The sequence below is a fragment of the Rhizobium sp. K33 genome (assembly GCF_056501445.1).
Genome location: NZ_CP096478.1, coordinates 2,823,727 through 2,879,869 on the forward strand (window position 1 = coordinate 2,823,727; position 56,143 = coordinate 2,879,869).

General features: G+C 62.3%; 54 protein-coding genes (2 of these 54 running past the window's edge). 29 read left to right on the forward strand and 25 right to left on the reverse strand.

The window, feature by feature from the left end:
• The 5 genes from M1E12_RS13810 to M1E12_RS13830 all read left to right on the forward strand — a co-directional run.
• Positions 1 to 579, forward strand: partial view of an ABC transporter ATP-binding protein gene (locus M1E12_RS13810; protein ID WP_479562183.1) — the 3' portion only. 411 nt of this gene lie to the left of the window's left edge; the window shows 579 of its 990 coding nt (coding positions 412–990); its start codon lies beyond the left edge, outside the window; the stop codon is at positions 577 to 579.
• Positions 576 to 1,526, forward strand: a complete 951-nt coding sequence (locus M1E12_RS13815) for an ABC transporter permease (RefSeq protein WP_479562184.1) — start codon at positions 576 to 578, stop codon at positions 1,524 to 1,526. Before M1E12_RS13810 ends, M1E12_RS13815 begins: the two co-directional genes overlap by 4 nt.
• Positions 1,516 to 2,331 (forward strand): ABC transporter permease, encoded by an 816-nt coding sequence (locus tag M1E12_RS13820; RefSeq protein ID WP_479562185.1) that lies wholly within the window; start codon positions 1,516 to 1,518, stop codon positions 2,329 to 2,331. The genes M1E12_RS13815 and M1E12_RS13820 overlap by 11 nt, the downstream gene beginning before the upstream one ends.
• A gap of 69 nt (positions 2,332 to 2,400) precedes the next feature.
• Entirely contained in the window at positions 2,401 to 3,825 is a 1,425-nt protein-coding gene (locus tag M1E12_RS13825; protein WP_479562186.1) for a gamma-aminobutyraldehyde dehydrogenase, read from the forward strand.
• 141 nt (positions 3,826 to 3,966) lie between these two features.
• Positions 3,967 to 4,437 carry an SH3 domain-containing protein gene (locus M1E12_RS13830; RefSeq protein ID WP_479562187.1) on the forward strand — a complete coding sequence of 157 codons (471 nt, stop codon included), beginning with the start codon at positions 3,967 to 3,969 and terminating at the stop codon, positions 4,435 to 4,437.
• A gap of 24 nt (positions 4,438 to 4,461) precedes the next feature.
• Here the strand turns inward: M1E12_RS13830 and M1E12_RS13835 are convergent, their stop codons facing one another.
• The 3 genes from M1E12_RS13835 to tal form a co-directional block, all read right to left on the reverse strand.
• On the reverse strand, positions 4,462 to 8,124 hold the full coding sequence (locus tag M1E12_RS13835) for a beta strand repeat-containing protein (RefSeq protein WP_479562188.1): 3,663 nt from the start codon (positions 8,122 to 8,124) through the stop codon (positions 4,462 to 4,464).
• Between the two features lie 420 nt (positions 8,125 to 8,544).
• The gene (locus M1E12_RS13840; protein ID WP_479562189.1) at positions 8,545 to 8,937 is read right to left on the reverse strand and encodes a GFA family protein; all 393 of its coding nucleotides are present in this window, start codon (positions 8,935 to 8,937) and stop codon (positions 8,545 to 8,547) included.
• Positions 8,938 to 9,042: 105 nt separating this feature from the next.
• A complete protein-coding gene (gene tal, locus M1E12_RS13845; RefSeq protein ID WP_479562190.1) occupies positions 9,043 to 9,999 on the reverse strand; it encodes a transaldolase in 957 nt (318 codons plus the stop codon).
• 176 nt (positions 10,000 to 10,175) lie between these two features.
• On the opposite strand from tal, the gene M1E12_RS13850 reads away from it, so the two are divergent.
• On the forward strand, positions 10,176 to 11,153 hold the full coding sequence (locus M1E12_RS13850; protein ID WP_479562191.1) for a sugar-binding transcriptional regulator: 978 nt from the start codon (positions 10,176 to 10,178) through the stop codon (positions 11,151 to 11,153).
• A gap of 316 nt (positions 11,154 to 11,469) precedes the next feature.
• A complete protein-coding gene (locus tag M1E12_RS13855) occupies positions 11,470 to 12,174 on the forward strand; it encodes a class I SAM-dependent methyltransferase (RefSeq protein ID WP_479562192.1) in 705 nt (234 codons plus the stop codon).
• Between the two features lie 22 nt (positions 12,175 to 12,196).
• On the opposite strand, the gene M1E12_RS13860 is transcribed toward M1E12_RS13855, so the two are convergent.
• Together M1E12_RS13860 and M1E12_RS13865 are read right to left on the reverse strand one after the other, a co-directional pair.
• Positions 12,197 to 13,081, reverse strand: coding sequence for a methylated-DNA--[protein]-cysteine S-methyltransferase (locus M1E12_RS13860; protein WP_479562193.1), 885 nt, complete (start codon positions 13,079 to 13,081; stop codon positions 12,197 to 12,199).
• Between the two features lie 79 nt (positions 13,082 to 13,160).
• Complete coding sequence (locus tag M1E12_RS13865) at positions 13,161 to 13,655, reverse strand: DUF2244 domain-containing protein (RefSeq protein ID WP_479562194.1); 495 nt, start codon at positions 13,653 to 13,655, stop codon at positions 13,161 to 13,163.
• 25 nt (positions 13,656 to 13,680) lie between these two features.
• On the opposite strand from M1E12_RS13865, the gene nth reads away from it, so the two are divergent.
• The gene (gene nth, locus M1E12_RS13870) at positions 13,681 to 14,463 is read left to right on the forward strand and encodes an endonuclease III (RefSeq protein WP_479562195.1); all 783 of its coding nucleotides are present in this window, start codon (positions 13,681 to 13,683) and stop codon (positions 14,461 to 14,463) included.
• A gap of 9 nt (positions 14,464 to 14,472) precedes the next feature.
• Here the strand turns inward: nth and M1E12_RS13875 are convergent, their stop codons facing one another.
• Both M1E12_RS13875 and M1E12_RS13880 read right to left on the reverse strand, forming a co-directional pair.
• Complete coding sequence (locus M1E12_RS13875; protein WP_479562196.1) at positions 14,473 to 15,192, reverse strand: sulfate transporter family protein; 720 nt, start codon at positions 15,190 to 15,192, stop codon at positions 14,473 to 14,475.
• A 63-nt stretch (positions 15,193 to 15,255) separates the two neighbouring features.
• Entirely contained in the window at positions 15,256 to 16,044 is a 789-nt protein-coding gene (locus M1E12_RS13880) for a carbon-nitrogen hydrolase family protein (RefSeq protein WP_479562197.1), read from the reverse strand.
• 159 nt (positions 16,045 to 16,203) lie between these two features.
• Here M1E12_RS13880 and M1E12_RS13885 point away from each other — a divergent pair, with 159 nt between their 5' ends.
• Positions 16,204 to 16,692 carry a hypothetical protein gene (locus M1E12_RS13885; RefSeq protein ID WP_479562198.1) on the forward strand — a complete coding sequence of 163 codons (489 nt, stop codon included), beginning with the start codon at positions 16,204 to 16,206 and terminating at the stop codon, positions 16,690 to 16,692.
• 39 nt (positions 16,693 to 16,731) lie between these two features.
• On the opposite strand, the gene M1E12_RS13890 is transcribed toward M1E12_RS13885, so the two are convergent.
• Together M1E12_RS13890 and M1E12_RS13895 are read right to left on the reverse strand one after the other, a co-directional pair.
• A complete protein-coding gene (locus M1E12_RS13890) occupies positions 16,732 to 18,567 on the reverse strand; it encodes an ABC transporter ATP-binding protein (RefSeq protein WP_479562199.1) in 1,836 nt (611 codons plus the stop codon).
• A gap of 44 nt (positions 18,568 to 18,611) precedes the next feature.
• The gene (locus M1E12_RS13895) at positions 18,612 to 19,775 is read right to left on the reverse strand and encodes a M20 aminoacylase family protein (RefSeq protein ID WP_479562200.1); all 1,164 of its coding nucleotides are present in this window, start codon (positions 19,773 to 19,775) and stop codon (positions 18,612 to 18,614) included.
• A gap of 322 nt (positions 19,776 to 20,097) precedes the next feature.
• Here M1E12_RS13895 and M1E12_RS13900 point away from each other — a divergent pair, with 322 nt between their 5' ends.
• The 3 genes from M1E12_RS13900 to M1E12_RS13910 all read left to right on the forward strand — a co-directional run bounded on the left by M1E12_RS13900 (position 20,098) and on the right by M1E12_RS13910 (position 23,808).
• Positions 20,098 to 21,804: a peptide ABC transporter substrate-binding protein gene (locus M1E12_RS13900; RefSeq protein ID WP_113461114.1), complete on the forward strand. Its 1,707-nt coding sequence runs from the start codon at positions 20,098 to 20,100 to the stop codon at positions 21,802 to 21,804.
• A gap of 74 nt (positions 21,805 to 21,878) precedes the next feature.
• Positions 21,879 to 22,889: an ABC transporter permease gene (locus M1E12_RS13905; RefSeq protein ID WP_479562201.1), complete on the forward strand. Its 1,011-nt coding sequence runs from the start codon at positions 21,879 to 21,881 to the stop codon at positions 22,887 to 22,889.
• Positions 22,882 to 23,808: an ABC transporter permease gene (locus M1E12_RS13910; RefSeq protein WP_113461116.1), complete on the forward strand. Its 927-nt coding sequence runs from the start codon at positions 22,882 to 22,884 to the stop codon at positions 23,806 to 23,808. The genes M1E12_RS13905 and M1E12_RS13910 overlap by 8 nt, the downstream gene beginning before the upstream one ends.
• 18 nt (positions 23,809 to 23,826) lie before the next feature.
• Here M1E12_RS13910 and M1E12_RS13915 read toward each other — a convergent pair whose 3' ends face one another.
• Complete coding sequence (locus tag M1E12_RS13915) at positions 23,827 to 24,528, reverse strand: phosphatase PAP2 family protein (protein WP_136538032.1); 702 nt, start codon at positions 24,526 to 24,528, stop codon at positions 23,827 to 23,829.
• Between the two features lie 220 nt (positions 24,529 to 24,748).
• Between M1E12_RS13915 and M1E12_RS13920 the strand changes: the two genes are divergently transcribed.
• From M1E12_RS13920 to M1E12_RS13935, 4 genes are all read left to right on the forward strand, one after another.
• Positions 24,749 to 25,747, forward strand: a complete 999-nt coding sequence (locus M1E12_RS13920; RefSeq protein WP_479562202.1) for a P1 family peptidase — start codon at positions 24,749 to 24,751, stop codon at positions 25,745 to 25,747.
• 368 nt (positions 25,748 to 26,115) lie between these two features.
• Complete coding sequence (locus M1E12_RS13925) at positions 26,116 to 27,480, forward strand: bifunctional enoyl-CoA hydratase/phosphate acetyltransferase (RefSeq protein ID WP_479562204.1); 1,365 nt, start codon at positions 26,116 to 26,118, stop codon at positions 27,478 to 27,480.
• The gene (locus tag M1E12_RS13930) at positions 27,477 to 28,652 is read left to right on the forward strand and encodes an acetate/propionate family kinase (RefSeq protein ID WP_479562205.1); all 1,176 of its coding nucleotides are present in this window, start codon (positions 27,477 to 27,479) and stop codon (positions 28,650 to 28,652) included. The genes M1E12_RS13925 and M1E12_RS13930 overlap by 4 nt, the downstream gene beginning before the upstream one ends.
• A gap of 82 nt (positions 28,653 to 28,734) precedes the next feature.
• Positions 28,735 to 29,928 (forward strand): alpha-D-ribose 1-methylphosphonate 5-triphosphate diphosphatase, encoded by a 1,194-nt coding sequence (locus M1E12_RS13935; RefSeq protein ID WP_479562206.1) that lies wholly within the window; start codon positions 28,735 to 28,737, stop codon positions 29,926 to 29,928.
• Positions 29,929 to 29,944: 16 nt separating this feature from the next.
• Here M1E12_RS13935 and M1E12_RS13940 read toward each other — a convergent pair whose 3' ends face one another.
• On the reverse strand, positions 29,945 to 30,997 hold the full coding sequence (locus tag M1E12_RS13940; protein ID WP_479562207.1) for a dipeptidase: 1,053 nt from the start codon (positions 30,995 to 30,997) through the stop codon (positions 29,945 to 29,947).
• A 119-nt stretch (positions 30,998 to 31,116) separates the two neighbouring features.
• Positions 31,117 to 32,556, reverse strand: coding sequence for an amidase (locus M1E12_RS13945; protein WP_479562208.1), 1,440 nt, complete (start codon positions 32,554 to 32,556; stop codon positions 31,117 to 31,119).
• Positions 32,557 to 32,988: 432 nt separating this feature from the next.
• Here M1E12_RS13945 and M1E12_RS13950 point away from each other — a divergent pair, with 432 nt between their 5' ends.
• The 8 genes from M1E12_RS13950 to M1E12_RS13985 all read left to right on the forward strand — a co-directional run bounded on the left by M1E12_RS13950 (position 32,989) and on the right by M1E12_RS13985 (position 42,193).
• Positions 32,989 to 34,089 (forward strand): ABC transporter ATP-binding protein, encoded by a 1,101-nt coding sequence (locus tag M1E12_RS13950; RefSeq protein WP_479562209.1) that lies wholly within the window; start codon positions 32,989 to 32,991, stop codon positions 34,087 to 34,089.
• A gap of 2 nt (positions 34,090 to 34,091) precedes the next feature.
• Positions 34,092 to 35,015 (forward strand): ABC transporter permease, encoded by a 924-nt coding sequence (locus M1E12_RS13955; RefSeq protein ID WP_479562210.1) that lies wholly within the window; start codon positions 34,092 to 34,094, stop codon positions 35,013 to 35,015.
• Positions 35,008 to 35,817 (forward strand): ABC transporter permease, encoded by an 810-nt coding sequence (locus tag M1E12_RS13960; RefSeq protein WP_136538023.1) that lies wholly within the window; start codon positions 35,008 to 35,010, stop codon positions 35,815 to 35,817. The genes M1E12_RS13955 and M1E12_RS13960 overlap by 8 nt, the downstream gene beginning before the upstream one ends.
• Positions 35,818 to 35,848: 31 nt before the next feature.
• Positions 35,849 to 36,883, forward strand: a complete 1,035-nt coding sequence (locus M1E12_RS13965; protein WP_479564888.1) for an ABC transporter substrate-binding protein — start codon at positions 35,849 to 35,851, stop codon at positions 36,881 to 36,883.
• Between the two features lie 71 nt (positions 36,884 to 36,954).
• Positions 36,955 to 38,136 (forward strand): serine hydrolase domain-containing protein, encoded by a 1,182-nt coding sequence (locus M1E12_RS13970; protein WP_479562211.1) that lies wholly within the window; start codon positions 36,955 to 36,957, stop codon positions 38,134 to 38,136.
• A gap of 17 nt (positions 38,137 to 38,153) precedes the next feature.
• On the forward strand, positions 38,154 to 39,824 hold the full coding sequence (locus M1E12_RS13975; protein ID WP_479562212.1) for an amidohydrolase: 1,671 nt from the start codon (positions 38,154 to 38,156) through the stop codon (positions 39,822 to 39,824).
• A 15-nt stretch (positions 39,825 to 39,839) separates the two neighbouring features.
• Positions 39,840 to 41,516, forward strand: a complete 1,677-nt coding sequence (locus M1E12_RS13980; RefSeq protein WP_479562213.1) for an amidohydrolase — start codon at positions 39,840 to 39,842, stop codon at positions 41,514 to 41,516.
• Complete coding sequence (locus M1E12_RS13985; protein ID WP_479562214.1) at positions 41,513 to 42,193, forward strand: TetR/AcrR family transcriptional regulator; 681 nt, start codon at positions 41,513 to 41,515, stop codon at positions 42,191 to 42,193. Before M1E12_RS13980 ends, M1E12_RS13985 begins: the two co-directional genes overlap by 4 nt.
• Here the strand turns inward: M1E12_RS13985 and M1E12_RS13990 are convergent.
• Positions 42,190 to 43,029: an amidohydrolase family protein gene (locus tag M1E12_RS13990; RefSeq protein WP_479562215.1), complete on the reverse strand. Its 840-nt coding sequence runs from the start codon at positions 43,027 to 43,029 to the stop codon at positions 42,190 to 42,192. The genes M1E12_RS13985 and M1E12_RS13990 overlap by 4 nt on opposite strands.
• A 24-nt stretch (positions 43,030 to 43,053) precedes the next feature.
• Positions 43,054 to 43,860, reverse strand: a complete 807-nt coding sequence (locus tag M1E12_RS13995) for an IclR family transcriptional regulator (RefSeq protein WP_479562216.1) — start codon at positions 43,858 to 43,860, stop codon at positions 43,054 to 43,056.
• A 135-nt stretch (positions 43,861 to 43,995) separates the two neighbouring features.
• Between M1E12_RS13995 and M1E12_RS14000 the strand changes: the two genes are divergently transcribed.
• Positions 43,996 to 44,730, forward strand: coding sequence for an SDR family oxidoreductase (locus M1E12_RS14000; RefSeq protein ID WP_479562217.1), 735 nt, complete (start codon positions 43,996 to 43,998; stop codon positions 44,728 to 44,730).
• Positions 44,731 to 44,829: 99 nt separating this feature from the next.
• Positions 44,830 to 45,672, forward strand: a complete 843-nt coding sequence (locus M1E12_RS14005; RefSeq protein WP_479562218.1) for a fumarylacetoacetate hydrolase family protein — start codon at positions 44,830 to 44,832, stop codon at positions 45,670 to 45,672.
• Positions 45,673 to 45,735: 63 nt separating this feature from the next.
• Here the strand turns inward: M1E12_RS14005 and M1E12_RS14010 are convergent, their stop codons facing one another.
• The 3 genes from M1E12_RS14010 to M1E12_RS14020 all read right to left on the reverse strand — a co-directional run bounded on the left by M1E12_RS14010 (position 45,736) and on the right by M1E12_RS14020 (position 49,672).
• Positions 45,736 to 46,446 (reverse strand): outer membrane protein, encoded by a 711-nt coding sequence (locus tag M1E12_RS14010; protein ID WP_479562219.1) that lies wholly within the window; start codon positions 46,444 to 46,446, stop codon positions 45,736 to 45,738.
• A 132-nt stretch (positions 46,447 to 46,578) separates the two neighbouring features.
• Positions 46,579 to 48,081 carry an NAD(P)(+) transhydrogenase (Re/Si-specific) subunit beta gene (locus M1E12_RS14015; protein ID WP_479562220.1) on the reverse strand — a complete coding sequence of 501 codons (1,503 nt, stop codon included), beginning with the start codon at positions 48,079 to 48,081 and terminating at the stop codon, positions 46,579 to 46,581.
• A gap of 19 nt (positions 48,082 to 48,100) precedes the next feature.
• Complete coding sequence (locus tag M1E12_RS14020) at positions 48,101 to 49,672, reverse strand: Re/Si-specific NAD(P)(+) transhydrogenase subunit alpha (RefSeq protein ID WP_310242411.1); 1,572 nt, start codon at positions 49,670 to 49,672, stop codon at positions 48,101 to 48,103.
• 260 nt (positions 49,673 to 49,932) lie between these two features.
• Here M1E12_RS14020 and M1E12_RS14025 point away from each other — a divergent pair, with 260 nt between their 5' ends.
• Complete coding sequence (locus M1E12_RS14025) at positions 49,933 to 50,097, forward strand: DUF1328 domain-containing protein (protein ID WP_113461137.1); 165 nt, start codon at positions 49,933 to 49,935, stop codon at positions 50,095 to 50,097.
• Positions 50,098 to 50,163: 66 nt separating this feature from the next.
• Here M1E12_RS14025 and M1E12_RS14030 read toward each other — a convergent pair whose 3' ends face one another.
• Positions 50,164 to 50,919 carry a Crp/Fnr family transcriptional regulator gene (locus M1E12_RS14030; protein WP_479562221.1) on the reverse strand — a complete coding sequence of 252 codons (756 nt, stop codon included), beginning with the start codon at positions 50,917 to 50,919 and terminating at the stop codon, positions 50,164 to 50,166.
• A gap of 122 nt (positions 50,920 to 51,041) precedes the next feature.
• Here M1E12_RS14030 and M1E12_RS14035 point away from each other — a divergent pair, with 122 nt between their 5' ends.
• A complete protein-coding gene (locus tag M1E12_RS14035; protein WP_136538011.1) occupies positions 51,042 to 51,437 on the forward strand; it encodes an ANTAR domain-containing protein in 396 nt (131 codons plus the stop codon).
• Here M1E12_RS14035 and M1E12_RS14040 read toward each other — a convergent pair.
• Both M1E12_RS14040 and M1E12_RS14045 read right to left on the reverse strand, forming a co-directional pair.
• Positions 51,405 to 51,971, reverse strand: a complete 567-nt coding sequence (locus tag M1E12_RS14040) for an RNA polymerase sigma factor (protein ID WP_113461140.1) — start codon at positions 51,969 to 51,971, stop codon at positions 51,405 to 51,407. The two genes, M1E12_RS14035 and M1E12_RS14040, sit on opposite strands and share 33 nt — an antisense overlap.
• Complete coding sequence (locus M1E12_RS14045) at positions 51,968 to 52,177, reverse strand: NepR family anti-sigma factor (protein WP_162760022.1); 210 nt, start codon at positions 52,175 to 52,177, stop codon at positions 51,968 to 51,970. Before M1E12_RS14045 ends, M1E12_RS14040 begins: the two co-directional genes overlap by 4 nt.
• A gap of 182 nt (positions 52,178 to 52,359) precedes the next feature.
• On the opposite strand from M1E12_RS14045, the gene M1E12_RS14050 reads away from it, so the two are divergent.
• Positions 52,360 to 52,524 (forward strand): DUF1328 domain-containing protein, encoded by a 165-nt coding sequence (locus M1E12_RS14050; protein ID WP_069043330.1) that lies wholly within the window; start codon positions 52,360 to 52,362, stop codon positions 52,522 to 52,524.
• 72 nt (positions 52,525 to 52,596) lie between these two features.
• Here the strand turns inward: M1E12_RS14050 and M1E12_RS14055 are convergent, their stop codons facing one another.
• From M1E12_RS14055 to M1E12_RS14075, 5 genes are all read right to left on the reverse strand, one after another.
• The gene (locus tag M1E12_RS14055) at positions 52,597 to 52,797 is read right to left on the reverse strand and encodes a hypothetical protein (RefSeq protein ID WP_479562222.1); all 201 of its coding nucleotides are present in this window, start codon (positions 52,795 to 52,797) and stop codon (positions 52,597 to 52,599) included.
• Positions 52,794 to 53,129, reverse strand: coding sequence for a hypothetical protein (locus M1E12_RS14060; RefSeq protein ID WP_479562223.1), 336 nt, complete (start codon positions 53,127 to 53,129; stop codon positions 52,794 to 52,796). Before M1E12_RS14060 ends, M1E12_RS14055 begins: the two co-directional genes overlap by 4 nt.
• A gap of 86 nt (positions 53,130 to 53,215) precedes the next feature.
• Complete coding sequence (locus M1E12_RS14065) at positions 53,216 to 54,277, reverse strand: zinc-binding metallopeptidase family protein (RefSeq protein WP_479562224.1); 1,062 nt, start codon at positions 54,275 to 54,277, stop codon at positions 53,216 to 53,218.
• A 51-nt stretch (positions 54,278 to 54,328) separates the two neighbouring features.
• Positions 54,329 to 55,306, reverse strand: a complete 978-nt coding sequence (locus M1E12_RS14070) for a sensor histidine kinase (RefSeq protein WP_479562225.1) — start codon at positions 55,304 to 55,306, stop codon at positions 54,329 to 54,331.
• A 98-nt stretch (positions 55,307 to 55,404) separates the two neighbouring features.
• Positions 55,405 to 56,143: the 3' portion of a response regulator gene (locus M1E12_RS14075; protein WP_136538007.1), read on the reverse strand. The gene runs 56 nt beyond the window's last position; 739 of the gene's 795 nt are visible here — the last part of the coding sequence; its start codon lies off the right edge, out of view; the stop codon is at positions 55,405 to 55,407.

Below are 56,143 nucleotides of genomic sequence, written 5' to 3' on the forward strand. Positions count from 1 at the left end.
GGCCAGCGGCAGCGCGTGGCGCTGGCTCGTGCGCTAGTCAACAAGCCCAAGGTGCTGCTGCTGGACGAGCCGCTCGGCGCACTGGACTTGAAGCTGCGTGAACAGATGCAGGAGGAGTTGAAGAGCCTGCAGCGCTCGCTCGGCATCACCTTCGTCTTCGTCACCCACGACCAGGGCGAGGCTCTCTCCATGGCCGACCGTGTCGCCGTCTTCAACGACGGCAAGATTGTCCAGGCCGGAACACCGCACGAAATCTACAACCGCCCCCGCACCCGCTTCGTCGCCGATTTCGTCGGCTCCTCGAATGTGATTGCACCCGAAGCGATGAAGGCGCTCGGCGGTGAGGCCCGCTGGACGAGCCTGCGTCCCGAAGCCATCCGCATGGTATCGGAAGGCGGTGTCGAGGCGACGGTTCGCTCGACCAGCTTCCTCGGCGCTTCGACCAAGCTCTTCGTCGAGACGGCAGTGACCGCTCTCACGCTCTCGCTCCCCGCAGGCCAGGCTGCGCCTCAAGCCGGCGAAAGCATCCGCATCGCCTGGTCGGCCTCCGACCTGCACTATATGGAGGAGGCCGCATGACGGCGATCTCCGCACCCGCGATTACCCCTGGCCGTCAGGGCCTGATGGGGCGGCTCTCGGATCTGTTCTGGCGGCGGCCCAACCTGCTGCTGGTCCTGATGCTGGTGCCGCCCCTGCTCTGGCTTGGGATCATCTATGTCGGCTCTCTGGTGGCGCTGCTCCTGCAGAGCTTCTTCTCGATCGACGAATTCTCCGGCCTGATCAATTACGAATTCACGCTCGCGACCTATGGCGAACTGCTGCGCCCGGCCAATTTCGACATCATCCTGCGCACGCTGCTGATGTCGGCTGCCGTCACACTGGCCTCCGCCGTCATCGCGTTCCCGATCGCCTACTACGCCGCACGTTATGCCAAGGGCCGCTGGAAGGCCGTCTTCTATCTCGGCATCATGCTTCCGCTCTGGTCGAGCTATCTAGTGAAGGTCTATGCCTGGAAGCTGATCCTCGCCAAGGAAGGCATCCTGACCTGGATCTTCGAGAAGCTGCATCTGACCTGGCTGCTCGATGGGATCCTTGCGATCCCAGTGATCGGTGGCAATTCCCTGTCGATCAGCTATCTCGGTACCTTCATCGTCTTCGTCTATGTCTGGCTGCCCTTCATGATCCTGCCGATCCAGGCAGCCCTGGAACGCGTGCCCGGCAACCTGATCGAAGCCTCGGGCGATCTCGGCGCCGACAGCCGCCAGACATTCCGGCATGTGCTCTTTCCGCTGGCGCTGCCCGGCATCGTCGCGGGCTCGATCTTCACCTTCTCGCTGACCATGGGCGATTACATCATCCCGCAGATCGTCGGCACCTCGCGCCTGTTCATCGGCCAGGCCGTCTATGCCCAACAAGGCACCGCCGGCAACATCCCGCTTGCCGCTGCCTTCTCGGTGGTGCCGATCGTCATCATGGGCATTTATCTGACCATCGCCAAACGCATGGGGGCCTTCGATGCGCTCTGACCGCTCCCAATCCGCAGGCCTTTCGCTCAAGATCGCCGCCGGCGCCGGCCTCGCCTTCCTGCATCTGCCGATCCTCTTGATCTTCGTCTATGCCTTCACGACGGAGGAAAAGAGCTTCCAGTGGCCACCGCCGGGCTTCACCACGAAATGGTTTGCCGTCGCCTGGAACCGTCCTGATATCTGGGAGGCGCTGACGCTGTCGGTCAAGGTTGCGAGCATCGCCACCGTGATTGCGCTGGTGCTCGGCACGCTTGCCGCCGCAGCCGTTGCCCGCACCAAGTTCTTCGGCCGCGAAGTCATTTCGCTGCTCGTGATCCTGCCGATCGCGCTTCCCGGCATCATCACCGGTATCGCCTTGCGCTCGGCCTTTTCGCTGGCGGATATCCCCTTCTCCTTCTGGACGATCATCCTCGGCCACGCCACCTTCTGCGTCGTCGTTGTCTACAACAACGCCGTCGCCCGCTTCCGTCGCACCTCCGGCTCGCTGATCGAGGCCTCGATGGACCTCGGTGCAGACGGCTTCCAGACCTTCCGCCATGTGATCCTGCCGAACATCGCGACAGCGCTTCTCGCCGGCGGCATGCTCGCCTTTGCGCTGTCCTTCGACGAGGTCATCGTCACCACGTTTACCGCCGGCCAGCAATCGACACTGCCGATCTGGATGCTCGAAGAACTGATCCGCCCACGCCAGCGCCCGGTCACCAACGTGGTCGCGATGGTTGTCGTGATCGTCACGTTCCTGCCGATCCTGGCAGCCTACTATCTGACCCGCGATACCGACCAGATCGCAGGCAGCGGCAAATGATGAACCACCGAATCCGTGCGGCCGCGGCCGCCGGTCTCGCAATTGAAGTCTGATAAAAGGGAGAACGACATGGACACCCAGATGCTGATCGGCGCCAAGTTCGAAGCCGGCACAGAGACGGACGAAAAGATCCTGAACCCCAAAACCGGCGAACTCATCGTCGATCTCCCGGAAGCCTCGCTCGCCCAGGTCGAAGCGGCCGTCGACGCTGCCGAAGGCGCCTTCGTCTCCTGGTCGCAGACCACGCCCGGCCAGCGCGCCGGCTATCTGCTGGCGATCGCCGACGCGATCGAAAAGGATGCCACCGCTTTCGCAGCCCTTGAAAGCCTCAACTGCGGCAAGCCGATCAACGCCGTCTTGAACGATGAAATCCCGGCGATCGTCGACTGCTACCGCTTCTTCGCCGGCGCGATCCGCACGCTGCAGGCCCCGGTCTCAGGCGAATATCTGCCCGGCTTCACCTCGATGATCCGCCGCGATGCTGTTGGCGTCATCGGCTCGATCGCCCCCTGGAACTATCCGCTGATGATGATGGCCTGGAAGCTCGCACCGGCGCTCGCCGGCGGCAACACCGTCGTCTTCAAGCCGTCCGAGCAGACGCCACTGACGGCACTCAAGCTCGCCAAGGTCATGGCCGACATCCTGCCGGAGGGCGTCGTCAATGTCGTGCTCGGCCGCGGCGAAAGCGTCGGAAATGCGCTGATCAACCACCCGAAAATCGCGATGGTCTCGATTACAGGCGATATCGCAACCGGCAAAAAGGTGCTGACCGCAGCGGCCAAAACCGTGAAGCGCACGCATCTCGAACTCGGCGGCAAGGCCCCGGTCATCGTGCATGACGATGCCGATATCGACGCTGTTGTCTCGGCGATCCGCACCTTCGGCTATTACAATGCCGGCCAGGACTGCACCGCCGCCTGCCGCATCTACGCAAGCGACAAGATCTACGACCGCTTCGTCGCCGATCTCGCAAGCGCCGTGTCGACCATCAAGTTCAACCAGGCCGACGACGCCGAAAACGAGATCGGCCCGCTGATCTCCAAGCGCCAGCGCGACCGCGTCGAAAGCTTCGTGACGCGCGCTGCCGAACACAAGCACATGGAAGTCGTGACCGGCGGCAAGCTCGGCTCCGACAAGGGCTTCTTCTACACGCCGACCGTCATTGCCGGCGCAACGCAGGACGACGAGATCGTCCGCCGCGAAGTCTTCGGTCCGGTCGTTTCCGTCACCCGCTTCACGGAAGCCGAACAGGCCGTCGCCTGGGCCAATGACAGCGACTACGGCCTTGCCTCCTCCGTCTGGACCAAGGACATCTCCCGCGCCATGCAGACCGCCGCCAAGCTGCGTTACGGCTGCACCTGGATCAACACGCATTTCATGCTCTGCAACGAGATGCCCCATGGCGGCATGAAGCAGTCCGGCTATGGCAAAGACATGTCGCTCTACGCGCTGGAAGACTACACCGCCGTCCGCCACGTGATGATCGCGCACTGACTTCGCGGGGCCTGCGGGGCGCGAAGGGTGGGATATCCGATAAGGAATCCTGCCCTTCGACGGCGCGTTTACCCTGACCGACCAAACCGGTGGCACCGCGGCGCTCTCCTCCGTATCATCGGGCGGAATCAGGAGAGCGACATGCGCGGCGAGCTGAACGAGACCGGATACAGGCACCAGAAGACCGTCACGGCGATGGCGGTCGTTCTGTTCGCGGCCACGCTTCTTGCCACCTCATCGATGGCACAAGAGCCTCAGGTGATCCCTGCCCCGGACATCGACGGCGGCGGCTTGATGCTGGACAGCTATCTCTGGCACGTCCGCGGCCTGCCCCCGGGCCAACGCCTCCCGGTCTATTCCGGCGCCGGGCCGACTTTCCGCATCATTCATGCGCTCGAAGAGGGAACGCCGATCGAGCGGCTCTCCTGCAAGGACAGCCGGGGCGGCTACTGGTGCCGCGTCGCGACCGTTGATCTCCCCCGCATCTCAGGCTGGGTGGATGGCCGCTTCCTGCTCGAAGAACCCGGCTTTGCCCCACCCGATGACATCCGCAATCCGAGATACGAGCCGGAGATCCTGATCGACCCCTTCGCCCGACCAAGACGCCCCTGAGGCGCAGCCTGGCAACCCCGGGGATCAGATCTCCTGGTAGGCCGCGAGCACAGCCGCGAGCTGGTGGTCGTTCATGGCCTGGACCTGCGGCGTCGTCAGGGCGAGAAGCTGGGAGGTGCTGAGATCACCGATGTCATCCGTCGACAGTCCGGCAATTGCCCCGGTACCGATGGCCGCGATGTCAGCAGTGGAGAAGAGCTGCAGATCCGCACTCTCCAGGGCGCGGATCGCAGCCGAGCCGAGGGCGGCAACCTGTGCTGGGGTCAGGGCCTCGATCTGTGCCGTGGTCATGGCGACAAGCTGCTCGGTCGAGAGCGCACCGATGACCCGCGAGTTGAGCGCTGCGACCTGATCCGTGTTCAAGGCGACGATGCTGTCGGTGGATAGGGTGCGAATCTGTGTCGAGGACAGAGCGGCAAACTGACCACTGGAGAGGCCTGCGACCTGGCTGGATGTCAGCGCCCGCACCTGTGCCGTTGTCAGAGCGCTCACCTGCGCCGAGGTCATGGCGGCGAGCTGGGCGCTGTCGAGAGCGGCAATGTTTGCCGTCGACAATCCGGCGATCGCGCGCGCATTGATGGCAGCGATGTCGCTCGGGTCGAGAACATCGATATCTTCGGTCGTCAGTCCGGCCACGGCCGCACTGGACAGCAGCGCCAGCAAGGCTGTCGTCAGAGACCCGATCTGCTCGGAAGACAGGGCCTGGATCTGAGTGGAGCTGAGGCCTGCGAAGGCACGGCTGTTGATCGCCGCCACCTGGCTGGTGGAGAGAGAGGCGAATGTATCCGTCGAAAGCGCCCGCAGTTGAGTACTGCTGAAGGCACCGATGGCGGCCGTCGTCAGACCGTCGAATTGTTCGCTGCTCAGGCCGCCGATCTGTGCCGTTGTCAGCGCGGCCGCCTGGGCGGAGGTGAGACCGGCGAGTTGGGCCGTGTCGAGGGTCGCGAAGGAGGACGGGGCGATGGAGGCGATGGTGCGCGTGCTCAACACGCCGAGTTCCGACGAGGAAAGCGTATCGAGCTGGGCGCTAGCCAAAGGCGCGCTGCCCAGCGCCGAAAGCTGCGCGGTGGAAAGAGCCGCAAATTCGGCGCTGCCGATGGCGGACCACAGGGTACTGCCAAGGTCTCCAATGGCGCGCGTGCTCAGCGATTGCATCTGCGCTGTGGACAGAGAGCCGAATTGCTCCGACGTCAGCGACCGAAGCTGGGTGCTGGTGAGCCCGGCAACGGCGGCCGTCGAGAGGAAATCGATCTGCGCGCTGGTGAGACTGTCGATTTGTGCCGTCGTCAGCGCCGCGGCCTGAGTGCCCGTAAGGCTCGAGATCTGCTCGGAAGTGAAGGACGCGATGCTACTGGTGGAGAGCGCTGCAATCACGCGAGAGGGCAGAGCGGCAATCTCGGACGAGGTCAATGTGCTGATGGCGCCGGTCGTCAGGGCGCGGATCGCCGACGAACTCAGGGCGCTGAGCTGCTCGGTCGTCAAGGCATCGAAGGTCGCCGTGTTCAAGGCGGAAACCTGCTGGGATGTCAGCGCGCCAATAGACCTTGTGCTGATGGCCCCGATCTGCGCGCTATCGAGCAGAGCGAGTGCCGCAGTCGAAAGTGCAGCCACCTGACTCGACGAGAGCGTGGCAATTTGGCCCGTCGTCAAGGCACTCAGCTGGGTGCTGTTCAGAGTGCCGATGATGGCGGTTGAAAGTGCGACTATCTGGGCCGAGCTGAGCGCAACCAGCTGACCTGAGGTCAGGCTGGCGAAGGCGCTGGTGGAGAGACCGGCGAGAGACCGGGCATTCAGCGCGGCTATATCGGCGGAATCGAAGGTCGAGAGATCATCCGAGCCGAGTGCGGCGACCGAGGTCGAGGAAAGCGCCGCAATCTGTGCGCTCGACAGCGCCGCGATCTGCGCCGACGTCATGGCCCCCACCTGCGCGGAATTCAGCGCGGCCACGGCGCGGGTGCTCATCGCCCCGATCAGCGCAGTCGACAGGTTGCCGATGACAGCCGATGAAATCCCGGGCACGGCGGCAGGGCTGATGGCCGCGAACTCGGATGTGGAGAAGGTGGAGAGGTCGCCCGAGGAGAGTGCTGCAAGGTCACTGGAGGAGAGTGCCGCAATCTGTGTCGATGTCAGCGCCTCGATCTGATCGCTGGACATTGCATCGAGCTGGGCGCTGGTGAGAGCACCGACAGTCCGGCTGCTCAAGGCCGCGATCTGTGGGGTGGACAGCGTTGTGATGTTGACGCTGCCCAGGGCGACGATCTGAGCCGACGTGAGTGCTGCCACCTGGGCCGTGGTGAGGCCGTCAATCTGGGCGCTGGTAAGCGCTGCGATCTGCGCCGTCGTCAGGCCGGCCACCTGGCCGGAAGAGAGAGCCGCCAGCTGCGTGGAAAGCAGGGTCGCGATCTGCGCGGTCGACAGCGCCTGAAGGGCGCGCGTGTTCAGGGCCGCGAATTCGGTCGAGGAGAAATTTGCCAGATCGTCCGTCCCGAGCCCGGCCACGCCCGTCGAAGACAAGGCGGCAATCTGCAAGGTCGAGAGCGCCGCGACCTGCGCACTGTCGAGCGCCGCGATGGTGGCTGAGCCGAGCGTGGCGATCACGCGGGTCGAAAGACCGCTGATCTGCTCGGTGCTGAGCGACAGCAAGGTGCCAGAGCTCAGGGCGTTCACCTGAGCGCCAGACAGACCTGCAAGTTGAGCAGAGGTAAAGCCGTCGACCTGCTCGGAGGTCAAAGAAGCGATCTGCGCCGTGGTGAGCGCAGCGAGCTTGCCGGAACTGAGCGCGGTGAGCTGGGCGGATGTCAGCGAGCCGAAGACATCAAGCGAAAGCCCAGTCAGCGCCCGTGTCGCGATGGCAGCAACATCATCGGCCGAGAGCACGTCGATATCTTCAGTACCGAGCCCCTTGATCGCGGTGGACGTCAACGCTGCCAGCTGGACACTCGTCAGAGCGTCCACTTGCCCCGTCGACAGGGCGGCAACCTGCGTGGAAGAGAGAGCAGCAACGGCACCGCTCCTCAGTCCAGTGATCTGATCGGTTCCCAGGGATGCAAGTTTGTCGGCGGCAAGCACGGAGATCTGTCGCGACGTCAGGCCCGAGAGTTGCAGCGCGGAGAGGCCGTCGATCTGGCTGGTGCTGAGATTGGCGATGACAGCGGTGGAGAGAGAGGCGATCTGCGCCAAAGTCAGGCCGGAGAGCTGGCTGCTGGTGAAGGCTGCAAAGTTGGCGGAGGAGAGGCCTGCCAGCGCACGGGTGGACAGCGCTGCCAGCTCGGCGGAGGTGAGCGTCGCGATATCGTCCGTTCCAAGGCCGGCGAGCGCCAGGCTTGTCAGGGCGCTCAATTGCGATGTTGACAGGGCATCGAACTGGTCTGCGGAAAGCGCTGCGATCTGAAGAGAGGACAGCGCACCAAGCTGACGGCTATCCAGCCCGATCATCTTGGCACTGTCGATGACGGCAAGCTGATCGATGGTGAGGCCACGCACCGCTGCGGCCGAGACGGCCCGCAGCTGGCTGGATGAAAAGCCATCGAAATCATCGGTCTGAAAGGCGGAAATCTGCTTCGATGACAGGGCGGCGATCTGAGCCGAGCTCAGCGCACCCACATCTTCGCTGGTGAACGACGCAATCGTCGACGTTGCCAGCGTCCTGATCTGATTGATGCTCATCGAAGGAATGATCGTAGCCATCAACGCCTGCCCTAAAAACCAATGGATCGAAAAAGCATTGCGACCAGCGACAGGCTCGCATCTCCTTTCGAATCACGCGAAACCTTCAAGACGCCTGCCGGGCACGCGCAGAAGAGCGAGCGACAACAGACAATTGCGGACGCAATTTCAGTGAAACATGGCTGGATTAGAGCCTGAAAGCGGAGAGCGCTTCATGCAGCAGGTTCGAGCCCTGCCTCCCCACCATGACAATGACCCTGGTCGGCTGACCCGAACCTTACGCTGCGAACCAAGAGCAGATTCGCATACGCGTCATGGCTGCGATATGAATCAGAAATTAACCTTTCGTCAATGCTTAAGGCAGCGCTTTTACAGCCTATGGTCGATTATTCAGCCAACACAAGCAATTGATCGGACGCAGTGCATTGGCAGAGACCAGCTTTATGCCTCCTCTCGCCCCTCTCCCGGCCGATCCCGCTCGTACCGTTCCTCAACCGGAAATGCGGGAAGCCAGCTCTCCCGCCGAATGGTCCAGAGTTCGTATGTCGGTTGTAACACGTTGATGTCGTCTAGGGCGCCGAGATGAAGCTCGAGTTCGGCCCCGCTGCGGTTGAAGACGCGCGAGCCGCATGTAGAACAGAAACAGCGGCCGTCATACATCTGAGGCTCACCGGAAACCCGGACCTGCGCTGCCGGATAGATCGCCGCGGCGAAGAACAGCGCGCCGTGATACTTGCGGCAGTCGAGGCAATGGCAGATGCCGACGCGGTCGGGCTGTCCTTCCGCCTCGAACCGCACCTTGCCGCAAGCGCAGCCACCCGCAATGATCGCCATATCCGATCTCCCTTCCGGTCCTGATCCATCGATCGACAATAAGAAATGGCCGCAGCTTGCGCCACGGCCATCTCCGAACTCGGATCTGACGGATCGGTTGCCTGATCAGGCAGCAAGCGCCTTGGCGATCTGGCCGCGCAGGGTGTCCATATCCTTGGCGAATCCGCGAATGCCCTCAGCGAGCTTTTCGGTCGCCATGGCGTCCTGGTTCATCGCCCAGCGGAAGGCCTTCTCGTCGAGCGAGACATGCGGCTCAGCCTTCACAGTGTCGGGCGAAAGCGCGCGGGCAAGCGTGCCTTGATCTGCATTCAACTCGTCGAGCAGCTGCGGGCTGATCGTCAGTCGGTCGCAACCGGCCAGCGCTTCGATTTCACCGGCATTGCGGAAGGAGGCACCCATGACGATCGTGCCGATGCCGTTCGCCTTGTAGTAATTGTAGATCGAGCGGACCGAGACCACGCCCGGATCGGTCTCGGCGGTATAGTCCTGGCCGGTGGACTTCTTGTACCAGTCGAGGATGCGGCCGACGAACGGCGAGATGAGGAAGACTTTGGCCTCGGCGCAAGCGATTGCCTGGGCCTTGGAAAAGAGCAGCGTCAGATTGCAGTCGATGCCTTCCTTCTGCAGGATTTCGGCGGCGCGAATGCCTTCCCAGGTCGAGGCGAGCTTGATCAGGATGCGATCCTTCTCGATGCCGCGCTCCTTGTAGCCGGCGATGATCTGGTGCGCCTTCTCGACCGATGCCTTGGTGTCGAAGGAGAGATCGGCATCGACTTCGGTCGATACACGGCCGGGGACGAGCTCGGCAAGCGCGGCACCGACGGAAATCGCCATGCGGTCGGCGATCGCACCGATCACGGCATCGTCCTGACCGCCCTTGGCCTTGCCCCAGCTGATCGCCTCCTGGAAGGCTTCCTGGAAAGCATCGGTGCCGAGCGCCTTCAGAACGATCGACGGATTGGTGGTGCAATCGACCGGCTTCAGGCGGCGGACGGCATCGATGTCGCCGGTGTCGGCGACCACGGTCGTCATGGAACGAAGCTGTTCGAGTTTCGAGGTCATCAGGTCATCCTTCGGCTGCGCGAAAAGGGGTTGCGACCGCTGGCGGACCACCGGCCTTGTAGCCCGGACTATCACCGTCTGATCATGGCGAAGTCAAGACATTTGTCCTTTGAAATTGACATAAGTACCAACCAAACCGATAGTGCTGGATGGAAGTTCCGAAATTGAGAAGAAACTTGGCAAAGCTCCGACGCGACACCCATTCAAGCCATTCGGACGCTGGCGCGCTCCGCATCCGCGCCGCCTGGCTCTATTACAACGAGGGCCTGACGCAGAAGGATGTGGCGGACAGGCTCGGCATCAGCCGGTCGACCGTAATCCGCATGCTGGAAGAAGCGCGCAAGCGCGCCGAGGTGCAGATCTGGATCAGCGACGGCGTTGCCGATTGCGTCGATCTCGCGCTGCGCCTGGAAAAAGCCTATGGCCTGGACGAAGCCGTGGTTGTGCCCTCACCGGATACCCGGGATGCTGCCGCAATTGCCAAGGCGGTGGGGCTGGCGCTCGGCCAATTTCTGACCGAAGTTATCACCAATGACATGACGATCGGCGTCGGCTGGGGCCGCACCATGACGGCCTCGCTCGCCGGTTTCCGGCCGCCGAACCGCGAAAACTGCAAGGTCGTCTCCCTGCTCGGCGGCATCGTCGAGGTCCGCCAGACCAATCCGATCGACTATACCTGGCGGCTGGCAAGCCAGCTCGGCGCCGAATGCTACATGTTCTTGGCCCCGCTTCTCGTTGACAGTGTCGCGACAAAACGCGCGCTGATCGAAGACTGCGGCCTCAAGGCGATCTACGACCTTGCCGAAAACCTCGATCTCGCCATCGTCTCCTGCGGCGATATTGGCCCGCATTCCACCTCGCTCTCGGAAGGCTTCATCAGCCACCAGACGCTGACTGAACTGGTCGACGCAGGCTGCGTCTGCGACACCATGTTCAACTTCCTCGACAAAGACGGCCGCTCCGTCGCACACCCGATCAACGAGCGGGTGATGTCGGTTGATCTCGACACGCTGAAGAAGGCGAAACACATCGTGCTCTCCTCCGGCGGTGCACACCGCGCGAGAGCCATCCGCGCGACGATCAGGCGGATCGGGTGTAATACGCTGATTACGGATGAAGCGGCAGCGCGGGAGTTGTTGGGGCTGGCGGAATGAACGGTGTTTGACGGCAGCAGATCTCCCGATTAGGAGGATGCATCGTCACTGCCATGGGGTAAACATCTTGGCTCAGCGCCTTCTCCGCAACTTCCGATACGGCAAAACCTTCGCTTTCCTCAGGCGCCTGACCAGCAGCCGCTCGAAGAGCATCAACACTGTCAGGAAGCTTTACCTCGGATATGGCCTTGATAGTAGGCCATGCGTCCTGTGTGACGGAACTGAATTCACACTCATCTGTGAGGGTGATCGCTATGGTTTCGATCTCGATAAGCAAATTTGCAATCGTTGCGGCCTAGTCCAGACGAGCCCCGCGGTGAAGAAGGACTTCCTGAACGTTTTCTACCGGGACCACTACCGACGACTTTATACGAAAAAAATGGATGTCGACCATGCCGCGCTCGTGAACGAACAGCGCGAGAAGGGCAACCGCTTCATAACTTTCCTGAAGAACACGCCAGCGGCAGAACATCTGTCCAGTCTGGCAGTCATCGAATTGGGTTGTTCATCCGGAGGTATTCTGGAGCAATTCAGGCCTCATTGCCGCAGCGTGCAGGGATGCGACTTGGACGTAGAGGCGGTGCGCTACGGTACGGAGAAACTCGGGCTCAACCTTGAGGTAGCGGAATTTCCTAGTCACTTGCCTGATGGGCCACGCTTGTTCATCCTGTCGCATGTCCTCGAGCACACGCATGATCCATTAGCCTCACTGAGGCAGATTAAATCACTGATGTCGTCGCAGGATTATCTCTTCATCGAAGTGCCTGGCATCAACATGGTGGCCAAAGGTACTTATAAGAACGACCTGAAGTCGTACTTTCACCTAGCCCATGTCTGCGATTTCTCCGAAGGAACACTGCGCGCTCTTGCCGCCCGTGCGGGGTATGAGGTTCTAAGCTGTGATGAAACGGTGACGGCTTTGCTCCGTTCCTCAGATAAAGATGAATTCCCGTGGCAGCGGAACGAGAAGGACACTCCGGAAAACATTCTGCGGATTGAGGCAACCCGCAAAAGGCGCTAGGGCCGGCACAGCTCAGCCCCCCTCAGGCCTTCCCCGCTTCCCAGCCCAGCATGGCCCGCTTGCGCGTCAGCCCCCAGTGATAGCCCGTCAGCGCCCCGCTTTTCCCGAGCGCCCGGTGGCAGGGCACCACGAAGGAGATCGGGTTGCGGCCGACGGCTGCTCCCACGGCGCGGCTGGCGGTGGGCTGGCCGATCTTGCAGGCGATATCGGAATAGGTCACGGCGCGGCCGAGCGGGATGGCGAGCAGGCTCTCCCAGACCCGGATCTGGAAATCCGAGCCGATCAGCACGACCCGCAGTGGCTCGTCCGCCGACCAGCGCTCGGGATGAAACACACGCGCCGCATAGGGCGCGGTGGCCTCGACATCCTCCACATAAAGCGCGTTCGGCCAACGCTGCGTCATGTCCTCGAAACACGCAATCTCCCCACCCGGATCAGCGAAGGCGAGCCCCGCCAGTCCGCGGTCGGTGATCATGACCAGCGCCAGACCGAAAGGCGACGGGTGATAGCCGTAGCGGATGGTCAGGCCCGCCCCGCGTGCCTTCCATTCCCCCGGGCTCATCGCCTCATGGGTCACGAAGAGGTCATGCAGGCGCCCCGGCCCGGACAGTCCGAGCTCGAGCGACGTCTCCAGCAGCGGCAACTCCTCTCGCCCGAGCAACCGCTTGGCGTGATCGAGCGTGACAGCCTGCAGAAAGGCTTTTGGCGAGAGCCCTGCCCATCGCGTAAAGGTCTTCTGCAACTGTGTCGGCGACTGGCCGAGCCGCTCGGCGATCAGCTCCAGCGACGGCTGGCTCTGATAGTCGAGCGTCAGCATCTCGATCACCTGCCGCACGGTCTCGTAGTCGGAGCCGTCGGGCGTGATATCCGTAGTGCGCGAAAGATCGATCTGTTGGGCGAGCGTCATGGCGAAATCCTCATTTCGTCAGGACTTCACCACGACACGAGGCCGGATACCACCCGTTTCTTGCCTGCCATGAGAGAGGTCAGATCCGCTGCTTCGCCGTGGCGAGGGCGCCTTTGAAGGCCTTGGCGAAACTTTCGCGGTCGTCGGGATTGAGGAAGGAGCCGACATCCGTCTGCCGACCCTCGCCGGCAACGCCCATGGCGGTGATGCCGAATTCCTCATGCCGCTGCACGAAGAAGCGCGCCCAGAGTGTCTTGAACCTGTGCTCGGTCATCCGGCCGGCCGGCGTGAATTTCCGGATGGAGAGGCTGGTGCGCGAAACGGTCACCTCTTCCCGTGCCCGTGCAGCGCGGTAGTTCAGCCAGAAGGCACCGTAGAGCAGGAGAAAGTCGAGGCCGAAAAACAGCCCGATCGGCCAGGCCCCGGTTGCCATGAAGAAGATCGCATGGATAAAGCAGACGGTCCCGGTGATGGCGAAGAGAATGCGATAGCCCTTGCGGCCAAGCGACCGGTAAGGCGTCAGTTCCGCTGCGAAAATCGGCTGGTCTGCCGCCTGCTCGAGATTGCCTTCCATCACCGCGCCCGACTATAGGTTTTCCATGACTGAAGCGAAGCCCAAATCCAGCACCCAAACTTTGAAAAAGTCAAATCCGGGGACCCGTCGCAAGCCGGCGACACGCCGTCGCACGGCTTATTCCAAAGCCGAACTGGAAGAGATGTTCCGCCGCTTCTCAATCCAGAGACCGGAGCCCAAGGGCGAGCTGGAACATGTCAATCCGTTCACGCTGGTCGTCGCCGTGGCGCTCTCTGCCCAGGCAACCGATGCGGGGGTAAATAAGGCCACGCGCGCCCTCTTCAAGGTGGCCGACACGCCGGAAAAGATGCTGGCGCTCGGAGAAGAGAAGGTCCGCGATTACATCAAGACGATCGGGCTCTACCGCAACAAGGCGAAGAACGTCATCGCCCTTTCCCAGAAGCTTGTCGATGACTTCGGCAGCGAAGTGCCCCGAACCCGCGAGGAACTGGTGACGCTGCCCGGCGTCGGGAGAAAGACCGCCAATGTCGTGATGTCCATGGCCTTCGGCATCCCCACGATGGCCGTCGACACGCATATCCTGAGGATCGGCAACCGCATCAAGCTCGCACCCGGCAAGACGCCTGATGAGATTGAGGACATCCTGATGCGGATCATTCCGGAGCAGTATCTCTTCCACGCCCACCACTGGCTGATCCTGCACGGACGCTACTGCTGCAAGGCAAGGCGTCCCGAATGCGAACGCTGCGTGATCGCCGATATCTGCAAGTCGCCGGAAAAGACTTGCGACATCCCCGCGCCGCTCGTCGAACTGCCACCGCAGATCTTCAACGCGAGCGAGGAATGAGACCGTCGATCAGCTCGGCATTTTCGGCACACGATCCCGCGCCGTCAGTGCCTTGTGCAAGTGCACCATCAGGCCGGCTGCAAAGAGCGGCGTCAGCAGGTTGACGATCGGTACGGCGAGGAAGAGGGCTATGACGAGACCCGCCATGAACACGGTGCCGGAATGGCGCGAGCGCAGCAGCTTCGCCTCTTCCGCGCTCCTGAAGCGCATGGCGGCGAATTCGAAGAATTCGCGACCCAGCAGGTAACCGTTCACCAGGAAGAAGGCGATGATGTTGATGCCGGGGATGAACAGCAGCATCAGCGCAATCAGGTTGCCGACGATCACGACACCGAAGAACTTGATCGAGGCGACGATCGCCTCGCCCATCGGCATGGCCTTGCCCGGCGGATCATGCGGATAATCCCGCTTCTCCACCACTTCGGCGACATCATCGAGGAAGAGACCTGCGATGATTGCCGTGACGGGCGACAGGAGGAGCGCCAGACCCAGCGCAAGCCCGATGCTGGCGAGGATCCCGAAGATGAAGGTCAACCAGCCGGCCCAGTCCGGCAGTTCCGGGATGAAGCCCTGCAGCAGCGGCATGATGAAGGCGATGAAGCTTTCGCGCAGACCGAACCACAAGCCGATCAGAACCAGGATCGTCAGGCCCAGCGTCTTCCAGAAGACGGTGCGCGTCTCCGGGGCAAACAGGTTGCGCAGCGACTTGGCGGCGGCGTCGATAATCATCGGTGTCTCCTACATCTGTCGTCGTGATGTAGGGGCGAGCCGTGCCGACTGCAATCCGGACCGTCAGCCGAGACGGTAAAGCCCCGGCCGCCGGTCGGTCAGATACGGGTTCTGCGCCTTCGCATCATCATAAGCGGTCGGGTCGATCTCGGCCACCAGCAGCGTCTCGCGCATGCCCGCGCGCGCCAGCTCGTCGCCATCGGGTGCCAGGATGACGGAGCGACCGCCATAGGAAAGGCCGTTCTCGTCACCGCAGAGATCGGCATAGACGACGAAGACGCCGTTTTCGAAAGCCCGGGTCGGGACCACGGTATCGGCAACCCGCCGGCTGATGATGCCCTCCGGCAGGGCGGTCGGAACGATGATCAGTTCGGCACCGGCAAGAGCAAGGCCGCGCACATTTTCCGGAAACTCCACGTCGTAGCAGATGAGCATGCCGGTCCTGATGCCGTTCAGGTCAAAAACATGCGGTGGCTCGTCGCCCGGCACGAAGGCTGCCCGTTCGCCTTCACCATAGAGGTGGCTCTTGCGATAAAATTCCTTGCTGCCGTCCGGCCGCACCAAGACCGAGGAATTGAAGACCTGGTTGCCGTCGCGTTCCGGAAAGCCGGCGCAGATCGCAAGCCCGCAATCGGCAGAGATCTCAGTCAGCGCACCGATGATTGAACCGTCCCGCTCTTCGGCAAGCTCTTCGAACCGGGCGCCAAGCGCATAGCCGCTGGTGCAAAGTTCCGGCGTCACGAGCAGTTCGGCCCCCATCTCGGCAGCGGCCATTGCGGCCTGGGCGATCTTGCCGATATTGCCCGGCACATCGCCGGAAAGAGGCTGCATTTGATAGAGGGAGATCAGCATGGGACGCACCTGTTGCCTTGTGGCGGGGAGCCGACGTTAGAGCCGCAGGCCTAGCCGAAGCAAGCGGCAACTCCAAGGCAGACATTTGGACCGTTGCCTTTCTCCTCGGCAACCTTATCTTGTTGGCATGGAACCCGGTTTGAAGACCAGACGGCCGTGATGGCCTTTATCATCGTCGCAGCGCTGGCCTTGCTGCTGGTCGAGCTTTTCCTGAGGAGACGCCCCTGGGCGATGGCGCTCGCCGCGGCCATAGCGGCCATCGGCACTGTGGTGTGGATCTTCAGCGACTACCAGTCCCGCAGCCAAAGGAGCGCCGCCTCCTCGGTCACCGTGACGGTCGAAGGGAACGGCACCACCTGCGTCGACCCGGACTTGCCAATCGCGGCAACGCTGACCAATGATTCCACTCGTGGGGTCAATCGCCTGGCCTTTGATCTTTTCGGCCGTGAACCCGGACGGAGCAAGATCCTTTACCGCGGCACACTGCGCCATGACCGGCCACTTGCACCGGGCCAAACGGTCGTGCGATGCTACGCGCTTCTCTATCATGGCTTTGCCCATCCCCGCCCGCAGATCGTCGATGCGACGAAATACGAGTGGACGGCCCATGTCTCGTTTGTCGGTTTCGGACAGGCTCCGCCGGAGTGATCCGAAGACCGCCGCAAGCTTCTTCTCGCGGCGCTGACCTTAGACCTGAACGAGATGCCCTTCCCCGACTTCCCGATATTGCCGTACCGGCGGCTGGTATCCGACGGGCCGGATCGGGCTCTTGATTTCATCGGTCGAAAGATTGCGCTTGAGCTTCCGCCGCGCCGGATCCGGCACCGGAACAGCTGCCATCAGCTTTCTCGTATAGGGATGCTGCGGATTGTCGAAGACGGCCTGGCGCGGACCGATCTCGACGATCTCACCCAGATACATGACCGCCACGCGATGGCTCACCCGCTCGACCACCGCCATGTCATGGCTGATGAAGAGATAGGCGAGGTTGAAGCTCTGCTGCAGATCGAGCAGCAAATTGCAGACTTGCGCCTTGATTGAAACATCGAGCGCCGAGACGGCCTCGTCCGCCACGATGATCTTCGGATCGAGCATCAGCGACCGGGCGATTGCGATGCGCTGCCGCTGGCCGCCTGAGAATTCATGCGGATAACGCGGCATCATGTCGGCGGACAGCCCGACACGCTCGAGCAGATCGGCCGCCTTGTCACGCGCCTCGGCTTTCGTGCCGAGCTTGTGCTCGACGAAGGGCTCCATGACGGCCTGACCGACGCTCATCCGCGGATCGAGGCTAGCGAACGGGTCCTGGAACACCATCTGGATGCTGCGGCGCATGCGGCGCAAGGCCGCTTCGTCGAGGCTTCCGACATTGTAGCCATCGACCGTGATCTGTCCCGAGGTCGGCTGCACGAGACGCGTGATGGAGCGGCCGGTGGTGGACTTTCCGCAGCCGGATTCTCCGACCAGCGAAAGCGTTTCCCCGGGCTTCAGCGTGAAGGAAACGTTTTCCACCGCATGCACGGCACCACTTTTGCGACCAAACAGGCCGGAGCGGATATCGAAGCGCGTCGTGAGGTTCTTCACATCGAGAAGCGGCTGGCTCGTCTTCTCCGGCGCGCCTGCCTCTGCCTCCGGCACCAGCGTGTCTCCGGTCCTGATATCGATGACCGGAAAACGCATCGGCCGCTCGCGCCCACCCATGGAGCCGAGCTTCGGCACGGCAGAGAGCAGCGCGCGTGTATAGGGGTGCTTTCCGCGGTTGAAGATGTCATCGGTCGTCCCGGTCTCCACCGCCTCGCCGCGGAACATCACGACGGTCCGATCCGACACCTCGGCCACGACACCCATGTCATGGGTGATGAAGAGCACGGCCATGCCTTCCTCGTCCTGCAGCGTCTTGATGAGGTCGAGGATCTGGCCCTGGATGGTCACGTCGAGCGCCGTCGTCGGCTCGTCGGCAATCAAAAGCTTCGGCCTGGAGGCGAGCGCCATGGCAATCATGACACGCTGGCGCATGCCACCGGAAAACTGGTGCGGATATTCGTCGAACCGGTTTTTCGCATTCGGGATACGCACGCGGTCGAGCAGGCGCAGCACCTCTACCTTCGCATCCGCCGCCGAGATGTCGCGATGGCAGGTGATGGCCTCGGCGATCTGCTTGCCGATCGGGAAGATCGGATTGAGGGAGGTCATCGGCTCCTGAAAGATCATCGAGATCTGATTACCGCGGACCTGGCGCATCTGCTCCGGATCGAGCGTGAGCAGTTCCCGCCCCTCGAGCTTGACGCTCCCCTCGATCCGACTGGTGAGCTGCGGCAAAAGCCGCATGATCGACAGCGACGTCACGCTCTTGCCCGAGCCCGACTCTCCGACGATCGCGACCGTTTCGCCGGCCGCCACGTCGAGATTCATGTCGCGCACCACCGAGCGCCACTCGGTGCCGATCCTGAAGGAGGTCGTCAGCCCGCGTACGGAAAGCACCGGCGCCTCACCTGTTGTCATTCCCTGTGCCACCGCAGCCATATCCCGTTCCCCTGTTTTTTGTGTGTCGAGACGTGGTTGGTGGATCAGGCGGCGAGCGCCGTCTCGGCGAGCGTCACCCAATAGCTGATGCCATAGGGGATGACCTCGTCGTTGAAGTCATAGGCCGAATTGTGCAGGTTGGCCGTATTACCGTTGCCGATGAAGACGAAGGAGCCGGGCCGGGCCTCCAGCATGTAGGAGAAATCCTCTGCACCCATGGCCGGCGGAAAGGCATCGCTGACGGCGTGGTCACCGGCCACTTTACGCATGATGTCGAGCGCAAAGTCCGTTTCCGATTCATGGTTGATCGTGACCGGATAGCCCCGGTGATAGCGGAGCGTGGCCTTCGCCCCCATGGCCATCGCCACACCCGAGGCGATCTCGCCCATTCGGGTTTCCGCCATGTCCCGCATTTCCGGCAGAAGCGTGCGCACCGTGCCCGACAAGGTCACGGCATCCGGAATGACGTTATAGGCGTCACCGCCATGGATCTTGGTGACCGTGATTACCACGGAACCCAGCGGATCCGTCTCGCGCGATGCAATCGACTGCAGTGCCACGACCACCTGCGCAGCCGCCAGCACCGGATCGACACTCTTGTGCGGCTGGGCGGCATGGCCGCTTCGGCCCTCGATCACGATATCGAACTGGTCGGCGGCCGCCATGACCGATCCCTTGCGGGTGGCAAACGTGCCGACAGCCATGCCCGGATGGTTGTGCATGCCATAGACCTGGCTGATCCCGAACGTCTCCATCATGCCGTCGGCGACCATCTCGCGCGCACCGCCACCGCCCTCTTCGGCCGGCTGGAAGATGACCGCGATCGAGCCGCGGAAGTTGCGGGTCTCGGCGAGATATTTGGCAGCGCCGAGCAGCATGGCGGTGTGACCGTCATGGCCACAGGCATGCATCTTGCCAGGCGTCTTGGAGGCCCAGGACTTGCCGGACATCTCGTGGATCGGCAGTGCGTCCATGTCGGCGCGGAAGCCGACGACCGGTCCATCGCCACGATTGCCCTTGATGATCCCTACGACGCCGGTCCGCCCGATGCCCGTCTTGACCACGTCGCAACCGAACTCCTTGAGCTTCTCCGTCACGAAGGCTGCGGTACCATGGACGTCGAACAGCAGTTCCGGGTTCTGGTGCAGATGGCGGCGCCATTCAGCGACCTCCGGCTGAAGCTCGCTGGCACGGTTGAGCACTGGCATGAAATGACCTCTTTTTGTCGTTGTTCCCCGCAGGATTTCGCGCATACTGTGCCGTGATGCGCAGCTTTGGCAAGTCGCAAAATTCCATCTTGCATGGAAAATAGGCTTGTGTTTACATGGCCTAAATTTTAGCCAACCCGACAGAAACAGGGCTGTCCGGGAACGCCCGTCGCGACTCCGAAAAATCGAGAGAACGCCGAAATTTTCCTGAAATACCAAAAAGATAGGTGGTTGACATTTCTTGAATGCGCTGGCCACATCGCGGGTCGGCAGATCGGGTTACCATCATGCCTGCAAACAAAAAATAATGGGGAATGAGCACATGAACACTCGCAAACTGATGCTGGCAGCGTCGGCCGCCGCCTTCGCGCTGACGGCAGCGCCGGCCATGGCCGAACGCGGCACCGACGGCGACCTGAAGATCATCTTCTGGCAGGCCGTTTCGACGATGAATCCGTATCTGTCGGGGGGCACCAAGGAAGTCTATGCGGCCTCGATGGTCATCGAACCGCTTGCCCGATACGACGAGACCGGCGCCCTGGTGCCGATGCTGGCCAGCGAAATTCCGACCGTTGAGAACGGCGGCGTTGCGGCCGATTTCAAGAGCATCACCTGGAAGCTGAAGCCCGACCTGAAGTGGTCCGACGGCTCGGCCGTGACGGCCGATGACGCGATCTTCACCTGGAAATACTGCACAGCGCCGGATGGCGGCTGCGCCCAGGGCGCCTATTTCGAAGGCGTGACCAATGTCGAGGCGATCGACGCCTCCACCATCAAGGTCTCCTTTGCCGATGCCAAGCCCTATCCCTACAGCGCCTTTGTCGGCGCGCAGGCCCCGCTGATCCAGGCCGCCCAGTTCAAGGATTGCCTTGGCGTAAAGGCGCCGGAATGCACCTCCGCCAACTTCGGCCCGATCGGCACCGGCCCGTTTGTCGTGAAGGAATTCAAGCCGAACGACGTCGTGACCTTCGAAGCCAACCCGAACTACCGCGATGCCGCCAAGCCGGCTTTCGCCTCGGTCACCCTGAAGGGTGGCGGTGACGCGGCCTCGGCTGCCCGCTCGGTTCTTGAGACCGGCGAATTCGACTATGCCTGGAACATGCAGGTCGAGCCCGAAATCCTCGAGCAGATGATGGCAGCCGGCAAGGGCAAGATCGAAGTCGCGTTCGGCACCCAGGTCGAGCGTATCGACATCAACCCTTACGGCGTCGACCCCTCGCTCGGCGACAAGCGTTCGACCAAGGAAGCCGGCCCGCATCCGGCTCTGTCCGACCCGGCCGTCCGTCGCGCGCTTTCGATCGCCATCGATCGCGAGATCATCGACGAAGCCGGCTATGGCCCGAACGGCCAGCCGACCTGCAACATTCTGCCCGCTCCGGACATCTATGTCTCGACCGCCGTTGACTGGTGCCTGAAGCAGGACATCGAAGGCGCCAACAAGCTGCTCGAAGATGCCGGCTGGAAGATGGGCTCGGACGGCATCCGCGAAAAGGACGGCGTCAAGCTCTCCTTCCTCTACCAGACCTCCACCAACTCCGTCCGCCAGGGCACCCAGGCGCTGGTCAAGGACATGTGGAGCCAGATCGGCGTGTCCGTCGAACTGCGCAACATCTCGGCCTCCGTCTTCTTCGGCGGTGACCCGGCCTCTCCGGACACCTTCCAGAAGTTCATGGCCGACATCCAGATGTACACCAACAACTTCGACGGCACCGATCCGGAGAAGTACATGGCCGGCTGGATGTGCGACAAGATCCCGAGCCCGGCCACCGGCTGGCAGGGTGAGAACATCGTCCGCTATTGCAATGAGGAATACGACAACCTCGTGAGAGAACTCGGCAAGACCGGCGAGCTCGAAAAGCGTGCCGAAATCGCCAAGAAGCTCAACGACATGCTCTCCAACGATGTCGCTCAGATCCCGCTGATCCACCGTGGTCAGCCCTCGGCCGTCAACAACACGCTGCTCGGCGTGAAGATGAACGCCTGGGACTCTGAACTCTGGAACGTCGCCGACTGGTCGCGCGCGAAGTGATGCCGTCAGTGCCGGGCCTGCCCTGACGGGCGGGCCCGGCGCTCGCATTTTGCCTGCAGCCTGGAGACCAGCCGATGTTCACCTTCACCGTTCGGCGACTGCTGTTTGCAGTCCCGACGCTACTGGCCATCAGTTTCATCATTTTCGCCCTGCTCGACCTCGCGCCGAGCGATCCGCTGAGCGACCTGCCGCTGACCATTCCGCCTGATGTGCGCGAGCAGATCCGCCTCGCCATGGGCCTCGATCAGCCCTTCATCATCCGCTATTTCAAATGGCTGCAGCAGTTCTTCATCAATGAGCCGCTCAACATTTTCGAGCAGATCACCGGCCTCACCGTCGGCTCCGGAGAGCGCATGCGCGTTCTTTCCTGGGCGACGCGCAGCCCCGTGGTCGACCTCATCGTCCAGCGCCTGCCGCAGACGCTCTGGGTCGTCGGCCTCTCCTACCTCTTCGGTGTGCTGATCGCGATCCCGATCGGCGTCATCTCCGCCTATCGCCAGTATTCCTGGTTCGATCAGATCGGCACCTTCGTCTCGATGGTCGGCTATTCCGTGCCGACCTTCTTCACCGGCGTCCTGCTGATCGTCGTCTTCTCCTCCTACCTGCAGTGGTTTCCGTCGATCTACGACACCACGCTGGTGGTCAACAGCTGGGAGAGCTTCGTCCTGCAGGTGAAGCAGATGTTCCTGCCAGTCCTGGTGCTGACCCTGTTCAACGTCTCGCAGATCAGCCGCTTCGTGCGCGCCTCCATGCTCGACAATCTGAACATGGACTATGTCCGCACGGCCCGCGCCAAGGGCGTCAAGGAAAAGGTCGTGCTGCTCGTGCATGTGCTGCGCAACAGCCTGATCCCCGTCGTCACGGTAATCGCCCTCGGCGTGCCGACAATCTTCTCGGGCGCCATCATCACCGAGCAGGTCTTCCGCGTGAACGGCCTCGGCCAGCTGCTGATCACCGCAATCCAGGGCGGCGACATCCCGCTCGTGCAGACGCTGACCTTCATCTTCGCGATCCTGATCGTGCTCTTCAACCTGATTGCCGACGTCCTCTACGGCATACTCGATCCGAGGATCCGCTATGAGTGATGCCGCAATCTCGACCGCACCCGCAACGCAGGCCCGCACCGAAAGCGGCGGCTTCTGGTCCCAGCTCTGGCGCCAGTTCCGCAAGCATCCGGGCGGCGTCGCCGGCCTCGTGGTCTTCACCTTCATCGTGCTGGCCGTCTTCATCGGCCCCTATATCCACACGATCGACCCGAACAAGATCGACATCCGCGCCAAGAACCAGGGCCCGTCCTGGGCACACCCCTTTGGCACGGACAATCTCGGCAAGGACATGCTGGCCCAGGTGCTGGCCGGGGGGCAGATCTCGCTCGCCGTCGGCATGGCCGCCATGCTGCTGGCGCTCGTGGTCGGCACGCTGGTGGGGGTGCTCTCAGGCTATTCCCGCAAGCTCGACGGCCCGCTGATGCGCCTGACCGACCTCTTCCTGGCGCTGCCGCTCCTGCCGCTGCTGCTCGTGATCATCATGCTCTTCCGCGACACGCTGCGCGCGTCCTTCGGGCCGGAGACGGGCATTTTCATCCTGATCGTCTTCGTCATCGGCATCACCAGCTGGATGCACACCGCCCGCATCGTTCGCGGCGACGTCCTGGCGATCAAGAGCCAGGAATTCATCCTCGCGGCCAAATCGAGCGGCATGCGGGAATACCGCATCATCATCAAGCACATCCTGCCGAACGTCATGTCCTCGATCATGGTCTCGGCAACACTCGGCATCGCCACCGCCATCATCACCGAGTCCGCGCTCTCATTCTTAGGGTTGGGCTTCCCGCCCGACTTCCCGACCTGGGGCCGCCTGCTCTTCGACGGCGCCAACTTCCTGCAGATCAACCCGTCCCGCGTACTCTGGCCGGGCCTGGCGATCTCGCTGACGGTGTTGAGCGTCAACTACATCGGCGACGCCATCCGCGATGCACTCGATCCGAAGGCGTTGAAGCATTGAGAATGACGAGTGGGCGCATCAGCGCCCGCTTGGCCGCCCCAGGAACCACCTTGCCGCAAACCAGGCTGCGCAGGCCCAGACCGTGCCCGCCGCCCAGCCCCCGAGCACGTCGGTCGGATAATGGACGCCGAGATAGATGCGGCTGAGGCCGATGATGAAGGTGAGGAAGAGGGCAACGAGAGGGAAGAAGTAGCGCAGCGAAGGCTGCTCCTCGATGCGTGACAGCATGGCACCGAGCGTCAGATAGGTGATCGCCGACAGCATGGCGTGGCCGCTCGGAAAGCTCATGTCGTTGACCTCGACCAGATGCTGAACGACTTCCGGGCGCGGCCGCGCAATGCCGAGCTTCATGGCGCTGCTCAAGGCCCAGCCGCCGAGGATCGACACGGTCACGAAAGCGGCAGTCCTGAACTTCCGGCGCAGCGCCAGATAGACAACGACGATGGTGACGATGAGCGTCAGCACCGTCACCCCGCCAAGTGCTGTGATGTCCACCATCATCTTCGTCAGCCAGCCGGGCCCGACCGGCATGCCGACATCTGACGTGTCGCGCAGCATCAACAGCACGCTCTCGTCGAAGGCGCGCGTCTCGCCCTCCAGCACCTCGCCGGTCAGCTCGAACAAGAAATACGTGACCAGCGCCGCCACCAGGGCCGTCAACCAGACACGGGCTTCGGCCACCGAGATGATGCGGGTGAGATGGCGCTTGAGATGCTGCATGGGCGGGTTCCTGATTGGTGGCTGTGAGGTCTACATCGCGTCCGAAGACAGGCGCGTCAACCGCGCCGCGTGAGGCAAATGTGGGTGGGTCACCGTTGTTCCTTCACGAGAGTGTTCCTGATAGGCGGCCGACACTGCGAGTGAGCGTCTACACGCGGAAAGCGACTTGATCTTGCTGCATGCGCCCGCCACTCTCCGCCCACCCATCCGGAGACACCCCATGCCCCACGGCCCCCTCAACCTCCTGACAGATATCGACGGCCTCTCGGTTGGCCATGCGACGGATCTCGCCCTCGGCTCGGGCGTCACGGTGATCCTCTTCGACGAACCGGCAACCGCGTCCGGCACGGTGCTTGGCGGCGCGCCGGGCGGGCGGGACGTCACGCTGCTCGATCCCTCGATGACGGTGCAACAGGTCGATGCCTTCGTGCTCTCGGGCGGTTCGGCCTTCGGGCTCGATGCGGCGGGCGGGGTGCAGTCAGGCCTGAGAGCCGCAGGTCGCGGCTTTGCCGTCGGCTCTGTGCGCGTTCCGATCGTGCCGCAGGCGATCCTGATGGATCTGCTGAATGGTGGCGACAAGGACTGGGGCCTGCACGCCCCCTATCGGGATCTCGGTTATCAGGCCTACGAAAATGCAGCCAAGGGCGCCTTCCCGCTCGGCACGGTCGGTGCGGGAACCGGTGCGACGACGGCCCATTTCAAGGGCGGTCTCGGCTCGGCCAGTGCGGTCTCGTCATCCGGCCACACCATCGCAGCCCTCGTTGCCGTCAATGCCATGGGCTCGGCCGTGATCGGCGACGGCCCGCATTTCTGGGCAGCGCCCTTCGAGGAGGATGAGGAGTTTGGCGGGCTCGGTCAGCCCGTGCGTGTCAGCGCGGAAGACCGAGCCCTGAACATCAAGGGCCTCAGGCTGACGGCAACGACGATCGGTGCCGTGGTCACCGATTGCGCCTTGTCAAAGGCTGAACTGCACCGGCTGTCGATCTCCGCCCATGACGGCCTCGCCCGCGCCGTCCTCCCGGCGCATCTGCCGCTTGACGGGGACACGATGTTTTCCGCCTCGACGGGCAAGCGGGAGAGCAATGGCGCGGCCGACCTCATGGAGCTCTGCCATCTGGCCACTCTGGTGACGGCCCGCGCCATTGCGCGCGGGATTTATGAGGCCGTGGCGCTGCCTTGCCCTGACGCACAACCGGCCTGGCGGGATAGGTGGGGGTGACGTGTTCTCCCCTCACCCTGAGGTGCCCGACAAGGTCGGGCCTCGAAGGGCGAGGCCACCGACGCATGAAGCGCGCCACTATGATTTCGGTACGTGTGAAGCAAAGCGCGGGATGCTTCGAGGCCCGCGCTGCGCGCGGGCACCTCAGCATGAGGGCATCAAGTTACCTGCCTCTTTGCGTTCTCCCACAAGGGGAGAGGCAACCCTTGGCCCCGACTTTCGCCCAAGCTCCCCTTGACCCAAGTCAAGGACAACCCACCCTCATGCCTAGAGATTGCCCGCCAGAGTTGGTCATGCGGATGACGCAGACGAACCGCAGGATGAACGGATCGGGGGAGGACGGTTCGAGAATGGAAGATGAAGACGATATGGAAAGACCAGTCCTCACCAACCGCATGTTCGACGAGCTCAAGCTTGGCGATGCGGCACAGCTGACACGAACAATCGGTCCCGATGACATTGAGCTCTTTGCAGCGCTGTCGGGTGACAGCAATCCCGTGCCGCTCGGCCAGTCGCTGATCCCGGCCGGCATGATTTCGGCAGTGCTCGACACCCGCCTTCCCGGCCCCGGCACCGTCTATCTCGGCCAGGATCTGGAGTTCTGGAAGGAAATCGCGACCGGCGACCGGATCACCGCGACCGTAACCCTTCTGACCAAGGAAAGCGACGGCCGCACGCTGGTCTTCGACACCCGCTGCGTCAACCAGCATGGCGAGCCAGTGCTCGTCGGCAAAGCCCGCGTGCGGGCACCAATCGAACGCATCAGCTGGTCGGAAAACCTGCCCCCCGATGTCTCCCTGCAGCGTCACGACCGCTTCGACGCCATTGTCGCCGAGGCCCGCAGCCTGCCGATGGTGAAGACGGCGCTTGTCCACCCCTGCTCGCCGGAAGCGATCGAGGGCGCGGTCGAGATCCGCGACGAAGGTCTCTTGGAGCCGATCCTGATCGGCCCAGAGATGAAGATCCGCGCAGCAGCGGAGCGAGCCGGCATCTCGCTCGACGGCTTCGAGATCATGCCAACCGAACACAGCCATGCGGCAGCGGCCCTTGCCGTCGAGCTCGCCGTCGCCGGCAAGGTCGGCTCGGTCATGAAGGGCAGCCTGCATTCCGATGAGCTGCTCGGCGCCGTCGTCGGCAGCGGCTCCGGCCTCAAGACCGAGCGCCGCGTCAGCCATGTCTATGTCATGGACGTGCCTGCCTATTCCAAGCTCCTGATCGTCACGGATGCCGCAATCAACATTGCCCCGACACTTGAGCACAAGCGCGACATCTGCCAGAACGCCGTCGATCTCATGCATATGCTCGGCGTCGCCGAACCCAAGGTCGCGGTGCTCGCCGCCGTCGAGACGGTCAACGACAAGATGCCGGCGACACTGGAGGCCGCAGCCTTGACCGTCATGGCAGCCCGCGGCCAGATCCGGGGCGCAAAGGTCGATGGGCCGCTTGCCTTCGACAATGCGATCAGCAGGGAGGCCGCCCGCACCAAGGGCATCGTCTCCCCCGTCGCAGGCGATGCCGACATCCTACTGGTGCCGGATCTCGAAGCCGGCAACATGCTCGCCAAACAGCTCCTCTACTTCGCCAATGCCGATGCCGCAGGCCTGGTGCTCGGCGCCCGTGTGCCGATCATCCTGACCAGCCGTGCAGACAGCTTGCGCGTCCGCATTGCCTCCGCAGCGCTCGCCAAGCTCGTGGCGGCCAAGCGCGCGGCAGCGCTGGGACCAATGGCATGAGCCAGACACTGCTGCTGACCTTCAATGCCGGCTCTTCCACCGTGAAGATCGGCATCTTCGCCCGCGAGCCAGAAGGCGCGAAACGCATCGGCAAGGGTGTCATCGACTTCCGCGCCGAGCCGCTCACCTTCCATCTGGTCGAGGGTCCTCAGGTCTTCGACGTGCCGCTGGAGGCAAAGACCGACGACCTGCTGCATGACGTGCTGGAAGAGGTTTTTGACTGGTTGTCCGAGCATTATGATCTCGACGCTGTATGTGCCGTCGGCCATCGCGTGGTGCATGGCGGTGATCTCTTCGCCGATGCCGTCAGGATCGACGAAGATACCCTCGCCGGCATCGAAAGCCTGGTGACACTCGCCCCGCTGCACCAGCCGCAGAACTTGCGCCTCATCAGGGCGATCGCCAAACTCAAGCCTGGAATGCCGCAAACGGCCTCCTTCGACACGGCCTTCCACCGCACGCAGTCGGACACGGTCAGGCGCTTCGCCATTCCGCGGGACTGGTTCGACAAGGGCGTCAAGCGCTACGGCTTTCACGGCCTGTCTTACATCTATATCGCCGGGGTCCTGAAAACGCTCGAACCTGACACCGCCGCCGGTCGCGCTGTTGTCGCCCATCTCGGCTCCGGCGCCAGCCTCTGCGCCCTCGAACACGGCCTGAGCCGGGACACTTCGATGGGCTTTTCCACCATCGACGGCGTGCCGATGGCGACCCGCTCGGGCGCAATCGATCCCGGTGTGCTCTTCCACCTGATCGACGCCCATGGGCAGAGCGTGAAACAGGTCGAGGACATGATCTACAAACAGTCCGGTCTGCTGGGCCTCTCCGGCATCAGCGCCGACAGCCGGGCGCTTCTCGAGATGCCGTCGAAAGAAGCCTGTGAAGCGCTCGATGTCTTCACCTTCCGGATCGCCGGCGAAGTGGCCCGGCTTGCGGCATCGCTTGGCGGCCTCGATACGTTAGTCTTCACCGCCGGCATCGGCGAAAATCAGCCGACGATCCGCCGTTCGGTGGTCGAGCGCCTGCGTTTCCTCGGCCTCCTCATCGACGGCGAAGCGAATGACTGCAACGAAGCCGTCATCTCCCGCGAGGAAAGCCGGGTGAAGATCCGCGTGATCGCCACCGACGAGGAACAGGTGATCGCCGATGACTGCCTGAGCCTGATCGACTGAAGCACGAAAGGGAGAGGCTGACACCAAAGCGTCATGAAAGGCGCCTACAGACGCGTCGACTGCGAGCGGATGGAGGCGGACAATGCTGCGACAGGGAGAGGCGACGGGCGAAACGCAAGGATCCTCGCGCGGCGAAGTCCTCATACTCTCCAACGCCCGCGTTGTGACCCCGGAGCATGTGCTGCATGGCTCGGTCGTGGTTGCAAACGGCGCGCTGGTCGAGATCCACGAAGGCCCGTCGCGCCACGCGGAAGCGATCGATTTCGCCGGCGACTATCTCTTGCCGGGCCTCGTCGACATCCACACCGACCATTTCGAAAAGCATCTTTACCCGCGTGCCCATGTGCGCTGGGATTTCATGCGCGCCGCCCTCGCCCATGATGCCCAGATCATCGGCGGCGGCGTGACCACCGTCTTCGACAGCCTCTGCGTCGGTGCCACCACGGACAATCCGGAGCGTGCCGAGATCCTGAAACCGATGATCGAGGCACTGGAACAGGCACAAGGTTTTGGCATGCTGCGGGCCGAACATCTCGTCCATCTGCGCTGCGAACTGACTGACCCCGCCACCCCGCAACTGACGGCCGACAACATCGACCGAGAGATCGTTCGCGTCATCTCCGTCATGGAGCATCTGCCCGGCATCCGCCAGAGCCGAGACATCGAGGCCTATGTCGCAAGAGCCTGCAAGTCGACGGGAGAGAGCCCGGAACGGGTGCGCGAAAAGATCAAGGTCCTGGTGGCCGAGAAGAGCCATATCGCCGCCACGACCCGGCCGGATATCGTGGCCCTTGCCCGCGCGCGCTCCATGCCGCTGATGAGCCACGACGACACCGATATCGCCCATATCGAGGAAGGGGTGGCAGAAGGCGTCTCGATCTCGGAATTCCCCTGCTCGATGGAAGCGGCAGAAGCTGCCCGCGCCGCCGGCATGCACATTGTTGCCGGTGCACCGAACCTCGTGCGCGGTGGCTCGCAATCCGGCAACATCGCCGTGCGCGATCTGCTGCGCGCGCGCCTCGTCGATATTCTCGCGTCGGACTACGTGCCGCGTTCGATGCTTGACGCCGCCTTCATGATCGCGGCCGATCCCGGGCTGAACTATGACCTGCCGAGCGCCGTTGACATGGTCACCCGCAGCCCGGCGCTCGCAGGCAACCTGCCCGATCGCGGCGCCATCAGGACCGGCCTGAAGGCCGATCTGATCCGCGTCGACCTGCAGGACGGCCACCCCTTCGTCAAGTCCGCCTGGCGCTCCGGCCACCGCGTCGCCTGACAGGGGATAGCCTCGCTCATTCGTGCCAGGCGGAAGCCAGCACCCGAAGCCAGTTTTCCCGGCAGATCTTGTCGAGGTCGGATGGCCCGTAGCCGCGCTCCTTCAGTGCCGTGACAAGCCGCTGGTTGCCGGCAGCATCACCGATGACATTCGGGATCGTCGCACCATCGAAATCGGAGCCGAGCGCGACGCAGTCGATCCCCATACGGTCGACGAGGTAGTCGATATGGCTGACCATGGTCGCAAGCGATGTCTCGGCATCGTCGCGCCCGTCGGGTCGCAGCATGGTGACGGCATAGTTCAGGCCGACGAGACCCTTGCTCGCCTTGATCGCATCCATCTGCCGGTCGGTCAGATTGCGGGCGACCGGGGTGAGCGCATGCACGTTGGAATGGCTGGCAATCAGCGGCTGGTCGCTGAGGCGCTCGACATCCCAGAAACCCGTCTCGGTGATATGGGCGAGATCGATCAGAATGCCGAGCCGGTTGCAGGCCCGGATGAGATCCTCGCCGGCCTTGGTCAGGCCAGGCCCTGTATCGGGCGAGCTTGGGTAGGCGAAGGGCACGCCGTGGCCGAAGATGTTGTTGCGGCTCCAGACCGGGCCGAGCGAGCGCAGACCGGCGGCATAGAAGACCTCCAGCGACTCCAGATCCGCATCGATCGCCTCGCAGCCTTCCATGTGCATCACGGCCGCAAAGACACCGTCTGCTATGGCCTGGCGGATCTCGCCGGTCGTGCGGCACAGCCGCCATGTTCCGTCCTGATCCAGCCGATGGGCGATGGCCGCCATCTGCAGCGCGATGTCGAGGGACGGCTGCCGCTCGAGCGGCGGGTCGAGCGGCGTTGCATAATGCCCATTCGCGTCCGGCTCCCGTAGAGTGAAATCATGCGGCGATGGGATGTAGATGGCGCAGAGACCGCCGGCGAGCCCGCCGCGTTTGGCGCGGGGCGCATCGATATGGCCGGCGCTCGTGCCATTTCGGAATTCGGCAACGGGATTGCGGCCCTCGTTGCGGCTGCGCCAAAGACGCAGGAGAACATCGTTGTGGCCGTCGAAAACTAGGTTCATGAAAAGAGATCCAGAAGTGCTGTCGGGGCGATGAGCCCGGATCGGGAAATAGGCGGAACAAACCAACTGTTCCGGAATCGTTGGACCAAATCATGTCGCGCTTCAAGCCGCAGCGCAATTCATCCCGCGGCATCCGCAGCCAGTGGCGGCATGCGCGCCAGCCAGTCCGTCGCCGCCTCATAGGCTGCCGCAACCGACAAGACAGCCTGGTCAGCCCGCGGCTTGCCGATCAGTTGAAACCCGTTCGGCAATCCCTGCGGTGAGAACCCGGCCGGAAGTGCGGCGACCGGCAGACCGGCCATGCTGGGGCCGATCACGACTTCCATCCAGCGGTGATACGTATCCATGTGCTTGCCCGCGATCTCGCGCGGCCAGGGGATCTCGACATCGAAGGGAAAGACCTGCGCGGCAGGGGCGATCAGGTAGTCGTAGGTCTCGAAGGCCTTGGCCAACGCCTGGTACCACGCCGTGCGGACGGCCGAAGCCTCGTAGACGTCAGCTGCCTGAATGCGCAGCCCCGAACGGACCTCATACAAGATCTCCGGCTTCAGCGAACCGCGCCGGCCAGGATCCTCGTAGAAGTCCCGCATGCTGCCGGCGGTGAAATAGCTGCGAAGCGTCGTCCAGGCCCACCAGAGCCGGTTCATGTCGAAGTCGATCCGGAGAGGTTCAACGGCGAAGCCGAGTTTCTGGAAGACGGTCAGTGCCTTCTCGCTGAGATCGAGGACGCCCGGCTCGAAAGACAGGTGACCGCCGAAATTGCCGAGCCAGCCGATACGACCGCCTCTGGCCGCAATGTTTCGATCGAGGACGACAGGTCCGATGTCGAAGGATGATGGATCGCGCGGATCGAAACCGGACTGCACGTTGAGAAGCGTCACCACATCCGCGACGGAACGCCCCATCGGCCCGAGCGTCGCGAGCTGGTTCAGATAGCCATCGCGCCCCGGAAGCGTCGGGATACGCCCGAAGCTCGGGCGAAAGCCGACGACATTGTTGAAGGCTGCCGGGTTCCGCAGCGATCCCATCATGTCGCTGCCATCGGCGACCGGCACCAGCCGCGCAGTGAGCGCGGCCCCGGCACCACCGCTCGAGCCGCCGGCAGAACGGCTCAAGTCCCAGGGATTGCGGGTCACGCCGAAGACCGGGTTGTAGCTGTGCGAACCGAAACCCCATTCCGGCGTGTTCGTCTTGCCGATGATGATCGCGCCGGCCGCGCGGATCCGCTCGACCTGGATGTCGTCGAAATCGGGCACGTAGTCATGGAAAAGCGGCGAGCCATAGGTGCAGAGAATGCCCTTGGCCTCGCTCAGATCCTTGATCGCGATCGGCACACCATGCAGCGCGCCGAGTGCACCACCTTGCGCGCGTTCGGCATCTTTCGCGCGCGCCTCCGCCAGCAAGACATCGCGAGGCCGAAGGCTCACCAAGGCATTGACCTGCGGGTTGAACCGCTCGATCCTGTCGAGATAGCCTGCCATCACCTCTTCGGCCGAGAGGCTTTTCGTGTGAAGAGACTGTTGCAGGTCGGCGAGGGACAGGGACGTCAGGTCGGACACGCGAGGCTCCGTAGCAACTGTGCTGAAAGCAGAAAGGCGCTGACGATGGGCTGGCCGGCACAGTGGTGTCAAGCGTCCGGCCGAGCGCCTCGCGCAGGCCAGCCATGCGTTGCCGGAAAAGTTTGGACCTGCCCAAAATAAAAATGGTCAAACGACCAAATTAGAGGCAACATGCCACAAAAGAGGATGAAGCAGGCCTCGTCGAACTGCTTCTCCGAAACACGGGAACATCGACGAAATCAGGCGAAATCCAGCCTCTTGCCCGCCAAAGGCATCCGTCTGGATCAAGCCGCAAGGGGAGAGATCAGCATGCCCAGAAGCTGGCACGTCACTTGCGTGACACCACTTGCGCCACCCCGCGATCGGCAAGTTTCGCCGCATCAGGGGTCGACCGAAGCACTTCGCGCATAACCGAACGCCAGGGGGCACGGCTTGACTTCCGCATCAGACAAGGCAGCCATCGAAATACGCGGCGTGAGCCGCATCTACGGAACAGGACAGGACAAGGTCACCGCGCTCGACGGGATCTTCCTCAAGATCAAGGAAAACGAGTTCTTCACGCTGCTGGGGCCTTCCGGCTGCGGAAAGACCACGCTTCTGCGCCTCATTGCCGGCTTCGATTTCCCGACAAAGGGCGAGATTCTTCTGCATGGCGAGGACATCGCGCCGCTTCCGCCCTTCAAGCGGCCGGTCAACACCGTCTTCCAGTCCTACGCGCTCTTCCCGCACATGACGGTCGCCGACAACATTGGTTTTGGTTTGAAAATGCTGGGCAAGCCGAAGGCCGAGACCGAAGCGCGCGTGGCCGAGATGCTGGAACTCGTGCACATGACCAAGATGCGCGACCGTCAGGTAAGCCAGATCTCCGGCGGCCAACAACAGCGCGTGGCGCTCGCCCGCGCACTCGCCCCCAAGCCGAAAGTCCTGCTGCTCGACGAGCCCTTGTCGGCGCTCGACTACAAGCTGCGCAAGGAGATGCAGATCGAGCTGAAGCGGGTCCAGGCCGAGACCGGCATCACCTTCATCTTCGTCACCCACGACCAGGAGGAGGCGCTCACCATGTCGGACCGCATTGCGGTCATGTCGATGGGCAGCCTTCGCCAGGTCGGTTCGCCCTGGGATATCTATGATCGCCCGGCCGAACGTTTCGTCGCCGACTTCATTGGCGAGACCAATTTCCTGGAGGTGGAGGTCGCCTCCGTTCAGGGCGATCGCGCAAGCGTCCGGCTTCGCTCCGGCCAGGAGATCCCCGCGACCTTCCCGGAAAACACCACGCCATCTGGCAAGGTTACCATCGTGATCCGTCCCGAACACGCCTCGATCGTCGAGCCAACCGAGGCGGCGACCTTGAAGGGGACTGTCGAAAGCGTCGTCTATCTCGGCACCGACACCAACATCAACGTGCGGCTCGAAGGCGGCTCGCTCTTCAGCGTCCGTCAGCAGAACAGCCGCAGCGGCAGTTGCGGGGTGACGCAGGGCCAGAGCGTCGGCATTCTAGTCAGCGACGATGTCGCACAGATCCTGAGGGACTGACGATGAGCGCGACGAAAACGGCCCCCGAAACTGCCAGATCGCGCGATGTCAAAAACCGCTGGCTTCTGAGCCTCCCGGCCCTTGCGATCATCTTTGTCGCGGCCCTCGGCCCGCTTCTGGTGATGGTGCTCTATTCCTTCCTGGAGAAGGGCGACTACGGCGACGTGAAATTCGGCACCTTCTCGCTCGAAGGCTGGACGTCCGTCTTCCTGCAGCGGGACATTTTCGACGATACGCTGGGCATCGCCGACGCGCATCTCGCGATCTTCTGGCGCTCCATCAAGCTCTCGCTCTACACGACGATCCTCACCCTGATCCTGGGCTTCCCGACCGCCTATTTCATCGCGACCCGGCCGGCCCGCTCTCGCGAAATCTGGGTCTTCCTGATCACCATCCCCTTCTGGACCAATCTGCTGATCCGCACCTTCGCCATGCAGCAGGTCATCCGCAACGAGGGCATACTGAACAATGTGCTGATCTGGCTCGGCGTCATCGATACACCGCTGCAGATCATCTACACCGACACCGCCACCCTGCTCGGCATGACCTATGTCTACCTGCCGCTGATGGTGCTGCCGCTCTATGCCTCGATCGAGAAGCTGGATTTTCGACTGGTCGAAGCCGGCTACGACCTCTACGCCAACCGGCTGCAGGTGCTCTGGCGGATCGTCATCCCGCTGGTGAAACCCGGCTTGATCGCCGGCTCGATCCTCGTCTTCATCCCCTCGCTCGGCGCCTATGTCATTCCGCGCGTGCTCGGCGGCGGCAAGAACCTGATGCTGGGCAACCTGATCGAACTGCAGTTCGGCGCTGGCCGCAACTGGCCGCTGGGCGCTGCCATGTCGATCACCCTGATGGCGCTCGTCATGATCGCCCTGCTCTTCTATGTCCGCAACGCCGCGAAATCGGGGGTGCGTCATGGCTGAACGTCGCTTCGACATCCGCTCGCAACCGGGCTTCGGCACGATTGCCCTCTTCACCTTCTTCGCGCTCTACCTGCCGATCGCGACCCTGGTCGCCTATTCCTTCAACGCCAGCGACTCGCTTGCGAGCTGGGGCGGCTTCTCTTTGCGCTGGTTCGCCTCCGCGATGGATAATGGGGCCGCACAGGAGGCAGCACTGCGTTCGGTCATCATCGCCCTCTGGGCGGCAGGACTGGCCACGATCGCCGCCACCATGGCAGCACTGGCCACGACGCGCACCGAACCCTATCGCGGCCTGACGGCGAAATACGCAATCATCAACCAGCCGCTGATGATCCCGGAAATCGTCACCGCGGTGGCGCTTCTGATCGTCTTCTCGCGCATCAAGGTCTGGACCGGTTATTCCGGGCTCGGCTACCTGATCCTGGCGCACACGGCGTTTTGCATTCCCTTCGCCTATCTTCCCATCCGCGCGCGACTGGAAAGCATGGACCTGACGCTGGAGCGGGCGGCAGCCGATCTCTATGCGACACCCTGGCAGGCCTTCCGCTTCGTCACACTGCCGCTGCTCCGGCCCGCCATCATCGCCGGCTTCATGCTCGCCTTCGTCATCTCGCTCGATGACGTCGTCATCACCGAATTCGTCAAATCCGGCGGACAGGACACGTTGCCCACCTACATGCTCGGGCAGATCCGGCGCGAGACGACGCCCGAAATCAACGCCATCGCCACGATCTTCCTCGCCGCCTCGACGGTGCTGATCGTGATCTTCTTCTTCATCAACCGGCGCAAGCCGCAAGCATAAAAGCAACCAACAGAGAGGAACGGAAATGACCATGAAATGGATGACGACCACGGCAATCGCCGCGATCTCGGTGCTGGGTTTCGCGGGCGCAGCCTCTGCCGCCGGTGAACTCAACATCTACAACTGGGGCGACTATACGAGCCCGGAACTGATCAAGAAGTTCGAGGAGCAGTTCGACGTCAAGGTGACCATCACCGACTACGACTCCAACGACACCGCACTCGCCAAGGTTCGCGCCGGTGGCCACGGATTCGACATCGTCGTGCCCTCAGCCAACTACATGCCGATCTGGATCAATGAAGGCCTGCTGCTCGAAGCACGTCCGGACCAGATGGAAAACTTCAAGAACGTCGATCCGCGCTGGGCGGACGTCGAGTGGGATCCGGGCCGCCGCTACTCGGTTCCGTGGCAGTGGGGCGTGACCGGCATCGGCGTCAACACCAAGTTCTACAATGGCGATATCAACACCTCGGCGATCTTCCTCGATCCGCCGGAAGAGCTGGTCGGCAAGCTGAACGTGACGCCCGAAATGAACGACGTGCTCTTCGCCACGATCAAGTATTTCGGCGGCGACTGGTGCACGACCGACAAGGAAGTGCTGAAGAAGGTACGCGACAAACTGGTCGAGGCGAAGGCCAAGTGGCTCGCCATGGACTACAGCGTCACCGACAAGCTGCCGACGGGAGACTATGCAGGCGTCTACTACTGGAACGGCGCCATCATGCGCTCGCGCCTGCAGAACCCCGACGTCAAGTTCGGCTATCCGAAGGAAGGCTACCCGGTCTTCATGGACAGCGTCGTCATCCTCAAGGACGCCAAGAACGTCGACAATGCCAAGGCCTTCATGAACTTCATCATGGCCCCGGAAAACGCTGCCATGCTGTCGAACTTCGCCAAGTATGCCAACGGCATCAAGGGTTCTGAAGCTTTCATGGACAAAGAAATGCAGGGCGCACCGGAACTGGTGATCCCGGCAGAACTGGAAAGTGCCGGCGAGTTTCTGCTGAGCTGCGAACCGGACGTGCAGCAGCTTTACACCCGCATCTGGACCGAAGTGCAGAAGTAAGGCCGAACCAACAACAGATGAGACCGACACGGGAGGGCGACACCGCCCTCCCGCAGGAGGAGCATACCCTGATGACGACGCAGTTTGCCGAAGCCTTCGGTTTTGAAAGGCGGGATGTGACGCTGGCCAACTGGCGCACTGCCCCTTTCAGCCGCTTCAGCTTCGGCCATGCCGAGGAGATTGTCCCGAGTGCCAGCATCGCCGCCATGGCCGAGGTCAGCGAAGGGGCGCCTGTGCAATCGCCTTTGCTCGCTCAACACCTGCCGGAGGGGCTGGCCGGACAACCCAATGTCGGCGCCTATCTCGATTACGCCCATACCGACGCCTTCGTGCTGATGAAGGCGGGCCGGATCGTCGCCGAACATTATGCGCCCCATGCCGGCGTCAACCAGCGCCACATCATCTTCTCGATCAGCAAATCCCTGACCGCCCTCGTCATCGCCACATTGGAAGCCGATGGCCTGATCGACCCGGATGCCCCGGTCACCGACCTGCTGCCGGAAGCAGCCGGCTCCGCCTATGGCGACTGCACCATCCGAGACGTGCTCGACATGCGCGTCAGCCTCGCCTTCGACGAAGCCTATCTGAACACCGATGGTGCCTATGCCCGCTATCGCCGCGCCACCTTGTGGAACCCTGCCGATCCGGCTCAGCCGGACGAAACCTTGCTCGCCTTCCTGCTGACGCTGAAGAAAGACGCCCATCCGCATGGCGGCGCGCATTTCTATGCTTCTCCGAATTCTGACCTTCTCGGCATCCTGATCGAGCGCGCAACCGGCGAACGTTACGCCGATGTCTTGTCGAAACGTCTGTGGCAGCCGCTCGGCGCCAAGAACCATGCGAGCGTGACGGTCGATGCGGAAGGCACGGCGCGTGCCGCCGGCGGCATCTCGGTCACCGCCCGCGACCTTACCCGCGTCGGCGAAATGCTGCGCATGGGCGGCAAGGTCGAGGACCGCCGTATCATTCCGGAAGCCTGGATCGCCGACATGCTGACGGCTGGCGACCACCAGGCCTGGGTCGACGGCAAATCCAACTTCTTTCCCAAGGGCCGCTATCGCAGCCAATGGTACCAGTCGGGTGAGCCTGATGGAGCCTTCTGCGCCATCGGCATCCACGGCCAGTGGCTCTATGTCGATCCCTCCACCGAAACCGTGATCGTCAAGCTCTCCTCCCAGCCGAACCCGCTGGACGACGAGCTGAAACACGACAACTTCGCCTTCTTCCGCGCGCTCAGCGCCTGGACCGCATGAGATCAGAGGAGCCTGAAATGGCAACCACCGCAGACATCATCATCACAAATGGCCGCGTCCTGACCATGGACAGCGCCTCCCCCCGCGCCGAAGCCGTCGCGCTTGCCGGCAACCTCATTCTTGCGGTCGGCAGCGAAGCCGAGGTGAAGGCTCTGGCCGGTCCGAACACGAAGCCAATTGACGCCAAGGGTGCGACCGTGATGCCAGGCTTCAACGAAGCCCACATGCACATCTTCCCCGGCTCGGTGTCGCTGCGCCAGTTGAACCTGCACGGCATTCAGGGCTTCGAGCCATTGAAGGCCGCCATCCTCGACTATGCGGATAAGAACCCCGACGAGCCGCTGCTGATGGGTTTCTCCGCCGACTATTCGATCATCTCGCTCACCGAGCCCTGCACCCGCCATCACCTCGATGCGATCCTGCCCGATCGCCCGTTCATGATGTTCGCGCCGGACCATCACACCGCCTGGGCCAATACTGCCGCACTGGAAAAGGCGGGCATCCTGCAGGGCAAGGATGTCGGCATCGGCAACGAGATCGTCATGGGGCCGGACGGCCTCGCCAATGGCGAACTGCGCGAAGGCAATGCTTTCGGTCCGGTATCCGCACTCGCCTCCACAGGCGGTCGCGAGGAACTCGGCATGGTCACCGGCCTGGACCCGGAGAACGTCACGCCGGAACAGTTCGCCCTCGACCGGGCCATCCTGAAGGCCGGCCTCGACTATTGCGCCTCCTGGGGCGTCACCTCGATCCAGAATTTCGACGGCAACCACTATCAGCTGCGCCTGATGCGCGACCTGGAGCTTTCGGGCGAGCTCTCCTGCCGCATCCGCATTCCCTATCACATGAAGAACTTCATGGCGCTGGAGGACCTCGACAAGGCGGCAGCCTGGAAGAAGGAATTCGCCACCGACATGCTGCGCGGCGATTTCGTCAAGGTCTTCATGGACGGCGTGCTGGATAGCCAGACGGCCTATATGCTCGACGGTTACGGAGACCGGCCGGGCTACACCTATGAGCCGCTCTTCACGCCGGACGCCTTCAATGCCATCGCCACCAAGGCCGATGCACTCGGCCTGCAGGTCGCAGTCCACGCCATCGGCAGTGCCGCGATCCGCCAGACGCTCGACGGCTACGAGGCGGCATTGAAGGCCAACGGCAAACGCGACAACCGCCACCGCATCGAGCATATCGAGATCATCCATCCGGATGACATCCCGCGCTTTGCCGAACTGGGCGTCGTCGCCTCCATGCAGCCGGTTCACTATCCCGGCGGCACCTGCTTCCCGGCGGAACCGACCACGGCAAAGATCGGCGAGGACCGCTGGGACTATGCCTATGCCTGGCGCACGATGAAAGAAGCCGGCGCGCCCGTCGTCTTCGCGTCCGACTGGCCGGTCTCTCCGGTCTCGCCTTTCCAATGCATCCAGGACGCATTGACCCGGAAGCCCTGGAAAGAGGGCCTGAAGGACCAGCGCTTCTCGCTGATGGAAGCGCTCGAAGCCTATACCGCGATCGGCGCCTGGGTGGAGTTCATGGAAGACCGCAAGGGCATGCTGAAACCGGGTTACCTTGCCGATGTCGTGATCCTCACAAAGGATATCGAAGCCGTCGACCCCGAAGACATCATGGAAACCGTCCGCCCCGCCGTCACCATCTGCGACGGCCGCATCACCTTCCAGGCCTGAAGAAAGACATGTGCCATGAGCGCTGACATCATCATCCACAATGCCCGCATCCTTACCATGGATGACGACCATCCGCGCGCAGAAGCCATCGCGCTCACCGGGAACCGCATCACCGCCGTGGGAAGCAATGCCGAGATCCTTGAGCTCGCGGGACCGCAGACCCGCGTCGTCGATGCCGGTGGCGCAACGGTGCTTCCGGGTTTCAACGAAGCCCACATGCACATCTTCGGCGGCTCGGTCGCACTTGGCGAACTCTCGCTCTTCGGCGTGAAAGGCTTCGATGACCTGTCAAAGGCAGTGCGAGACTATGCGGCCGCCAACCCGGACCTGCCGCTGCTTGTCGCCCAGACGGCCGATTACACCATCCTCTCGGAAACCGAGCGCGTCACCCGCCACCATCTCGACCGCATCATCCCGGATCGCCCCTTCATGATGGTCGCCCCGGACAGGCACACCGCCTGGGCCAACACGATCGCACTCGAAAAGGCGGGCATCCTGCAGGGCCGCGATGTCGGTGTCGGCAACGAGATCGTCATGGGCGAGGACGGCCTCGCCAATGGCGAGTTGCGCGAAAGCAATGCCATGCGTCCGGTCGCCTCGATGAGCGTGACCGGCGGTCGCGAGGGGCTTGGTGTCGGCACTGGCGGCGACCCCGTGCACGTTACTCCGGAAGAGCGCGCCGGCGACATCGCGGTGCTGAAGAAGGGACTGGCCTATTGTGCCTCGCTTGGCATCACCTCGTTCCAGAACATGGATGGCAATCTCTACCAGCTCGAAATGCTGGACGAGATCGAGAAGACGGAGGGACTGCCGGTCAGGGTACGCATGCCCTATCACATGAAGAACTTCATGCCGCTCTTCGACTTGGAGGAGAAAGCCGCCGCCTGGAAGGCGCGCTTCGACACCGACAAGCTGCGCTGCAACTTCGTCAAGCTGTTCATGGACGGCGTGACCGAAGGTGAGACCGCTGTTTTCGTCGACGACTACGCCCACAAGGCCGGATGGAAGGGCGAGCCGTTGTTTTCGGGTGAAGCCTTCAACGAGGTCGCGACGGAAGCCAATCGCCTCGACCTGCCGGTCGCCGTGCATGCGATCGGCGACGGCGCCGTGCGGATGGTGCTCGACGGCTACGAGGCCTCGATCCGCGCCAACGGCAAGAAGGACATGCGCAACCGCATCGAACATATCGAGGTGGTTCACCCCGACGACATCCCACGCTTTGCCGAAACCGGCACCGTCGCGTCCATGCAGCCGACGCATCCACCGGGTTCGGCCGGCCTGCCGCTCGAGCCTTACCTGACCTATATCGGCCGCGGGCGCTGGCCCTACGCCTTCGCCTGGAAGACGCTGGTCGATGCCGGAGCAAAGATTGTCTTCGCCACCGACTGGCCGGTCTCGCCGCTACCGCCGCTGAGCTGCATCGGCGACGCCCTCACGCGCAAACCCTGGGCCGACGACATGCCGGACCACCGCCTTACCCTGCACGAGACACTGGCGGCCTATACCCGCACCAGCGCCTGGGTCGAATATATGGAAGACCGCAAGGGCGTCCTGAAACCCGGCTACTACGCCGACGTGGTGGTGCTATCTGGCGACGTTGAAGCGACCGCCCCCGAAGCCATTGCCACGCTCTCCCCGGTGCTCACCATTTGCGACGGCCGCGTCACCTTCGATGACGGAGGGGGGCGATGACGGAAGCAGCGCCCTCGCCGACCAGAAAACCGGCAACCGCAAGCTCTCGCGGACGTCCCGCAGGTGCTACGCGCAAAGGCCTCGAAACCCGTGTCCGCATCATCAAGGGCGCGCGCGAGGCTCTGGAAGAAGGGGGCATGGAGGCGCTCACGACCAGGCGGATTGCCGCCTCGGCCGGCGTCAAACTCGCGACGCTCCACTATTATTTCGACGGCAAGGAAAGCCTGCTGCTGGCCGTGCTGGAAGACCTGATTGCCGACATGGAGATCGCCTATCGCCAGGATGTGGCCCTACCGAAGGAGCCGGAAGACCGGGTCGAAGCGCTGATCCGAGCGAGCTGGCGCTACATCCAGCGCACCCGCGACAAGCAGATCGCCCAGACGGAGCTGACGCTCTATGCCCTGCGGACCAAGGGCTCCGAATGGCTCGCAGCCCGCCAATACAATGCCTATATCGATTTCTACGGCCATCTCGTCTTCGAGGACGACACAGACGAAGAGCTTCGCCGGATCGGTCGCGCCGTCGCCCGCCAGATGCTGATCGGGATCGACGGCATCATCCTGCAAAGCTACGCGCTGCAGGATCTCTCGGCTTCCAATGACGACATCGAGGCCCTGATCATTGCCATGCGCGGCTATTTCCGCAGGCTCATGGCAGAGCACGGCAAGGCAAGCTAATCGAGCTGCCAGATCCTCCGCGCATTGCCGGAGAAGAGCTTTTCCTTCTCTTCTTTCGTGCAGCCATGCAGCAGCGCCTGCGTGGTCGCGACCCAGGTCGAGAGCCCCCCGCCCAGGGTGCAGACCGGCCAGTCCGAACCCCAGATCGCGCGATCGAAGCCGAAGGATGCGATCGTGTGATCGAAATAGGGTTTGAGATCTTCCAGCGTCCAGTTCTCCAGATCGCCATAGGCCGGGATGCCGGAGATCTTCACACGCACATTCTCGCGCTTCGCGATGTCGTTGATCCCGGCCTTCCACGTTTCATAGCCATTCCCCTTGATATCCGGCACGCCGCAATGATCGAGAATGAAGGTGACATCGGGCGCAAGATCGACCAGTGCCTTCGCCTTGTCGATCTGATGCGGCAGCATGCAGAGATCGAAGGTGAGGCCCGTGCCGGCGAGACGTTTCACATTCTCGCGAAACAGCGCGCCCTCTGACACATCATCCGGCACGACATGCAGCACACGCCTGAAGCCTTTGACGAAGGGGTTCGCCAGCTGGGCCTCCAGATAAGGCGCAAAGCCTGGATCTTCCGGGCGGCAGGAAGCGATGACACCGCGAATGAGGCTGCCAGACACCTGCGACAAGTCCTGCAGCATGTGCGTCTCGGCCTGCATGTCTTCGGGCGCGACGTCCACCTCCATATGCAGCACCGAGGAAATGCCGAGGCGCCGGGCCTCCCGCGAATAGGTCTCCCAGGTAAAGTCGGCATCGAGCTCCGGCACGTTCTTCAGCCAGGGATAAGAGAGCCGCTCGCGATAGATGAGATGCAGATGGGTATCGATGATCATGGCTCTGGCCCCTCCCAAGGCCGCTTAGCTTGATGAAGTCTCGGCGGCATCGCCTCCCAGGCCGGCACCGGCAAGCGCCGAGATCCGACGCGCCGTCTCCCGCAGCGCCTCCAGCGTGCGCGGGATATCAGGCGCGTCAGGCTGATTGATGATGCCGATATAGGGGACGGTCAGTGCGCCCAGAGCTTCGCCGTCTGCGCTCAGGATCGGCGCCGAGAGGTTGGTGACACCGGCGGTCTGGGCACTCGGCATCATCTCGTAGCCACGTGCCCGGATCTCGTCGAGGTGCCGCGAGAAGGCCTCGGTCATCCGCCCCTCCGGCCCGCCACTCGCCACATGCTCCGCCACCATCATCGCGCGGACCTCCGGGCTGCGATAGGCAAGCAGCACATGGCCGGACCCGGTATCGAACAGGCCCATGCGCGAGCCGACCCGCATCGAGATGCCCCAATAGCCCGGCGCCTCCAGCTGGGCGATTACGACGGGATGACCACGGTCGTAGACGACGATGTGGTTTTCCTGGCGGGTCACTTCCGCAAGCTCCCGCATCAGCGGCATGGCAAGCGACGCAAGCCGCCGCGTCGGCGCATGCAGGTGGGCTAAGCCGAACAGTTTCAGCGTCAGCACGTAACGGTCGCCCTCGAGCCGCGCGACATAGCCGCGTTTCACCAGCCGATCGAGCATTCGGTAGAATTCGTTCGGGCTGCGGTCGAGCTTCTTGGCGATATCGGCCTGGCTCAAGCCGCCATCGACCCCCGCGAGCAACTCGAGAATGTCGAGCCCCTTGTCGAGCGCCGGGGCCCGGTAGCGGTCTTGGTCGAGGTCGTTCACGTAATTCTCTCCTTGCAACCCGAGGACCGGCCTTGACGATTATGAATAAATGTTTTGCATATGAATGATGCTCGCATCGTCGGCCAAATTATGCAAGGGTCGCGTGACGAGGGATTGGCTGGAGGAGCCTCAAGCATGAACCTGCCCCTGAAGAACAAGCATGTGTTGGTGACGGCTGCCGGCCAGGGAATCGGCCGCGCAAGTGCGATCGCCTTTGCCCGTGCCGGTGCGACGGTCGTCGCAACCGACATCAACACGGAAGCCCTGGCAACGCTCAAGGGCGAGACCGGAATCACGACCCGCCAACTCGACGTCCTGAACGAGGACGCGGTGACGGCAGTGGTCGCCGAGACCGGTCCCTTCGACGTCCTGTTCAACTGCGCCGGTGTCGTGCATGGCGGTACGGTCCTCGATATGGCCGACAAGGATCTGGACTTTGCCTTCGACCTCAATGTCCGCGCGATGATCCGCACGATCCGCGCCGTTCTACCGGCCATGCTGGAGAAGGGAGACGGCTCGATCATCAACATGGCCTCTGTTGCAAGCTCGGTGAAGGGCGTGCCCAACCGCTGCGCCTATACCGTCACCAAGGCCGCCGTGGTCGGGCTCACCAAATCCGTCGCCGCCGATTACGTGACGCAAGGGATACGTTGCAACGCGATCTGCCCCGGCACCGTCGAAAGCCCTTCGCTGCAGGATCGCATGCGCGCACAAGGCGACTATGATGCCGCTCGCGCCGCCTTCATCGTCCGCCAACCGATGGGCCGCCTTGGCACGCCGGAAGAAATCGCGGACCTCGCCGTCTACATCGCCGGCGCCACCTATACATCGGGCCAAGCCTTCGCCATTGACGGCGGCTGGACCATCTAAGCAATGCCAGGAAAAGTGTCAGGCGGTTTTCCGTCCGGCATTGCGACCAGAAAAGACATCGAGCGGCTCGGCCGCGGCACCTGAAGAAGGAAGAAGACCATGAAACTGATGCGCGTCGGCCCGCTGGGTCAGGAAAAGCCTGCGATCCTCGACAAGGATGGCAAGGTTCGTGACCTCTCGGGCCACGTCGCCGATATCGGCGGCGCTGCGATCTCGCCGGAGGGCCTCGCCAAGATCGCGGCCATCGATCCGGCCTCACTGCCGGAACTCGCGGTGGATCGCATCGGCGCCTGCGTTGCCGGCACCGGCAAGTTCATTTGCATCGGCCTCAACTATTCCGACCACGCGGCTGAAACCGGCGCGACTGTGCCGCCGGAGCCCGTCATTTTCATGAAGGCGACCTCGGCCATCTGTGGCCCGAACGACGACGTCCTGATCCCGCGCGGTTCGGAGAAGACCGACTGGGAAGTCGAACTCGGCGTCGTCATCGGCAAGACCGCGAAGTATGTCTCCGAAGCCGACGCCATGGATTATGTCGCCGGCTACTGCGTCTCTCACGATGTCTCAGAACGCGCCTTCCAGACCGAACGTGCCGGCCAGTGGACCAAGGGCAAATCCTGCGACACCTTCGGCCCGATCGGCCCCTGGCTCGTCACCAAGGACGAGATTGCCAACCCGCATGATCTGAAGATGTGGCTCTCGGTCAACGGCAAGATGATGCAGGACGGCTCGTCGAAGACCATGGTCTACGGCGTCGCCCACGTTGTGTCCTATCTTAGCCAGTTCATGAGCCTGCATCCCGGCGACATCATCTCCACCGGCACGCCTCCGGGCGTAGGCCTCGGCATGAAGCCGCCGCAGTTCCTCAAGGCCGGCGACGTGGTCGAGCTCGGAATCGAGGGTCTCGGCACGCAGAAGCAGACTTTCAAGGCGGATGTTTGATCCGCGACCGATACGAAAACCCCGCAACATGGCGGGGTTTTTGTTTTCAGCTCTAGCGAGAACCTAGAATCTGTAATTCATACCAACGCGAAAGAGATGGCTTGACGGATCCGACTTGTAGCTGTCGAGGGGACTGACAGTTCCGAGCGGCGACGTCCGCTGGCGATAATCGGTATAGAGATACTCGGCCTTGAAACTCAACGCGTCCGTCATGGCGTATTCTGCACCGACGCCCGCTACGTAACCAAAATACGTCTGCTTGTCCTCGCCGTCGATTGCTCCGACGATCGGATCGACACCACCCTTACCTTCGGCAACGGCGAGACCGCCGGTGACGTAAAGCAGCGTCCTGTCTAAAGCGACCCCAATACGTGCGCGCGCGGTGCCCTGCCAGCCTAGCTGATAATAACATGTCTGCGAGGGAAAGCCTTCGCAGGCCTTGTCGCCCTTCACTTTGGCCCAGGACACATCTGCCTCGACGCCATAGACCATGTTGCCGTTCTGGATGTTGTAGCCCGCCGTCACGCCGGTCAAGCCGCCTCGCAGAGGAGTCTCGGAGAACAGCGTGCCGGATCCGGTCTGCGTTTCGACCTCACCGACTGCGCCTCCACCGACGACACCGACATAGCCGCCGCCCCAGTCATGAATGATGTCAGCAACTGCGCCTTGCGGCGGAAGCGGCTGCGGCGCATCCACCGAACCGAGATCGGCGGACGTCGCTGCCGTGGCAATGAAGCCTATGGAAAGACTAGCGATGAAGAACTTGGTGCTCACGAAAAACTCCTGCGGCCACACTCGCCACCAGTTAAGCGGGACATGGTTAACGCGCGGTATTTTCTTGCAACCGATAAAAGAAAAAAGCCGGGCGTCACCACCCGGCTCTAAAGCTCTTGTCTGATCCGAGGCTTACTTGATCAGCGGCAGGATGCTGTCGATCGACTTCTTCGCATCGCCGTAGAACATCCGCGTATTCTCCTTGTAGAACAGCGGGTTCTCGATGCCCGAATAGCCGGTGCCCTGGCCGCGCTTGGAGACGAAGACCTGCTTGGCCTTCCAGACTTCGAGAACCGGCATGCCGGCGATCGGCGAGTTCGGGTCTTCCTGGGCGGCCGGGTTGACGATGTCGTTCGAGCCGATGACGATGACGACATCCGTCTCGGGGAAGTCCTCGTTGATCTCGTCCATTTCCAGAACGATGTCATAGGGCACTTTCGCTTCGGCCAGCAGCACGTTCATGTGGCCGGGCAGACGACCTGCGACCGGATGGATCGCGAAACGCACCGTCTTGCCGGCAGCACGCAGCTTGCGGGTGAGTTCAGACACCGATTGCTGTGCCTGCGCGACCGCCATGCCGTAGCCCGGAACGATGATGATCGAATCTGCATCGTTGAGTGCATTGGCCACGCCGTCGCCATCGATGGCGATCTGCTCGCCGGTCACTTCCATCTGCGGGCCCGTGGTGCCGCCAAAGCCGCCGAGGATGACCGATATGAAGCTGCGGTTCATCGCCTTGCACATGATGTAGGAGAGGATCGCACCCGAGGAGCCGACCAGCGCGCCGACGACGATCAGGAGATCGTTCGAGAGCGAGAAGCCGATGGCCGCAGCAGCCCAGCCCGAATAGCTGTTGAGCATCGAGACAACGACCGGCATGTCGGCGCCGCCGATGCCCATGATCAGATGATATCCGATGAAGAGCGCCAGAAGCGTCATCAGGATGAGAGTCCAGCTGCCGGCGCCGTTGAAATAGAGGACCAGCAAGATCAGCGAGGCAATCGCCGCGCCGGCATTCAACATGTGACCGCCCGGCAGCTTCTTCGCCTTGCCGTCGACCTTGCCGGCAAGCTTGCCATAGGCGACGACGGAGCCCGTAAAGGTAACCGCGCCAATGAAGACGCCGAGGAAGACTTCGATCTTCAGGACGGCAATCTCCGGCCCGGTCTTCTCCGCGATCTTCAGCGCAAAACCGGTGAAATCCTTGAAGAGGTCGGTGTGGCCGGCCTGGATTGCGCAAGCGACCGCATTGACGGCCGGATCACAAAAGGCGATGCCCGCATCCGCGAGCGTGCTGGCAATCCGCCACATCTCGATTTCGGCATTGAAACCGATGAAGACGGCGGCGAGACCGACGAGCGAGTGCATGGCCGCAACCAGCTGCGGCATTTCCGTCATCTGCACGCGCTGAGCGACAACCCAGCCGATCGCGCCGCCAATGGCGATCATAACGATCGAGACGAACCAGTTGCCGGCGCCAGGGCCATACAGCGTCGCGAGGACCGCAAGGCCCATGCCGACGATGCCATACCAGACGGCGCGCTTGGCGCTCTCCTGGCCAGACAAGCCGCCGAGCGACAGGATGAAGAGAACGGCTGCGACGACATAGGCCGCTGTGGTGAATCCATATTCCATTTCTATCCCCTCCCCTGACTCACGACTTCTGGAACATGGCAAGCATGCGTCGGGTGACCATGAAGCCCCCGAAGATGTTGATGCCGGCCATCAGGACCGACAGTGCGGCGAGGATGACCACCAGGAAGTTGCCCGATCCGATCTGCATCAGGGCGCCCAGAATAATGATCGAGGAGATGGCATTGGTGATCGCCATCAGCGGCGTGTGCAGCGAATGGCTGACATTCCAGATAACCTGGAAACCAACGAAGCAGGCGAGCACGAAGACGATGAAATGGCTCATGAAACTGGCAGGCGCATAAAGACCGGCGAGCAGGATCAGCGCACCGCCACCAGCGAGCATCGCGACCTGATTGCGGGTCTGCGTCTTGAAGGCGGCAATTTCCTGCGCCCGTTTTTCTTCCGCCGTCAGTTCCTTCACCTTCTCCTTCGGCTTGGCAGCGGCAATGGCCTGGATCTTCGGCGGCGGTGGCGGATAGGTGATCTCACCATCCTTGGTGACGGTCGCACCCCGGATGACATCGTCTTCCATGTTGTGCACGACCACACCGTCCTTGGCCGGTGTCAGGTCGGTCATCATGTGACGAATATTGGTGGCATAGAGCGTCGAGGACTGTGCGGCCATGCGGCTCGGGAAGTCCGTGTAACCGACGATGGTCACGCCATTGTCGGAAACGATCTTCTGGTCAGGAACGGTCAGATCGCAGTTGCCGCCGCGCTCGGCCGCAAGGTCCACCACGACAGAGCCCGGCTTCATCGCGGCGACCATGTCGGCGAGCCAGAGCTTCGGCGCATCACGGCCCGGGATCAGTGCCGTGGTGATGACAATATCGATCTCGGGTGCAAGCTCGCGAAACTTGGCGAGCTGCTTCTCGCGGAACTCGGGCGACGATGGAGCGGCATAACCACCGGTCGCGGCACCGTCCTGCGTCGGTTCAAACTCCAGGAACACGAACTGCGCGCCCATGCTCTCGATCTGTTCAGCCACTTCAGGGCGAACGTCGAAGGCATAGGTGATGGCGCCGAGCGAGGTGGCCGTACCGATGGCGGCAAGACCGGCGACACCCGCACCGATGACCAGCACCTTGGCCGGCGGCACCTTGCCGGCAGCCGTCACCTGACCGGTAAAGAAGCGGCCAAAATTGTTGCCGGCCTCGATGACCGCACGATAACCGGCGATATTGGCCATGGAGGACAGTGCATCCATCTTCTGGGCGCGCGAAATGCGCGGCACCATGTCCATGGCAACGACGGTCGCACCCTTGTCCTTTGCCTGCTCAAGCAGAGCGGTATTCTGGGCCGGATAGAAAAAGGAGATCAGCGTCTTGCCGGGGCCGAGGCGATCGACTTCGGATGTCTCGGGCGGGCGCACCTTGGCGATGATATCGGCCGTTTCATAGAGCGCTGCGGCTGTTTCCACCACCGTCACACCGGCGGCGCGATAGGCGTCATCAGAAAGTCCGGCAGCCTTGCCGGCGCCGCTTTCGATCACGCATTCATAGCCGAGTTTCTGCAACTGGGTGGCGCTATCAGGCGTCATCGCGACGCGAGCCTCGCCGACATAAATCTCCCTTGGCGATCCGATCTTCAATCCCATCTCCCAAACTCCGTTCAAACGGGTTCTACCTGCTATCCTTCGCCCAAAGTCGAAGGACTCTCCGATGGCGGACACGACCAGAAGTGAGGCCCCCTGTCTAGTCCAGCTTCAGGAACAAATGACGGTTTTGTCACACCCGCGCGCCACTTAAACCGATTTTTGCTGCAGCGCACACAATGTGCTGTCAGGTGCGCGATGGAACAAACTACCGGCCCACCCTGTTTCTCCAATGGAACAACGTCAGGGAGACACACATGCTGCAATGGATCCTCATTCTACTTCTCATCGCCGCCGTAGCGAGCCTTCTCGGTTTTCGCGGCGTGGCAGGCGCTTCGGCGGGCATCGCCAAGATCCTGATTTTCATCGTCCTGGTGGTGATGATCATCGCCCTCTTTACCGGGGTCATCATTGTAGCCTGACGTAGGCTCCCGAATGCAAAAGGCCCGCATCGCGAGTGGCGATGCGGGCCTTTTTGTGTGCCGCCTTCAGATGAAGGGTCTGACGCGGGGATCTCCAGGCGTCCAGCCGGCGATCTCCTGCAGGCCCACGGGGTCGATGATGTCGCAGCCCCGCTCGCGCCAGCGGATGAGCCCCCGATCTGCGAGCTTCTTCAATGTCTTGTTCGTGTGAACGATCGACAGCCCAAGCGTATCGGCGAAGTGCATTTGCGTCGCCGGGATATGGCGGTGGTTGTCACCGAGGATCCCGGCATTGACCCCGCGATCGAACAGGAAGGCAAGAAGATAGGAGGAGCGCTCGAGCGCTGAGCGCCGCCCGATGCTGAGCAAGTGTTCGTCGAGAATGCACTCCTCGCGCGCCGCAAGCCAGGTCAGATCGAAGCCGAGTCCCGGATGCAGCTCGAACAGCGAGAAGAGCCGGCTCCGCTCAAAGACGCAAAGCGTCATCGGCGTCAGGGCCTCGACCGAATGCTGCATCTCGGCCATGACCGCGCCCTGCAGACCGATCATGTCACCCGGAACGATATAGTTCAGGATCTGCCGTCGACCGTCTTCGAGGATCTTGTAGCGGAAGCCCCAGCCGGAAAGCACGGTGTAGAGATGCGCACTGCGCGCACCCTCGACAAGCACGGTGGTTCCGGGGTCGGCGATCAGCTCGCCGCGCTTGAAGGTGGAGACGAATTCCAGCTCTGCTTCGGTGAAAGGGCGGAAGCGCTTCATGTGCCGCAGGGGACATTCGAAGCAGCTGACGCGAATGGGAGACGGGCTGGGTTCGATTGCCATCGGATGACCTCGTTTCTACGCCACCATGTTCCTGCATGGAACAATCAAAACATCACATGTCTTTTTTAAATGACGGTCGTCAACCTACGCCCCATAACGCGCGGCTGACAAAAGGAACTTCCATGACCACGTCGACGCCCCGCGTTCTCATCGCCGAAAACCAGTATCTTATTGCGATGGAGGTGGAGCGCATCCTGCAGGAGAGCCTGACATGTGACGTGAAGATCACGCCGCTTGCCAGGCTGGCTCAAGAGCTTTCTGCGGGAGATTTCGAGATTGTCATCATCGACGCTGCAGCAGCCGAGCCCTTGAATGTCGAGCGCGCGAAGCTGATTCAGTCGGCCGGCGCAGTGCCGGTCTTTCTGTCGTCCTATGACTATTACCCCGTTGCCGACACGGTTGTGTCGTCCTACCCCATGGTCTCCAAGCCGCCGCAATCAGCAGAACTGGCTGCGGCGGTGCTCGACGCGATGCGTCGCAAGTCGTCAGACAGCGAAGGCCTTCTTGATGACCGCTGAGCTGTTGGCATCCGGACCGTAATCGCCCTCGCCGCTCACGCCCAGGATCTCCTGAAGCTTGTTGCGCGCGCGATTGATGCGGCTCTTGATGGTACCGACGGCGCAGCCGCAGATCTCCGCCGCTTCTTCATAAGCGAAGCCCGACGCGCCGACGAGAATGATCGCCTCACGCTGATCGCTCGGCAGCTGGTCGAGCGCCCGCTTGAAGTCCTGCAGGTCGAGAGAGCCGTATTGCTGCGGATGGGTGGAGAGCTGTGACGTGAAGATGCCGTCCGTATCGGAAACTTCGCGACCACGCTTGCGCATCTGCGAATAGAATTCGTTGCGCAGGATGGTGAAAAGCCAGGCCTTCATGTTCGTGCCGGGCTCGAAGTGATCTTGCTTGGCCCAGGCCTTCATGATCGTGTCCTGCACCAGATCGTCAGCCACATGGTGGCGGCCGGTCAGCGATACGGCGAAAGCACGCAGGTTGGGCAGCGCGGCGAGCAGCTCGCGCTTGAAAGATCCGTCAGTCGACTTATCGCCAACAGTCATCGAGCAGTATCCTTGATGCGAGTATCTTCGCTGGCCTGGCGCTCCGCCACATCCAGACGCTCGAGGAGTTGCAGGAACCGCTCTGGTATGCCCTCCTCCTGTACGGATTGGTAGTATTCTCGCAGTTGCGCCGAGACCCCGGGGTGAAAGGCGGCCATTCCAGGCAGCCCGTTCGAAGCCGGCGCTTTCTTTGAATGTTCTGTCATTTGGTCCAACGGGTTTGAAACGGTGTCGCCTGAAAACGCGGATGCGCGGAGAAGGTTCCACGAAACGCGATATTTTTATTTGACTTCCACAATAGCACAAACGGCCCTCTCGAAACCGTGATCGAGATGGAACAAAGACCGACAGGCGACGTTCTTCCGCCATCGAAACAGGAGAACCCAATATGCTCTACTACGCCCTCGTCTTTCTGGTCGTCGCTCTGATCGCAGGTGTACTTGGCTTCGGCGGCATCGCCGGCGCGTCTGCAGGTATCGCCAAGATCCTCTTCGGCATCTTCATCATTCTTTTCCTCATCTCGCTTGCCATGCGCCTCTTCCGTCAGGCCTGAGCAGGTCGAAGATGAACAAAATAGGCCGCCTCGAAAGAAGCGGCCTATTTTTTTTACTTACACCGGAAATTTTTAGATTAGCACCCAGATGATCACCGTGACGAGCAGGATCAGGATGATGCTGAGCGTCGTGACGGTAAACGGCCCATAGCGGGGCGGCACCTGCGACTCCAGATCCTGATCGAGACCGGCCTGCTGCGCCAGATGACGGTTCTCGGCATCGACATTGGGCTGCGGGCTCTGTGCGGGTTGCGTCGTATCGGTCGTATTCATCGGACAGCTCCATAACGCTCTGCCGGGATCGGCGCGATCAATGCCTGCGCCTCGGCAGGACCGGCGACGGACACCGGGGCATCAAGAACGGCAAGCTTGCCGGGATCGATCGTCTGGCGGATGTCGCGCCCGGCGACGAGGTCGGCACTGACCGGGAAGCAATCACCATAGATGATATCCGCCATGGCGCGCGCTCTGCGAAGTTCTTCCGGCAGCGCGTTGTAGCAAGCATCGTCAGTGTCATAGGAAATGACGGCCACAGGATCCTGAAGACAGGTGGTGTCTTGCGGATGGCAGGCCACAATGACCAATAAGGCAGCCATACTGTTCATGATCAGTCTCCGTGTTACTGGAAGGTTAACGCGGAGACTTGGCCGAGGTTCCGGGAATTCGGCGTTTGTAAGGCAGACCGGCCGGTTTAGGCGCGTATCAACCCATGAATGTAATGCAACTTTGCAATCACCGGCTCCGACAGCACAAAGGGATAGAGATCAGGCTGCCCCATGCTGCGGTTGATGCTGTTGATCGCCAGCGTCAACGGCACCCAGGCGCGGATCAGCGCCTGTGTACTGCCCGCTCTGTAGCTGTCAAAGGTCCGCTTGAGCTCAATGGCGGGAATATCGGCCTCGACATCCGGGCTGGTGCGAAGACCGAACGCGTCGGCCGTATCGAGCGCGTCCACCATGTGGAAGTAATGCGCAAAGGTTTCCGCGAAGTCTTCCCACGGATGGCTGGCCGCATAAGCGGAGATGAAGCTGTTCTCCCAGCCGATGACCGGACCTTCGGCATAATGTCGCTTGAGAGCTTCCGAATAGTCCTCGCGCTCGTCACCGAAGACGGCACGAAATTCGTCGAAGCGACCCGTGTCACGAACAAGGACGTTCCAATAGTAGTGGGCGACCTCATGGCGAAAATGGCCGAGGAGTGTGCGGAAGGGTTCACCGAGTGCGACCCGCCGCGCTTCCCGCTCGGCATCCGAGCCTTCGGCGATGTTGAGCGTGATCAGCCCCTCGTCATGGCCCGTCAGAACCGGCCCCTCGCCTTCGGCCGTCGGATCGTCTGCCAGGAACTCGAACCCGAGCCCCCGCTCCGGATCGGCGGTCCGAGTGACCAGCGGCAGCTGGAACCTGAGCAGCGAATAGAAAAGGCCGCGCTTGGCGAGTTCGATCCTCTGCCAGTTCTGCAGGTTCTCCGGTATCGAGAGATCGGGGATCGTCAGATTGTGGCGGCAAGCCAGGCAGAAGCCGCTTTCATCACCGTCTTCCACCAGCCAGTTGCAGCCACCCAATGCGGCATTCGCGCAAGGCCGCACGATATCCGTTCCCACCTGCCCCTGTTCGAGCACCTGGGTACCGGACATGTCGAGCGCGACCATGTCGAGGTTGCCGGAGCGGAAGGCGAGGCGTGAACCGCAGGTCACGCAGCCATCATTTTCGAAATGCACGACATTCGAACAGTTGCTGCAACTGAACAGGCGCATGATCTCGTCTTTCTGTGAGGCAGCGACGCGGGAGGCGGCGGAGCTGGAAGGTCAGTCGAAAATCTCAAGCGGGAAACGCAGCTGGTAACGCACCTGCCCGTTTTCCAAGGAATGCTTTGCTTCGCCATTGACCGACGACGGCACGACCCGCTCAAGGACCGTACTGCCGAATCGGGCAGCTTTCGTGTCCTCGGTCGCACGGGCTGTGTAAGGCTCCGTCCAAAGCATCTCGATAACAGGCCCATCCGGCGTATCCAGCTTGCGGCAGGAGACCTCGATCGGCAGACGCCGCTGCAGGAAGTCCCCGTGACTGACGGCGTTGACCACCAGCTCATGAAGCGCAAGACCGATATGCAGGGAGGCATTCGGCGTAAGGAGCACGTCTTCGCCAGACACCTGCACCAGATCGGCGTTTTCCTGCACGTAACGATCGACCTGCTGCTTCAGCAGATCCCGGAAATAGGCGCCCCGCCAGCTCGAATCCGTGATCAGATCCTGAGACTGCGACAGGGCATGCAGCCTTCCGCGGAATTTGCCGAGGAACATGTCGAGCGTGCCGGAATAGCGCGCCGTCTGAGAGGCAATGCTCTGGATGATGGCGAGCAGGTTCTTCGACCGGTGGCTGACCTCACGCAGCAGCGCCCTCAAGAGACGCTCGCGCCGGCGGTCTTCCGTCCGGTCGATGACCACCGTGATCATGTGCAGATCGTGGTCTGCCATTTCCACCATGCGGCACCGGAATTCGTAGAAGGTGTCCTCACCTCCCTCGATTTCAAGTTCCGCACGATCACCGGCATTGACGAGGCCAGACTTCAGCTCGGCGAGCTTCTGCCCAATCTCTTCCCCGAAAATCGCCTCGTCGGAGGGGACGACACCCGGAGTCAGCCGCCAGCGAGACGGCAGCGAGGTGATGCAGACATAGGTACCGTCCTTGTCCTGAAGGATCAGGCTGGCGCCCATATCCATGAGCGCGGTTATGAAGAACTCCCGCAGCTGATCGTCGCCGCGCTGAGGTTCAAACCATGTCAACCGATGTACCAATTTACCTGCTCCGCCGCTGATCGGCACCCCGGACCGGCCTCGCCCGCCGGTCCCTTCCTCGCTTACGTCCATTCACGCGTTCTAGATCAAACCTGCTCTGCAACACGCTCGTTGAAGAAGAGCGCCTGGCTGATCAGCGCCTTGACCATGTCGGGGTTGAACGGCTTGGTGACCAGGAATGCCGGCTCCGGACGTTCGCCCGTCAGCAGACGTTCCGGGAACGCCGTGATGAAGATGACCGGGATCGTGTCGACCTTGAGAATGTCGTTGACGGCATCGATACCCGAGCTGCCATCGGCCAGCTGGATGTCGGCCAGAACCATCTTCGGGTTGGTGCGCTTGTAGAGATCGACCGCTTCGGCATGCGTCCGGGCGATGCCGGTGACACGGTGGCCGAGGTCCTCGACCATCTGCTCGATGTCGAGCGCGATCAGAGGCTCGTCCTCGATGATCATGATATCGGTTGCAACCTGACGAGAAATTTCCATGGAGGCCTCATTGAAGAGCCCGTTGAACTCGGACTCGCTGACGCTGAGGACGTTGGCCGCCTCGGCAGTGGTGAAGCCTTCCACGGTGATCAGCAGGAAAGCATGGCGAGCACGTGTCGGGACTGCGGCAAGATTGGCGGCTGCGCGCTTTTCCCAGGCAAAGGGCGAGGTGATCTGGGGCAGCTCCACCTTGGTGGAGTCGTAGATGGTGACGAAGAGCTTGTAGAGTGCAACGCGATCGTTCCCCGTATCCGGGAAAATCGAAATATCGGCGATCAGCGCCTCAAGAACAGCCGCGACATAGGCATCTCCAGATGTCTGCGAACCGGTGACGGCG

Excerpts from the sequence above, each read along its gene's own strand:
- M1E12_RS13815 (WP_479562184.1), top strand. The coding sequence starts at position 576 with ATGACGGCGATCTCCGCACCCGCGATTACCCCTGGCCGTCAGGGCCTG.
- M1E12_RS13820 (WP_479562185.1), top strand. The coding sequence starts at position 1,516 with ATGCGCTCTGACCGCTCCCAATCCGCAGGCCTTTCGCTCAAGATCGCC.
- M1E12_RS13825 (WP_479562186.1), top strand. The coding sequence starts at position 2,401 with ATGGACACCCAGATGCTGATCGGCGCCAAGTTCGAAGCCGGCACAGAG.
- M1E12_RS13830 (WP_479562187.1), top strand. The coding sequence starts at position 3,967 with ATGCGCGGCGAGCTGAACGAGACCGGATACAGGCACCAGAAGACCGTC.
- M1E12_RS13835 (WP_479562188.1), bottom strand. The coding sequence starts at position 8,124 with ATGGCTACGATCATTCCTTCGATGAGCATCAATCAGATCAGGACGCTG.
- M1E12_RS13840 (WP_479562189.1), bottom strand. The coding sequence starts at position 8,937 with ATGGCGATCATTGCGGGTGGCTGCGCTTGCGGCAAGGTGCGGTTCGAG.
- tal (WP_479562190.1), bottom strand. The coding sequence starts at position 9,999 with ATGACCTCGAAACTCGAACAGCTTCGTTCCATGACGACCGTGGTCGCC.
- M1E12_RS13860 (WP_479562193.1), bottom strand. The coding sequence starts at position 13,081 with ATGACGCTCGCCCAACAGATCGATCTTTCGCGCACTACGGATATCACG.
- M1E12_RS13865 (WP_479562194.1), bottom strand. The coding sequence starts at position 13,655 with ATGGAAGGCAATCTCGAGCAGGCGGCAGACCAGCCGATTTTCGCAGCG.
- nth (WP_479562195.1), top strand. The coding sequence starts at position 13,681 with ATGACTGAAGCGAAGCCCAAATCCAGCACCCAAACTTTGAAAAAGTCA.
- M1E12_RS13875 (WP_479562196.1), bottom strand. The coding sequence starts at position 15,192 with ATGATTATCGACGCCGCCGCCAAGTCGCTGCGCAACCTGTTTGCCCCG.
- M1E12_RS13880 (WP_479562197.1), bottom strand. The coding sequence starts at position 16,044 with ATGCTGATCTCCCTCTATCAAATGCAGCCTCTTTCCGGCGATGTGCCG.
- M1E12_RS13885 (WP_479562198.1), top strand. The coding sequence starts at position 16,204 with ATGGCCTTTATCATCGTCGCAGCGCTGGCCTTGCTGCTGGTCGAGCTT.
- M1E12_RS13890 (WP_479562199.1), bottom strand. The coding sequence starts at position 18,567 with ATGGCTGCGGTGGCACAGGGAATGACAACAGGTGAGGCGCCGGTGCTT.
- M1E12_RS13895 (WP_479562200.1), bottom strand. The coding sequence starts at position 19,775 with ATGCCAGTGCTCAACCGTGCCAGCGAGCTTCAGCCGGAGGTCGCTGAA.
- M1E12_RS13900 (WP_113461114.1), top strand. The coding sequence starts at position 20,098 with ATGAACACTCGCAAACTGATGCTGGCAGCGTCGGCCGCCGCCTTCGCG.
- M1E12_RS13905 (WP_479562201.1), top strand. The coding sequence starts at position 21,879 with ATGTTCACCTTCACCGTTCGGCGACTGCTGTTTGCAGTCCCGACGCTA.
- M1E12_RS13910 (WP_113461116.1), top strand. The coding sequence starts at position 22,882 with ATGAGTGATGCCGCAATCTCGACCGCACCCGCAACGCAGGCCCGCACC.
- M1E12_RS13915 (WP_136538032.1), bottom strand. The coding sequence starts at position 24,528 with ATGCAGCATCTCAAGCGCCATCTCACCCGCATCATCTCGGTGGCCGAA.
- M1E12_RS13920 (WP_479562202.1), top strand. The coding sequence starts at position 24,749 with ATGCCCCACGGCCCCCTCAACCTCCTGACAGATATCGACGGCCTCTCG.
- M1E12_RS13925 (WP_479562204.1), top strand. The coding sequence starts at position 26,116 with ATGGAAAGACCAGTCCTCACCAACCGCATGTTCGACGAGCTCAAGCTT.
- M1E12_RS13930 (WP_479562205.1), top strand. The coding sequence starts at position 27,477 with ATGAGCCAGACACTGCTGCTGACCTTCAATGCCGGCTCTTCCACCGTG.
- M1E12_RS13935 (WP_479562206.1), top strand. The coding sequence starts at position 28,735 with ATGCTGCGACAGGGAGAGGCGACGGGCGAAACGCAAGGATCCTCGCGC.
- M1E12_RS13940 (WP_479562207.1), bottom strand. The coding sequence starts at position 30,997 with ATGAACCTAGTTTTCGACGGCCACAACGATGTTCTCCTGCGTCTTTGG.
- M1E12_RS13955 (WP_479562210.1), top strand. The coding sequence starts at position 34,092 with ATGAGCGCGACGAAAACGGCCCCCGAAACTGCCAGATCGCGCGATGTC.
- M1E12_RS13960 (WP_136538023.1), top strand. The coding sequence starts at position 35,008 with ATGGCTGAACGTCGCTTCGACATCCGCTCGCAACCGGGCTTCGGCACG.
- M1E12_RS13965 (WP_479564888.1), top strand. The coding sequence starts at position 35,849 with ATGAAATGGATGACGACCACGGCAATCGCCGCGATCTCGGTGCTGGGT.
- M1E12_RS13970 (WP_479562211.1), top strand. The coding sequence starts at position 36,955 with ATGACGACGCAGTTTGCCGAAGCCTTCGGTTTTGAAAGGCGGGATGTG.
- M1E12_RS13975 (WP_479562212.1), top strand. The coding sequence starts at position 38,154 with ATGGCAACCACCGCAGACATCATCATCACAAATGGCCGCGTCCTGACC.
- M1E12_RS13980 (WP_479562213.1), top strand. The coding sequence starts at position 39,840 with ATGAGCGCTGACATCATCATCCACAATGCCCGCATCCTTACCATGGAT.
- M1E12_RS13985 (WP_479562214.1), top strand. The coding sequence starts at position 41,513 with ATGACGGAAGCAGCGCCCTCGCCGACCAGAAAACCGGCAACCGCAAGC.
- M1E12_RS13990 (WP_479562215.1), bottom strand. The coding sequence starts at position 43,029 with ATGATCATCGATACCCATCTGCATCTCATCTATCGCGAGCGGCTCTCT.
- M1E12_RS14000 (WP_479562217.1), top strand. The coding sequence starts at position 43,996 with ATGAACCTGCCCCTGAAGAACAAGCATGTGTTGGTGACGGCTGCCGGC.
- M1E12_RS14005 (WP_479562218.1), top strand. The coding sequence starts at position 44,830 with ATGAAACTGATGCGCGTCGGCCCGCTGGGTCAGGAAAAGCCTGCGATC.
- M1E12_RS14015 (WP_479562220.1), bottom strand. The coding sequence starts at position 48,081 with ATGGAATATGGATTCACCACAGCGGCCTATGTCGTCGCAGCCGTTCTC.
- M1E12_RS14025 (WP_113461137.1), top strand. The coding sequence starts at position 49,933 with ATGCTGCAATGGATCCTCATTCTACTTCTCATCGCCGCCGTAGCGAGC.
- M1E12_RS14030 (WP_479562221.1), bottom strand. The coding sequence starts at position 50,919 with ATGGCAATCGAACCCAGCCCGTCTCCCATTCGCGTCAGCTGCTTCGAA.
- M1E12_RS14035 (WP_136538011.1), top strand. The coding sequence starts at position 51,042 with ATGACCACGTCGACGCCCCGCGTTCTCATCGCCGAAAACCAGTATCTT.
- M1E12_RS14040 (WP_113461140.1), bottom strand. The coding sequence starts at position 51,971 with ATGACTGTTGGCGATAAGTCGACTGACGGATCTTTCAAGCGCGAGCTG.
- M1E12_RS14045 (WP_162760022.1), bottom strand. The coding sequence starts at position 52,177 with ATGACAGAACATTCAAAGAAAGCGCCGGCTTCGAACGGGCTGCCTGGA.
- M1E12_RS14050 (WP_069043330.1), top strand. The coding sequence starts at position 52,360 with ATGCTCTACTACGCCCTCGTCTTTCTGGTCGTCGCTCTGATCGCAGGT.
- M1E12_RS14055 (WP_479562222.1), bottom strand. The coding sequence starts at position 52,797 with ATGAATACGACCGATACGACGCAACCCGCACAGAGCCCGCAGCCCAAT.
- M1E12_RS14060 (WP_479562223.1), bottom strand. The coding sequence starts at position 53,129 with ATGAACAGTATGGCTGCCTTATTGGTCATTGTGGCCTGCCATCCGCAA.
- M1E12_RS14065 (WP_479562224.1), bottom strand. The coding sequence starts at position 54,277 with ATGCGCCTGTTCAGTTGCAGCAACTGTTCGAATGTCGTGCATTTCGAA.